Here is a 54238-nt window from a genome sequence, read left to right on the forward strand (position 1 = left end):
GGCGGTGAGGGCCAGGACGTACCCGGCCGCGGACTCGTCCAGCCCCCGGTCCTGGCAGATCGTCGGGAGCCAGCCGAACGTCACGTACGCCAGCAGCGACTGGATGCCCATGAAGGCCGTGACCTGCCATGCCAGCCTCGACCGCCACACCAGCGCCGCCACCTCGCGCGAGGGCGCCACGGGCGGTGCCGATCGCGCGGCGTGCGCGGCCCGGCGTGCCTTCGGCAGCCAGATCAGCCCCGCGAGCGCCGCCGGGACCGCCAGCAGGCCGAGCGGCAGCCGCCATGACGCGTCGAACCAGTCCTCGATCGGGACGGCCAGCCCGGACGACACGGCCGCGCCGCCCGACAGCGCGAGCGTGTACACGGCCGTCACCGTGGTGATCCGCCCCGGATGGTCCCGTTTGATCACGGCGGGCATCGCGATATTGCCGATGCTGATCGCGATTCCGGCGATCAGTGAGCCGGCGAACAGCGGGAAGGGAGCGCCGAGGAGCCGCAGCAACAACCCTGTGACCAGCAGTCCCATCGCGGTGACCAGCAGCGTCTCGCTGCGCGGCGCGCGGCGCAGGAACGCGGCGAGGAGCCCGTAGGAGCCGAAGAACGCCAGCGGCAGCGTGGTCAGCGCCCCGGCCGCCGTCCCGGACAGGCCGAAGTCGTCGCTGATCTCGGTCAGCACCGGCCCGACCATCGCGATCGCCGGCCGCAGGTTGATCGCCACCAGGACGATCAGCAGCAGCGCCCCGACCGTCCCGGCCCGCCGGTGCTTCGGCGGCGTCACCGCTCGGCCCGCGCGTCGCGTTCGAGGAGGCCGTCCAGGACGGCGAGTGTGGGTTCGACCACCGAGGCGGCCGCCGACGCCGCGGCCTCCGGGTCGCCCGCGACGATCGCGTCCAGGACGGCGCGGTGCGGTCCCGGACCGGCCTCGGGGATCTCGTGGTCGAGCCGGACGGCGCGCATCGACTCGCGTTGCAGGTCGATGAAGTAACGCATCGCCTCGATCAGCACGGGGTTGCGGGACGCCTCCGCGACACCGAGGTGGAAGGCCGTGTCGGCGTCGCCGAACGCGTCCGCGTCGGTGGCCTCGTCGCGGGCGCGGAGCAGCACCTCCAGCCGCTCCAGGTCGGCGTCGGTGCGGCGGCGCGCCGCGAGCCGGGCCGCCTGCACGTCGTAGGCGAGCTGCAGCTCGAAGAAGTCGCGGATGGACGCGCGCGCCAGGCGGCTCAGGAGGGGCCGGGGGTTCGCGGTCGTGCGGACGTACGTCCCTGCGCCGCGCCGCACCTCCAGAACCCCGACATGCGTCAGCGCCCGGATCGCCTCCCGGACGGCCGGACGGCTCACCCCGAGCCGCGCGGCCAGCTCCGTCTCGGCCGGGATGCGTGTGCCGACCGGCCAGGAACCGTCGCTGACCTGCGCCTGAAGCTGGTCGAGCACGGCGTCGACGGTCGAACCGCCGGGGACGGGACTCAGGCCCACCGGAACCTCCTCAGTAAGACGTCAGACATCTTACTTGGGGCCGCGACGAACGGAACGACGCCCGCCGGACCGGGGCATGGGGCAAGGGGAATGATCCGGCGGGCGTCGCGTTCTTGCGGCGCGGCGAGGTCAGCGGGGTCTGCGGCGACCGAAGTGGCGTTTCGCCGGCCTGCGCTCCTCCGCCTCGCGTTCCTGCGCGCGGCTGATGTCCGCCATGGCTTCGCGGCGGGTCTCCGAAGGGGCCGGGTCACGGCGCGTCCGCTGGGACGGGCTGCCCGAGATGACCCCGCCCTGCACGGGCCCGCGATGCGGCAGGCCGCTGCTCCTGTGCCGGGTGGGCGGCGGCTTCCGCGCGGTCATCAGCGTGATCAGGATCCAGACGATCAGGACGGCGAAGATGACCGCGGGCCCGATGGCCATGAAGTACGCGTCCCCGAGCCGGGTCGAGTCGGCGAGGACGGAGCCCGCGACGAGGGGGCTGGCGAGCATGAGGGACACCTCCTCGCCCCACCAGTACCCGCCGTCAGGTCATTAACCGTCCGGGGCTCACATACCGCGCGACTGGGAGATGGAACCGGAGGTGGCCAGGGTGAAGACGCGCATCGACTCGGCGAACTTCGACAGGTCCCACTCGGCCGGGCCCTCGTACCAGTAGAGGTTGTCGGCGCCCTCGGCCCGTTCGCCCGCGTCCTTGACCGTCTCCGCCCACTTCGGGACGGCGTCGAACACCACCGCGTACGGCAGGAACCGCGAGAACAGCGCGATCCGCTGCCGCGACGCGAGACCGCCCTCCCCGTACACGTCACTGTCGGGGATGGTGCCGCGCTCCAGGAACGCGCGGAATCCGATGGTGTGCGCGAGCACCGTGGCGCCGCGCGCGGTCTTCGCGGGCATGTACTGGCCGCCGTACGCCAGCGCCGCACCCGCGATGATCAGCGCGAGCCCGGCGAGGGCCCATTCGGTGGTGAGCGCCAGCGCGACGGTCCCGCCGATGCCGAGCAGCGTGATCACGATGCCGGCGATCGTCCACCGGGAACGGACGGTGTCGGGCCGCCGCGCGAACCAGCCCTGCTTCACCACGTCCTCGTACATCGCCGACCTCACCTGGGCGAGCTTCGTGGCGAACGTCCCGCCGAGCTCCGACAGCTTGACCGCGTCGCGCGCGCTGCCGTCGGGGGCGGTCAGCAGCGCGTCGAGGAGGATCCGCTCATACGGCAGCAGATCGACCTGCGGACGGTCGAGACGGCGCAGCGTCCAGTCGAGCCGCCCGGTCCGGGCCCGGTCCTCCTCCTCGATCAGCAGGTAGCCGCGCACGGCGAGGTCGACGATCGTCGCGGTCACGTCGATCACGTCGGCCTGCTCGTCGATCAGCGTGCCGATCTGTCCGGGACGCACCCCGTCCGGCGGCTCGAACTCCGAACCGGAGACCGGCGCGTGATCACCCTCGGCGGCCTTCTTCCCGACGACCCGCGCGTCGCGTCCGCGAAGCAGGTAGAGGGCGCCGACGCCGCCGCAGAGCAGCACCAGCAGCCCGGCGAGCGCCGAACCGGTGACGGCGTTGACCGAGAACGCCGTCGCGACCGTGTGGCGCCGCTCGTAGAGTGCACGGCCGCCGGTGGTGCCCGCCGGAAGGCCCGCGACGACCACGAGGTACTCGCCCGGCAGCATCCCCTGCTGCGCGAAGACGCCCTGCGTGTGCGTGTGGTTCATGTAGTACTGCGTGCAGCCGATCATGCTGCCGATCGGCCCGGTGAAGCAGTTGACGTTGCGGATGGCCACGCCGCCGTCCACGGTCGCGCGCGCCTCGTCCAGCGGCACCTTCCAGCCGCCGATCACCGGCCAGCGCAGCTCCTCCGCCGCGCCCATCGGCGTGATCGCGCCGCGCACGTCGTACTCCAGGACGACCGTGCGGTCACCGGTCAGCTTCGCGCCACCGGTCACCTCGACCCTCGTCCTGGTGTCCGCGCTGGACGTCTCGACCTTGGTGGGCCCACCGTCGGGGCTGCTCGCCCGCAGATTCTCGATCTTGTAGACACGGTCCTCGGTGAGGCTCTCATGGTTGCGGGTGGGATATGTCCGCTGGAAGCCGTTCTGTCCGGCGAACCGGTAGCGGATCGTCTCCTTCACATGGGTCACACCACCCTGACCCGTGGTGAGGACGGCCTCGTCCTTCAGAACGCGTTCCGCCGCGGCGGCCTGGTTGAGCGGGGTCTCGGCCCCCGCCGCGGACGCGGACGTCAGAGCGGCCGACAGTCCCGTGACCAGGAACGTCGCCAGCAGGGTGGTCGACGCCGTCACGACCACCGACCGCGTCCGGAACATCGCCGCAAGAGCAGACATGGCCGCAAATGGTATCGGCAATGCGTGCGATGATGCCCTCCTATGGCTGGTCAGTACCCTCCGCCCCCTCCGTCGCGACCCCCGGCGCCACCGTACGGGAGTTCCGGCCACGGTCCCTCCGGTTACGGGCGACCCGGGTACGGCCCGCCGTATCCGCCCCCACCGCACGGTCGGCAGGGCGGCTCGCCGTACCACTACGCGCGTCCGGCGCCGCGCCGCTCCACCGGCGCGATGATCGCGGGCATCTTCGGCGGCATCACCGCGCTGGTCGTGCTCGGCATCCTCGGGCTCACGCTCCTCGGCGCCCAGGACGGTACCGCCGGCGCCCGTCCCACCGCGTCGTCCGGCGGAACACCCACGCGCGCGAGCGCCACCGGCAGCAAGCTCTACGCGACCGGCGCCCTGACGCCGGTGAACTGCAGCCTGCCCCGGATCGATCCGACCTCGGAGTCCATGCGCCGGTTCATGGACGTGCTGAGCGACTGCCTGGACGTCTCCTGGTCGCGCCAGTTCCAGAAGGCCGGAATGCGGTTCGACAAACCCGACCGTGTGTTCTGGCTGGAGCCGGGACGCAGCCCGTGCGGCACCTACCCGGCGTCCGGCGCGTCCGCCTTCTACTGCCCGGCCAACAACACGATGTACGTGGGGCTCCGGCATGTCGTCGAGACCTCCGGCGACCAGCCGCTGTCCCACTACGCCGTCTTCGCGCGGGTCATCGCGCACGAGTACGGGCACCACGTCCAGGACCGCGCCGGGATCCTCCTCTACGCCGACCGCAAGATGGACTCCGCCGACACCGGCACCCGCAACGACACGAGCCGCCGCATCGAACTCCAGGCGCAGTGCCTCGCCGGCGCGTTCCTCGGCGCCGAGCGCGCCACGCTGCCGATGACGCGCGACCAGTACACCACCATGATCGTCGACCTTCGCGGCCGCGGCGAGGACCACCTGCCCCCGGAGAAACGCGACCACGGCTCGGGACGCCACTACGCGGGCTGGGTCGTCACCGGCTTCAACGAACTCGACCTGGCCGCCTGCAACACCTGGACGGCCCCACCCTCCAGAGTCAGCTGACCCCGCCCACGTGACCGAACCCTCGCCGAACCGTCAACGGCGAGGCCGGGACGCGCTCGACGTCGAAGGCACACATATCGAGCGGCTCCCGGGCCGTGGTGCCCGGTGAGTGCCCCGGAGAACTCGGCGCGGCCGTGGACGGTTCGTCCGGCGAGGACTGATCCGCGGACGAACGTGTCCGCGAGCTGCCGCGCTCGCCCGGCCTCGCGCCGACGCCGACTGTGCCGCCGATCGTCAGGCAGGGACCGGTACGGTCGTGATGACCATCCGCCGCGGGCCCGTGTCCTCGTCGTGTCCGGCGGGCAGCGCGTTCGTGGTGACCGACCGGAGTGCTGGACGCCGGTCGGAGTGGTGCACGAAGTCGTGTCGCCAACGGCCGGGTGGGCGGCCGCCGCTGCCCGCGAGGCCGTGAGTTGCGAGCCCTGGGTCGTCCTGGAGACACAAAGAGGGACCCCCTTTGGGGGCCCCTCCTTATGTTGGTGGTGCGGTCAACCCGAGGCTCGGCGCAGGCCCTGCTGGTGCTGTCCGGTCGCGGATGGCCGCTGAGGACCGCGGCCACGAGCGAGTGCGGCGTGCCAGGCCTGGTGCCGCAGCGGGTTGACGATGAGCGCCCCGCACTGGGGGCACTCCATGGTGGGACGGGTCGGTGGCTCGGTGGCGTCGGCGAACTCGTCGTCGTCCTCGTAGGGGACGGTCTCGCCGATCGGTGAGATCAGCTCGGCGATCTCCAGCCATCGCGTCCGCCAGCGTCCGTCGAGCGCGTTCTCGTTGACCTTGCAGGCCCGCAGGAACTGCTCGACGGTCTCCCAACGCGGGAAGATCTGGCCATTGAGCATCCGGCTGACGGTGGAGTAGGAGTAGTTCATCTTGTTGCTGAGGGTGCGGTAGGAGGGGTCACCGGCGTGCCGGCGTACGTGTCGCAGCCCCAGCGCGAACCGCTGTACCTTCTGTTCGACCTCATCCATGATCGTGTTCTCCCTGCTCCGTCCGGGGGCGGCCTGGGATGCCGCCCCCGGAACGGATCGCCGGACTAGAAGTCGCTGCCCGAGGGCGGCTGTGTGGGTGACTGCGATGGCGGCTGCGGGGGGCGCGGCTGTGAGCCGGTCCCGTCCTCGCCGAGCAGCCGGACGATGATCTGCGCCATCACGCACACGGCGCTTGCCGCGGTGAGCGCCTGTGCCAGGTCGTAGCCGGCGTCCAGCAGCACGGCCACGAACAGCTGAGTCAGCAGCAGCACCAGGAGTGTCCTGGTGATCCGCCAGTACGGCGGAGAATGCAGGGTTCTCAAACCCCTTCACCTGTCTTTCAGTTGTTGGCCCGGACGGCGTCTTGCTTGCCCTTTCCTCGGAGCCGCAGGCGAGTAGTCAGGTCGCCACTCCGATCAGTACTGGATTTACCATCCGATGGTAGACGAAGCGGCAACGGAACGGCACCGGGGGGTCTGTGGGAACTTTTGCACACCTATGACCGTCTCGGTCGACTCCGATGATCACAATGGCGGCGGAACGTTCCAAGGTGTAATGGTCATCAAGATGATGACCGCCTGGCCACAGTGGATGTGGTCCGAGCGAGATGAGGGCCGCGAAATCGAAGAAGAAAATGAATGGACGGCGGTTGATCTTGACTTCGCATATAGGGACGGCCCCCCGTGACTAGCGGGGGGCCGTCATTTTCCCCGTGCGCCGTCCGGGCCAACAGACAGCTGCGCGGGAGCTATATTTATATTACCCATTTTAGGTGCGCGGGCGCTTTATAGCAACTCGCGGGCATGCCAAAGCACGAGCCGCCGTGCGAGGTTCATGGCAGAGGGGCTCGTGCGCCGGGTAACGCGGTGACGCGGTCTGAGGTGGCTCCTAGGGTCCTCCGGTCCACAGGTCCCTGGTCGGTGGACGTTTCGGGGGGCGGCCGGCCCTGGGCGCGCACCGAGGCGCGCTCCTCGGCCGGGCCTGCCGGGCGGTGAGGGCTTGTCCTTGCTTTCGCTGCCGGCGGGGCGTCACCTGGTGCGCGGCCGGGGAGAGGACCGGTCGAGCGGCCTGTTGGGGGGAGCTCCTCAAAGGCCGCCGGGAAGACGCCCCGGGCCTGTACTGGAGCGGAACTGCACGAGGATCGGCATGACGATCGTCGTCTCGATTTCCGTCCCGGTCGGCCCAACGGTGCCCGACGTGCCGGTCCTGGCAGGGGCGACCCCTTCGCCCACCTGCCCCCGGAGCCTGTCGTCGACCATCCCATGCCCGCGACCAGGGGGTTTGTGACTCAAGGACAAGTACTGTGCGCTGCCTGCGGCCGACGGACCAGCGCGGCGGCCTGCAAGGCTGGCCGCCGCAAGCCTGCGCCCGGTCCGACCTCCGGCTGGAACCATACGACCGAACCGGCGTCCTGCCTCCGACTGGTACGAGCCGCAGGGGAGCCGTCGGCACCGCCGGCCAGACGGGCCGGGAAGCGGTACCCGTCCACAGCCGGGCCAGGAAGGCCAGTGCCCGCCTGAACAAGGTCAGGCCAGAGAGCCTCTCACGCTGCGCGGGGGCGATTCGGGCATGTCTGCAATGGTCGAAGGAGACGCCGGAAGCAGCGATCAGAAGTCCGCCGCCACCCGCCGGCCGTGTCGCCGCGACCAGCGCGGGGGACAGTGCGCACAGGCGAACGATGCTTTGCGACACGGCCATACGCCCCCATCTCCCGTTCCGGATCCTGGGTCGTTCTCACGACCCGCCGATTGGGGTGCCGCCGGGTCAGCTGAGCCCTTGAATTCTTCATCAAGTGCTCCGGCGGTCATCCCAACCTTTGACTGAAACCCATCCTGGGCTCCCGTCCGGTGCACGTGAACCCCTGAAACGATAAAAGACGGAATGACCGTGAGATGAAACAGAATGAGACACGTCTTCTCTGTTTCGGAAGAGCGGTCGCGTGTTAGCCTCTCCGGCCGTCGCGCGCGCCGTGAGCCTGCGGAACCGTACGACCTACCCCACCCTGGCAACACCCAAACCCGCTAGGGGCTTGGTTCTATTTCGAGGCGCTTGTGATCGGGCGACTTCATCTTTGGTTCCTCTATGTTATTTGCGACTTGAATCACCTATCAAGTCGCCACGGAAGATGTGTTGGGCGCAATTGCTCCACGCGACTATGGTGACGGCGGCGAAGTGGGGGCCAAGGCGAAGAAATGCAGGCCGCTGCACGTCGGCCGCCTCCTATGTCCCCCCAGATACATTGATCTTCCCTGGGTCCCGCCTCGGCACCGCGGCGGACGGTTCTCTGGGGATCGAAGCGGGCCCCGCCGTCCAGAACGCTCGATCGGGCGTCTCCGCGCCGGTCGGGTCGGCGGCGGCTGCGTTCAGCGGATCGCCGCCAGGTCGTGACCGGACTCACCCTGAGCTGCGCTAGCCGGGCGCTTGCAATTGCAAGCACTTTGGCGCAGGGTGGGGATATGACAGGTTCGAAGGTCGGCTCGATCGGGGAGTACATCCGGGAACAGCGGACGCGGGCGAAGATCTCGCTGCGTCAGCTCGCGGACGTCTCCGGGATATCCAACCCGTACCTGAGCCAGATCGAGCGCGGCCTGCGCAAGCCGAGCGCCGAGATCCTGCAGCAGATCGCCAAGGGGCTGCGGATCTCCGCCGAGGCGCTGTACGTGCAGGCCGGGATCCTCGAAGACCGCGAGGTCGAGACGGACGTGCACAACGCCGTCCGGGGCGATGTGCTCCTCACGGAGCGGCAGAAGCAGGTTCTGCTCGACATCTACGCGTCGTTCCTCAAGGAGAACGAGGCCGCCGGCGTGTTCTCGGCAGAGCGCGCCGCGCCGGCCCCGGACGCGCCCGAACACGAACCGAACACACCGAGACAGGACGGAAAGGAAGAGGTCGGATGACGCTGGCCAGCAATCTGCGAGAGAACAAGGCCGTGTACGCCGTGGCCGGCGCCGGCGACCTCGCGGTGCAGAAGCTCCGCGAGGTTCCCGAGCAGATGACCAGGTACCAGGGCCGTGCCCGGGAGACCGCGACGAAGTACCAGGGCGAGGTCCGCGAGACCGTCGACCGCTACCGCGTGCAGGTCCGCGGCAGGGTGGCGCGCTACCGCGGCGAGGTCTCCCGCTACCAGGAGCGCGTCGACGCCCGGGAACTGCCCGGCGCCGCCGTCGCCTACGCCACACATGTCGGCATCCGGGCCGTCGGGCTGATCGACGAACTCGCCGAGCGCGGCAAGAAGGTCGTGCACCGTGAGGCCGCCGAGGCCGCCGAGATCACCGCCGACGCGAAGCCGGCCGCGAAGGCCAGGGCACCGCAGCCGAGGCGGGGCACACGGACCCGGTCCACGACCAGGAAGACCGGCGCCTGAGCGCGCGATCTCGTCGGGGCCCGGACGCGGAGCACGCGGCCGGGCCCCGTCGTCCGTCGAGACCGGTTCTCCACCTCCGGGCTTTCCGGTGGACGGCGCGCATAGGGTTGGGGTATCGACGTGGAGTCGCCGTCCGAGACGAGGAGCGCTGATCGCCGATGGCAAGTTTCAATGTGCTGGACTACTTCTTCTGGCTACTGCTGATCATCGCGTTCGTGATGGAGGCGTGGGCGCTGATCGACTCGCTGACCGTGCCCGAGAGCGCCTTCAGCGCGGCCGGCAAGTGGCGCAAGAAGATGTGGACGATCGTGCTGATCGTCACGACCGTGGTCGGCGGCGCCTACGCGGTCGCCCCCGCGGCGCTCGGCGCGAGCCCCATCGCGCTGCTGCTGGGCATCCTCCCGGTCGCCGCGTTCATCGCCGCCTCCGTCTACCTCGCGGACGTCCGCCCGGCGGTCGCCCCGTTCAAGAAGCGCAACGGCGGCAACTCTCACTCGGGCCCCTACGGCCCCTGGTGACTAGGGTGAGGCCATGGAGAAACTCGGGCGGACGGCCCGGCTGGAACTGGACGACCAGGCCCTGCGCGAGTGGGAGGCGATCGTCCTCGACTCGGGCCCGGACGGGATCGTCCTCGACCGGTCGGCCTTCTACCCGGGCGGCGGCGGGCAACCGCCGGACCACGGCGTCCTGCTCTGGCAGGGCGTACAGACCCGGATCGCCGGTGTCCGCAAGGGCGACGACCTGGTCCTGATCCCGGTGGAGGACGACCCCGTCCCGCCGGTCGGCACCGTCGTCGAAGGCGCCGTTGAGGACGCCCGCCGGACCGCCCTGATGCGCACCCACTCCGGCCTGCACCTGCTGTGCGGCGTGGTCTTCCGCGACTACGGCTGTCTCGTCACGGGCGGCAATATGAACCCGCTGACCGCTCGCATGGACTTCGACCTGCGCGAGGTCCCGCCCGGCTTCAAGCAGGCCGTCGAGGACGCCTGCAACGCCGAGGTCGAGGCCGACCGGCGCATCGACATCAGGACGCTGCCGCGCGCCGAGGCGTTCGAGATCCCCGACATCATCCGGACGGCGACGAACCTGGTACCGCCCGAAGTGCAGGACGTGCGGATCGTCGACATCGTCGGCCTCGACACCCAGGCGGACGGCGGCACCCATGTGGCGTCCACCAAGCAGATCGGCCGCATCACGGTCGCGAAGGTCGAGAACAAGGGCCGCGGCTTCCGCCGCCTCCGCATCAAGATCGAGGAATAGGCCCCGCATGTGCCGGTACGGCGAGGCCCGCTACAAGACCCACTACGTCTGCCTGCCATGCCGCGCGACCTTCAAGCTCGACTTCGCCCCCGAGCGCGAGCGGCCCTGCCCGCACTGCCGACTCCCCATGATCGACGCCGGTCGAGACCTCGCGGCGCCTCGACGGACCGACCGGGCCGGGTGGCGTGCGCTGAACGTGGTACTCAACGCGGGCCTGGACTTCCATTCCTGCGGTTGCGAAGGGCCCGGCTTTCGGCCGCGTACACCCGCGCAGGTCCGCGCGGCCCTTACCGACCGTGGGACACGCCTGCCGGGTTCGTCGCGACGGGCATGACCAAATGGGCCTGGACGGCTTGATCATCTTTCGTTAGCTTGCGCGCATGACGCCGATGAGGGCTTTGGCCCGGAGAATGTCGTTTGTCGGAATGTGTGCGGCGCTGGTCGCGGCCTCCCTCGCGATGCCGGCCACCGCACAGGCGGAGACCGGCCGGGGCGGCCCGGAGTGGCGGCTCACGCCGACCGGGACGGACGCGCGGTTCCGCGGCCTCGCCGCCGTGGGCGAACGGGCCGCCTGGCTGGCGGGCAGCGGAGGCACCGTTCTACGAACGACCGACGGCGGCCGGACCTGGCGGAACGTCGCCCCGCCCGACGCGGCGGGCCTGGAGTTCCGCGATATCGAGGCGTTCGACACGAAACGGGCCGTCGTGCTGGCCATCGGCGAGGGCGAGGCGTCCCGCGTCTACAGCACGTCCAACGGTGGCCGCACCTGGACACTCGGCTTCAAGAACGACGACCCCAAGGCGTTCTACGACTGCATGACGTTCTTCGACTCCCGCCACGGTCTGGCCATGAGCGACCCGGTGGACGGCCGTTTCCGCATCATCTCCACCAAGGACGCCGGACGTACTTGGCGGGTGCTCCCGTCCAAGGGAATGCCGGAGGCCCTGCCGGGCGAGTTCGCGTTCGCCGCCAGCGGCCAATGCCTCGTCGGCCACGGAAAGAAGGACGTGTGGCTCGCCACCGGAGGCGCGTCCCGCTCCCGGGTCTTCCACTCCGGCGACCGCGGCCGCACCTGGACGGTCGCCGACACACCCCTCCCGTCGAGCGATACCCAGGGCGTGTTCTCGGTGGCCTTCCGCGACTCCCGCCACGGCGTCGCCGTGGGCGGCGACTACCGCCTGGGCCAGCCGTCCCCGAACGCAGCGGCCACCACCAACGACGGCGGCCGCACGTGGCAGCTCGCGGACCGTCCCCCGACCGAGTACCGCTCCGGCGCCGTCTGGCCCGGTTGGGCGCGCACGGTCGCCCTGGCCGTCGGCCCCACCGGCAGCGACCTGACCTTCACCTCCGGCCGCACCTGGACCCGCTTCGACGCCGGCAGCTTCGACACCGTCGACTGCACCCCCGAAGGCGACTGCTGGGCCGCAGGCGAAAAGGGCCGTGCCGCCCGCTTGTTGTTCTAACAAGCCCGGCTGTATTCATTACAGGCCCGGCCCACTGCGCTCGCCTGGCGGGTCGCTGCGTGACCGTTCCTGGGGCGAACGCGGCATCGCTTCGCGATCCGCCCGGCTCCGCTCGCCTCCGGCGTCGCTGTGCCGGGCGGGTAACGCGTTCGCGTGCGGGCTGAGGTCGCTGTGTTGATTGCAGGCACGGCCCACTTCGCTCGCCTGGCGGGTCGCTACGTGACCGTTCCTGGGGCGAACGCGGCATCGCTTCGCGATCCGCCCGGCTCCGTTCGCCTTCGGCTGCGCTGTGCCGGGCGGGTCACGCGGTTGCGTGCGGGGTTGAGGCCACTGCAGGCCCTAGGGGGCGCGCGCGGTCAGGTTGTCGGTGGTTTGGATGTGGTGAGTGATTGAGGGACGCGTGGGGCCAGGGCTAAGCCAGGATTAAGTTGTGTGGGTCCCGTTCCGTTCCGCCTCGGATCTGGAACAGACCGTCGCCGATCCATGATCGGTAAATCGGGGCCTACTTCTTACTGCCCTTCTTCTTCTCCGCGGGCTTGGTCGGGGTCTTCGCGGCGCCCTGGTTCTTGACGGCCTCGATGGCGGCCTTGGCGGCGGTCGGGTCGAGGTACTCGCCGCCGCGCTTGAGGGGGGCGAAGTCGTCGTCCAGCTCGTAGACCAGGGGGATGCCGGTCGGGATGTTTAGGCCGACGATCTGGTCGTCGGAGACGTCGTCCAGGTGCTTGACCAGGGCGCGCAGGGAGTTGCCGTGCGCGGCGACCAGGACGGTCTTACCGGCGGCGAGGTCGGGGACGATCGCGTCGTACCAGTAGGGGAGCAGGCGGTCGACGACGTCGGCGAGGCATTCCGAGCGGGGGATCAGCTCGGACGGCAGCTCGGCGTAGCGGAGGTCGTTGACCTGGGAGAGCGGGTCGTTGTCCTTGATGGGCGGCGGCGGGGTGTCGTAGGAGCGGCGCCAGACCATGAACTGCTTCTCGCCGAACTCCTCGCGCGTCTGCGCCTTGTTCTTGCCCTGGAGCGCGCCGTAGTGGCGTTCGTTGAGGCGCCAGGAGCGCTTGACCGGGATCCACAGGAGGTCGGCGACGTCCAGCGCGATGTTGGCGGTGCGGATGGCGCGCTTCAGCAGGGAAGTGTGCACCACGTCGGGGGTGATGTCGGCGTCGAGCAGCAGATCGCCGCCCTTGGTCGCCTCGCCTTCGCCTTTCGCGGACAGGTCGACGTCCACCCAGCCGGTGAACAGCCCTTCCGCGTTCCAGACGCTTTCGCCGTGCCGCAGCAGTACCAGGGTCGCCATGGATCAGAGCCTAGCGGCATGACGTGGGTCACTGGCGATTGGCCGGATCGGCGAAGGACGCGAAGGCCTGAAGGTTGGCGAGGCTCTCGCCGCGTTTGACGCGCCAGTCCCATTCACGCTGGATGGACGACTTGAACCCGCGTTCGAGGGCCTTGTCGAAGTTCTCGTCCGAGTAGGTGAGGACGCAGCCGAGGAGCCGGTCGATCTCGTCCGGCGACACCGAGGCGAGAGGGACCCTGCCGACGAGGTGGACGTCGCCGACGTCGTCGAGGGCGAACGCGACGCCGTACATGCGGCCGTTCTTCTCCAGGAGGAACCGGTAGAACTCGGCGTGGTTCTCGTCCGGACGGCGGCAGAAGAACGCCTCGACGTGCAGGCTGTGCTCGCCGACGATCAGCCAGGTCATGGTGGCGAGCTTGCGCTGCCCGGGGAGCTTGACGAAGAACGCGTTCTCGCGGGGCTCGTCGAACTCCAGCTCGGCGGCGCGCAGGGTCTCCCTGATGATCTGGACGGTGTCCGTCATGCGGTGACCTCGACGGCCGGGCTCTCGTCGGGAAGCACGGCACCGGTATACACGGCGCCGGAGTACACGTCGAGGAGGGCGTCGACCGTGGCGTCCCAGCCGAAGCGGTGCGCGTGGCGGACGGCGCCGCGGGCGAGGCGCGCGTACAGGCCGGGTTCGGCGTGGAGGCGGCGTAGGACGGCGGCGTAGTCGGACGGGTCGTGGCCGGAGATCAGGACGCCGGACTCGCCGTCCGCGACCGCGGTGCGCAGGCCGCCGACACGGGACGCGACGACGGGCGTCCCGCAGGCCTGGGACTCGACGGCGACCAGCCCGAACGACTCGCTGTGCGATGGCACGACCGTGACGTCCGCGGCCCGGTACCAGTCGATGAGTTCGCTCTGCGGGCTGGGCGGCTCGAAGCGCATGACGTCGGTGATGCCGAGTTCGGCCGCGAGGTTCTGTAGACCCTCGGGGCGGCAGCGTCCCGAACCGCTCGGCCCGCCGACGACGGCCACGACCAGTTTGCGGCGCAGCGACGGGTCGTCGGCGAGCATCCGGGCGACGGCGCGGAGCAGGACGTCGGGGGCCTTCAGCGGCTGGATGCGTCCGACGAACAGCAGCACGTACGCGTCGCGGGGGAGTCCGAGGCGGCGGCGGGCCGGGCCGGTGCGGTGTGGGAGCAGGCCGCGGAGCGGGAATTCGGGGCGGAAGGTCGACAGGTCCACACCGGGGCTGACGGTCGCGACGCGGGCGGGGTCGGCGCCGTACAGGTCGACGAGCTGGCGGGCCTCCTCGCCGGTGTTGGCGACGAGCTGGTCCGACGACGCGACGACCTGTTCTTCGCCGAGTACGCGTTCGGCCGGTTCGGGCCTGTCGCCGTCCGCGAGGGCCGCGTTCTTCACCTTCGCCATGGTGTGCATGGAGTGGACGAGCGGCACGCCCCACCGCTTCTTCGCCGCCCAACCCGCCTGACCGGACAGCCAGTAGTGCGTGTGGAGGAGGTCGTAGTGGCCCGGCTCGTGGACCGCTTCGGCCCGCAGAACACCGGAGGTGAAGCCACAGAGATGGCGGGGCAGCTCCGTCTTGTCCAGCTCCTCGAACGGCCCCGCGACGACGTTGCGGACGAGGACGCCCGGCGCGAGCTCGACGACGGGCGGCATGGCCCGGCAGGTGGAGCGGGTGAAGATGTCGACCTCGACACCGCGGGCGGCGAGGCGTTTGGCCACCTCGACGATGTAGACGTTCATCCCGCCCGCATCGCCGGTCCCCGGTTGGTCGAGAGGGGAAGTATGAACACTGACCGTCGCAACCCTACTGATACGACGCGACACCGGACATCACCTCCGCTAGCGCAACAAAATTGATCTCGTGAGCTGTTCCCGTGGCTCGGTGGACAATCGTTACTCCTCTCCGTGTGGGCGATCTCACCGGGCACCCCCGGTGGGTGGAGACCGGCGGACCTGGAAGGCTGGGCGCATGCGTAAGACCGCGGTGGTGACCGGAGCGAGCAGCGGGATCGGAGCGGCCACGGCCAGGCGCCTGGCGGCGGAGGGGTTCAACGTCGTGCTCGCCGCCCGGCGCCGGGACCGCCTGGCCGCCCTCGCCAAGGAGATCTCGGACGGCGTGCCGGGCGCCGGGAAGATCGTCCCCATCACCCTGGACGTGACGTCGCAGCCGTCGGTGGACGCGCTCGCGGCGGCGGTCGGCGGCTGCCATGTGCTCGTCAACAACGCGGGCGGCGCGCTCGGTCTCGACCCGGTCGCGGCCGCCGATCTGGGCGAGTGGCAGGCGATGTACGACAGCAACGTCCTCGGGCTCGTCCGCGTCACCAAGGCGCTGCTGCCGAAGCTGATCGAGAGCGGCGCGGGCCATGTCGTCAACATCACCTCGCTCGCCGCGCACGTCGCCTACGAGGGCGGCGCCGGATACAACGCCGCCAAGTACGCCGCCTACGCGGTGAACGAGGTGCTGCGCCTGGAACTGGTCGCCGAACCCGTCCGCGTCACCGAGATCGCGCCGGGGCTGGTGAGGACGGAGGAGTTCTCGCTGGTCCGGTTCCACGGGGACGAGGAGAAGGCCGCCAAGCCGTACGAGGGCGTCCCGGAACCCCTGGTCGCCGAGGACGTCGCCGACTGCGTCGCCTGGGCCGTGACCCGGCCGCCGCACGTGAACATCGACCGCATCGACGTGCAGCCGCGCGTCCAGGCCGCGCCGCACAAACTGCATCGTCAGTAGGGCGCTACCGCCGTCCACGGGAGTGTCACCTCACCGAGGCGCCAGCGGGTCCTGCCGCCATAGGGCGGACGAGTGAGGACGGGATGGGTCCGGGCCAGAAGCGTGACCGCCTCGATCCAGCGGGCGCGCGGGCCGAACGCGGAGTGCGGCGCGGCGGTCGCCCAGCAGCGGTCGAACGCGGTCAGCAGGTCATGGACGGGCTCACCCGGAACGTTCCGGTGGATCAGCGTCTTGGGCAGCCGTTCGGCCAGCGTGGACGGACGTTCCAGCGTGGGCAGATGGGCCGCGAACGTGATCGTCCGCGGGCCGTCGGGGGTGAGCGTCGCCCAGACGGCCCGGCGGCCGATCTCGTCGCACGTCCCCTCGACAAGGACACCGGACGGGTCAAGCCGCCCGGTCAGGTCGTCCCACGCGCGCCAGGCGGCGGGCTCGGCGTACTGCCGCAGCACGTTGAAGGCCCTGACCAGCACCGGCGGGCGCGGCACCGGCAGTTCGAACCCGCCGCGCCGGAACGACAGGCCCGCGACGGCGGGGCCCGCGCTCCGGGCGAGCAGCTCCCGGCCCGCGGCGACCCGCCCCGGCTCGATCTCGATCCCGACGACCTCCAGGTCAGGCGCGACGGCGCGCAGCCGCGTGTAGAGCTCGACCGTCGTGACCGGGGACGCGCCGTAGCCGAGGTCGACGGCCAGCGGACGCGGCCGTGAGCGCAGCGACCGGGCCTGGGTTGCCGCGATCCAGCGGTCCACGCGGCGCAGGCGGTTGGGGGCGGTGGTGCCGCGGGTCACCTCCCCCCGCGGCCGCACAATGGGGGGCACGGGGCAATTGTCCCGTGTTGCCCCCTATGCCTTGTCCCTGGACGGCGTTCCGTCGGATGTCAGGGTGTGTCGAGGGCGCGTTCGAAGGCGTCGTAGGCGTCCTGGGTGAACAGCACGAAACGGGCCTCGGTGACCTTGGTCGGCGTCGAGCGGACCGTGTCGACCGCGATACGGGCGGCGTCGTCCACGGGCCAGCCGTAGACGCCCGCCGACACGGCCGGGAACGCGATCGACTCGACGCCCAGCTCGTCCGCGACCCGCAGGGACTCCCGATAGCAGGAGGCGAGCTGGTCGGAACGGTCACCGGAGGCCGAGTAGACGGGACCGACCGTGTGGATGACCCACTTCGCGGGCAGCCGTCCGGCGGTCGTCGCGACCGCCTGTCCGGTGGGGAGGCCGCCGCCGTACTGCTCCGCGCGCAGTTTGCGGCAGTCGTCCAGGATCTCGGGGCCGCCCTTGCGGTGGATGGCGCCGTCCACCCCGCCGCCGCCGAGCAGCGAGGAGTTGGCCGCGTTCACGACCGCGTCCACGTTCTGCTCGGTGATGTCGCCCCGGACGAGAGTGATCTTCATGTCCGCCGTTCCTCCGCTTGACCGAACCCGTCAGAAGAGAAGAATTCTCCTTCACGCCCGGCGCGAAACGCGTGCGGTTGCGTCTCGGCGGTACTCTCGTACGGACGAGGCTACGGGGGCGGTTCCCCCTTGTCCGATTTTGTCCGGCCGAAAGCCGTGGGGGCGTCCATACGGCGGGCCGGACGTGAACACCGAAACAGAGACTGCCTATCCTGCCGTCGAGACGACCACGAAGGCGTGCAAGTCGTGGAGGTACCCCCTTGAAGATTCTCCTCGCCGGAGCGACCGGAGTCGTCGGTCGCCGGCTGATCCCGCTGCTCGTCCAGGCGGGCCACGAGGTCGCAGGGACGACACGCCGCACCGAACGCGCCGACCTGCTCCGAGATCTCGGCGCCACCCCGGTCGTTCTGGACGTGCTCGACGCCGACGCCGTGCACGAGGCCGTCGCCGCCGAACGTCCCGACGCGGTGATCCACCAGCTCACCGATCTCAGCGCCGAGGACTTCGCGGCCAACTCGAACCTGCGGATCAAGGGCACCCGGAACCTTGTGGACGCCGCGCGGGCCGCGGACGTCGAGACGATGATCGCGCAGAGCATCGCCTGGCTGTACGTTCCGGGCGACGCGCCCGCCGTCGAGACCGACCAACTGGACGCCTCGCTGCCGCCGTACGAGGGCATCGCGGCGCTGGAGGCCGCGGTCGCCGAGATGCCGCGCGGCGTGGTCCTGCGTTACGGCGCCCTGTACGGGCCCGGCACGTGGTACGCCGCCGACGGCGCGATCGCCGAGCGGGTCCGCGCGAACACCATGCGCGAGGCGCCGGCGTGGACGTCGTTCGTGCACGCCGACGACGCGGCGTCGGCCGCGCTGGCGGCGCTCGACTGGCCCGCCGGGCCGGTCAACATCGTGGACGACGAGCCCGCGACCACCGCCGACTGGCTTCCCGTCTACAGCGCGGCCATCGGCGCGCCGACCCCCGGCAACGCCGGCAAGCACGCCGCCACGACCGGCCGCCCGGTGTCGAACGCGAAGGCGCTGAGCCTCGGCTGGAAGCCGCAGGTCGCGTCCTGGCGCACCGGTTTCTCCCACATGAACGCGGCCACGGAGGCCGTGTCCGAGCCCGGAGCGGACGCCGCCGAAGCGGACGGCGCCGCGAAGAGGAAGGACGCCGCGAAGGCGAACGGCGCCGCACGGACCCGGTGACCTCCGGACCGATGACGTCCGGCGGAACGTGACAAACGTCAGCCGAACTGGAACGAGCGCTTGGCGAGCCCGAACCAGTAGCCGTCGATGACGGCCCGTCGCTCCGACGCGTCTCCGGTATGACTTTCCACACCCGCGCCGAGCGCCATGAACAGGGGCGCGAAGTGCTCCGTCCGCGGATGGGCGAGGTGCGCCGCCGGGGCCTTGGCGCGGAAGTCGAGGAGGGCATCGATGTCGCCGTCCCGTACGGCGGTGTCGGTCCACGCGTCGAACTCCGCCGACCACGCGGGCGGCGCGGCGTCGGCCCCAGCCGGCAACCCGCGCAGGTTGTGCGTCGTGAAACCGCTCCCGATGATGAGGACGCCCTGGTCACGCAGCGGCGCCAGGCGCCGTCCGACCTCGAAGAGCCGCGCGGGCTCCAGCGTCGGCATGGACATCTGCAACACGGGGACGTCGGCGTCCGGATACATCTCCACGAGCGGCACGTAGGCGCCGTGGTCGAGGCCGCGCGTCTCGTCCCGCCGGACGCCGGGGATGAGTTTCTCGACGTCGTCGGCCAGTTCGGGGGCGCCGGGCGCGTCGTACTTGACGCGGTAGTAGCGCTCGGGGAAACCCCAGAAGTCGTACACGAGCGGTGTGCGGCGGGTCGCGCTGACGGTCAGCGGCGCCTCCTCCCAGTGCGCCGACACCATCAGGATCGCGGTCGGCCTGGGCAGGTCCGCCGCCCAGCGGGCGAGTTCGTCCGTCCACACCGGGTCGTCGGCCAGTGGCGGGGCACCGTGGCTGAGGTAGAGCACGGGCATCCGGTCCATGAGTTCCCCCTTTTAGTTCACATTTTAACAATACCTCCAGATTGTTGAAGCTTCAAGTCTTGAGCATTCAAGCGAATGGGTAGGGTGGGCGACATGACGGACACGCTCTGGCTCGATGACGACGAACAGGAGACCTGGCGGGCCTTCCTCTGGACGTCGCGGCTGCTCAACGAGGCCCTCGACCGCCAGCTCCAGCGCGACTCCGGTATGCCGCATGCCTACTACATGATCCTGGCGATGCTGTCGGAGTCGCCCGGACGCGCCCGCACCATGTCCGAGCTGGCCGAGCTCGTCCACTCGTCCCCGAGCCGGCTCTCCCATGCCGTGAACCGGCTGGAGTCCGCCGGTTGGGTGCGCCGCAGCAAGCAGGGCACCGACCGCCGCACCACCATCGCCGAACTCACCGACGAGGGCTTCGACGTCCTCGCCAAGGCCGCCCCCGGCCATGTCACCGAGGTCAGACGCCACCTGTTCGACCCGCTCACCCGCGAACAGATGCTGGAGTTCCGCGCGGCCCTGCACGCCCTACTAGGCTCCCTAGACCCCAACCACGACGCCCCCTGCGCCCGCGGTGAGGGCTAAGCGCGTTTATTGCAGGCTCGGCCCACTCCGCTCGCCTTGCGGCTCGCTGCGTGACCGTTCCTGGGGCGAACGCGGCATCGCTTCGCGATCCGCCGGGTTTCGCTCGCCTTCGGCTTCGTTGCACCGGGCGGGTCACGCGTTCGCGTGCGGGCTGAGGCCGCTGTGTTGATTGCAGGCCCGGCCCACTTCGCTCGCCTGGGTTCGCTGCGTGACCGTTCCTGGGGCGAACGCGGCATCGCTTCGCGATCCGCCCGGTTGCGCTTGCCTTCGGCTTCGCTGCACCGGGCGGGTCACGCGTTCGCGTGCGGGCTGAGGCCCGTTGGAACCCGTTCTAGGTGAACGTCACCCGGTGTGTTCTGGCCTCTGGGTGGGCGGTGGTGAGGAGGCGTAGGCCCTCCTCCTCCAGGGCGGTTCGCTCCCGCGTCGGGACAGGGGCGAACGGGTCGATCAGCAACGTCGCCTCCCCGCGCTTCTTCTCGATCTTCCACATGCCGTGGACGAAGCCGTCCACGAGGAACGTCGCCCGGATGATGCCGTTGACCGTGAAGATCCGTTTGCGGTGCTCCTCGGTGATGATCCGGGCCCGGTCGGCATGGGAGAGCAGCAGGTTGTCGAAGTCGGGGACGAACCGCACCGGCGCCGGAGTGTCCGGATCGGGCCGCGGCGCCTCGGGCAGGTCGTACAGCGTGCGGCCGTTCTCGTCCCGGAACACGAGCAGTTTCGGCGAGAGCCGCTCCAGGACGGCGCCGAGCCGTGTCAGGCCCGACCACTGCTGGACGTCCTGGACGCTCGCCGGGCCGAACGCGCCCAGGTAGCGCAGCACGAAATCGTCCACGGACGGCTCCGGTGCCGCGGGTTCGTCCAGCCACGCGTCGAGCGTCGTGTGGCGGGCCATGCCCGTCGCACCCCAGATGCCGCGCGGCGGAACCTGGACGAGCGGCAGGCTGAGACGGACGGCCCAGGTCAGCAGCGCCGCGTCCTCGTCCGGCCACCGCTCGGCCAGCAGCGCCCGCAGTTCCTTGTCGGTGCGCGGCTCGTCCTCCAGCAGCCGCCGCGCCTCGGCGACGACCGTTTCGAGGTCGATGCCGTCCAGTTCGGCGGCGCGGGTCTGTAGGTGGCCGTCTCTGACCGGTCGCGACAGTGACCGCAGCGCGCGGGCGTCGCGGGCGCTGACCAGGTGAAGCGTGCCGCGCATCACCACGATCCGCAGCGCGCGCCGCTCGGTCATCAGCGTGGCGACCTCGTCGAACGCGAAGTCGGCGAGACGGCTCCACAGCCCGATGTACGGCGGGTTCGGCGCCTGCGACTGCATGCCGACGAGATGCTCGATCGCGTCCAGCGCGGGCATCGGGCGCCGTTCCAGCAGCATCTGCCGCGCCAGCAGCGCGCGGTTCAGTGCCCGCCGCTCCATCACCGGGGCCTGCGGATCAGCCGTCATAGCGACTCCGAAGCTCCTGCCACGTGGGAGGAGGGCCCGGAAGCTCCTCCTTGTCCGTCAGGTGGAGGGCGTCCAGCATCAGGGTCAGATAGCGGTGCTGCACCCGGTTCATGCGTTCGTCGTCGCCGATGCGGATGGCGTGCAGGTACTCCAGGATCACCGAGATGTCGCCGACCTCGATCCCGGGACGCAGCGCGCCCGCCTCCCGGGTGCGCTCCAGCAGCCGTGCCGTCGCGCGATGGATCTCCCGCCCCTTGTGGCTCATCGCCTCGGTGACCTCGAACTCGGACGCCAGCCGCATGGTCAGCGAACCGGCGCCGATGTCGAGACAGCGCCGCATGAACCCGGCGAAGACCTCCCAGGCGTCGCCGTCGTCGTTCACGGCGGCCTCGACCTCGGCGAGGTAGCGGTCCATCCCCTCGTCGGCGAGCTTCTGGAGCAGGTCCTCCTTGCTCTTGTACCTGCGGTACAGCGCGCTGATCCCCACCCCGGCGTGCTCGGCGACCGCCGAGATCGGCGCACCCGGGTCGGCGGTGAAGACCGCCCGCGCCGCCTCCCGGATCAGCTCGTCGTTGCGTGCCGCCTGCGCCTTACGCCCGCTCATGGGTGCCCGTCTGGTGGTCTCCATGCCCCTCATAGTAGAGGAACGTATAATTCCGTTCTACCACTACGACCTCCTCCGTCGAGCGGGGGATGTGGTGCTCGGCGGGCTCGCGCGGTCGGCGAGCCCGCCGAGATCGATCGCTGTCCGGCCCTCACGTCGGAGGCGCCGTCGAAGCGGTTGGACGCGACGTCAGATCTTCTTGTTGCCGCCGCCGTTCTTGATGCTCGCCTTCTTGCAGTTGTTCCAGGTCAGCGGGCCGGCTTTGCCGCCGCCCTTGCCGCCCCACTTGATCATCGCGAGCTTCTTGTTCGCGTAGCTGTTCCCGTACTTGTTGTTCTTGAAAACGTTACCGGTGCCGCACTTCTCCGAGCCGATCGGCGCGAGTTGTCCCCACTCGCTGATGGCGCCGAACTTTCCGGATCGGGTGATCGTGTTTTTGTCCACGGTGTTGTTGCTGCTGCGGTCGCGAAGACGCACCGCGTCACCGGTGATGTAGGAGAATTTGTTGCCGGTGATGCGGCTGTTCGTGGTCCGGTACATGTAGACGCCGTGCATGTGACCGACGTTGCTGAGTTTCGTGAACGTGTTGCCCTTGATGGTGATGCCGGTGGACTCCTTCACGTGCACCCCGGCGTAGCCCTTGGACCCCTTGAGGTTCTTGAAGACGTTCCCGGAGATGGTGATGTTCGAGGAGTTGCGGATCAGAATGCCGTTCTGGCCCTTCGAGAAGGTCTTGCCCTTAATGGTCTTTCCAGACTGGTTGTAGACGCAGAGGTTGTACACGCCCTTGTCGGCCCCCTGGCAGGCGTATGCCGCCGCCTCCGCCGCCGCGGGTACGCCGATCAGGATTCCCCCGGCCATGGCGACGACCGTTGTCGATACAAGCATCTTGCGCATGTCAGACCAACCCCGTAGTTGGAGGGAACATTGCGCTGAGACTGTAGCGCATCCGCGAGTGCGCAAAAGTCCGAGAGTGGCTTCGATGTGCGGCAACTGCGCGCATGGCGGGAACTCGTAAGCCATTTGTAAGATGACCAAGGCGGCAACCATTCTCGCGCTCCGTGACGGCCGCGCTCGGGCCCATATCGGGGATTCGCCATTCACCTAGGAGGCCATGGCCGTTCTGACCTCCGTCAAAGTGCGCTCCGCGATCACGCGCGCACGCTCGTTGCCCTCGGCGAGGACGCGGCGAAGGTGCGTCCGGTCGGCGGCGAGTTCGGCGCGGCGGGCGCGGATCGGACGCAGAAACTCGTTGACGGAATCGGTGACGACCTTCTTGAGCGTGGCGGAGCCGCCGTCACCGATCTCGGCGGCGACGTCGTGTGGGTCGCGGTCCTGGCAGAGGGCGGCGAGCAGCACGAGATTGGACACCTGCGGGCGCGTGTCGGGCGCGTAGGCGATATTCCGGTCGTTGTCGGTCACCGCACGTCTGATCAGCCGGGCGGTCTCGTCGGGTCCGGCGGACAGGGCGATGGCGTTGCCCCGGCTCTTGCTCATCTTCTGGCCGTCCGTCCCGAGGAGGCTCGGCGCGGCGGACAGCAGCGCGTCCGGGACGGGGAAGACCGCCCCGTAGCGGTCGTTGAAGCGCCGCGCGATCGTTCGGGTGATCTCCTGGTGCGGAAGCTGGTCGCGGCCCACGGGCACGAGGTTCGCCTTGCAGAACAAGATGTCGGCGGCCTGGTGGACGGGATAGGTGAACATCAGCCCGCTGACCGACGCCTGCCGCGACGCGGCGATCTCGTCCTTGACCGTGGGGTTGCGACTCAGCTCCGAAACCGAAACCAGGGAGAGGAACGGCAGCATGAGCTGGTTCAACGCCGGTACGGCGCTGTGCTGGAAGATCGTCGCCGTGGACGGGTCGATGCCGACGGCGAGATGGTCGGCGACGAGCCCCTCGACATGCTCGGTCAGCCGGTCGGCGACGTCCCGGTCGGTCAGCACCTGGTAGTCGGCGACCAGCACGAACAGTTCCACGCCCGCGGCTTGGAGCCGCACCCGGTTCGCGAGGGTGCCGAAGTAGTGGCCGAGATGGAGCGGGCCGGTGGGGCGGTCGCCGGTCAGAATCCGGAACGCGCCGGGCGCGGCGGCGAGGCGTGCCTCAAGGTCGGTGGCGGTGGTCTCCATGATCTTCTCTCCTCGTGGTCTCCCGGCCGTTCCGCCGGGGCCCGCCCGTGTCACCGAGAAGAGAAAGGGCCGTCCGGCGGACGGCCCGATGGGTGTGCGTGAAGGTCGGCCGTCCTAGGACGGCCACCAGCCCTGACACACGGTGTGCTTCACCCCTCCAGGGTAGACCACGCAATGCGACTGCTCGTAGATAATCCAGGACGGAACCAACTGGGTAGTCTTGACATATGACCTCGATGGCCCCTTCCCGTACGAGCCCCGACCTGTCGTTCCTTCTCGACCGCACCGGTTTCGTGCTGCGAAGCCGTATGACGGCGGCGCTCGCCGAGATCGGGCTGACGCCGCGCATGCACTGCGTCCTCGTGCACGCCCTGGAGGAAGAGCGCACCCAAATCCAGCTCGCCGAGATAGGCGACATGGACAAGACGACGATGGTCGTCACGGTGGACGCCCTGGAGAAGGCCGGTCTCGCCGAGCGCCGCCCGTCGTCCACGGACCGGCGTGCCCGGGTCATCGCGGTCACCGAGGAGGGCGCGCGGGTCGCGGCACGGAGCCAGGAGATCGTGGACGGCGTTCACGAGGCCGCCCTCGGCTCGCTTCCGGAGGCCGATCGGGAGGTGTTCCTGCGCGCGCTGAACGCCTTGGTCGCCGGGCATCTGGCCGTTCCGTCCGAGAGTCCGCAGCCGGTGCGGCGGCCGCGCCAGCGCGCCAAGTAGGTCCAACAAGGATCGTCTGTAACGAAACTATCTGCTACGGTCTCTCCTGTGTTCTCGAACCAGGAGTTGGCCATGCCTTCCCACGCGTCCTCCCGATCGCTCTCCTTCCTGCGCTCGCGCTGGGCGGCCCTCGGCGTGCTGTCCACCACGATGCTGATGACGATCCTGGACGGCTCGATCGTCACCGTCGCCGCGCCCGCCATCCGGGACGACCTCGGCTTCTCACCCGCCGGACTCAGCTGGATCATGAACGCCTACCTGATCCCGCTCGGCGGCCTGCTGCTCCTCGCCGGACGGCTCGGCGACCTGATCGGCCGCCGCACGCTCTTCCTCACCGGAAACGCGGTGTTCACGGCGGCGTCGGTGCTGGCGGGCGCCGCCACCTCGTCCGGTGTGCTGATCGCGGCGCGGTTCCTCCAGGGCGTCGGCAGCGCGCTCGCCTCCGCCGTCGTCCTCGGCATCCTCGTCACGCTGTTCACCGATCCCCGTGAACGCACCATGGCCATCGGGATCTTCAGCTTCACCGGTGCCGCGGGCGCGTCCATCGGGCAGGTGCTCGGCGGGGTGCTCACCGACGCGCTGAACTGGCACTGGATCTTCCTGGTCAACCTGCCGATCGGACTCGCCACGATCCTGCTGGCCCTTCCGGCGCTGCCCCGCGACCGTGGTCTCGGCCTCGCCGCGGGCGCCGACGTCGCCGGTGCGCTGCTCGTCACGTCCGGGCTGGTGCTCGGCATCTACACGATCGTCAAGGTGGAGCGGTACGAGTGGCTGTCCGCGCACACCCTCGGTCTCGGCGCGGTGTCGCTCGCCCTCCTCGCGGGTTTCGTCGTCCGGCAGGCCCGCGCCGCGACGCCGCTGATGCCGCTGCGGATCCTGCGGTCCCGCAACGTGTCCGGCGCCTACGTCGTCCAGCTGCTGACCCTGTCGGCGATGTTCGCGTTCCAGGTCATCGTCGCCCTGTACATGCAGGGGGTCCTCGGGTACGGCGCGCTCGACACGGGTCTGGCGATGCTCCCGGCGGCCGTGATGATCGGCGTGGTGTCGTTGCTGGTGTCCCCGCGGATGTCGAACCGATTCGGTGAGCGTGCCGTGCTGATCACCGGACTCGTGCTTCTGGTCGTCGCGATGGGGTGGCTCACGACCGTCCCGGCGCGGGCCGACTACGTCACCGACCTGCTGCCGGCGTTCGTGCTGATCGCCGGGGCCGGGCTCGTGCTGCCGTCGCTGACCGGGCTCGGCATGTCCAGCGCCCGTCCGGACGACGCGGGCGTCGCGTCGGGGCTGTTCAACACCGTCCAGCAGGTCGGTATGGCGCTCGGAGTCGCGGTCCTGACCACGCTCGCCGCGTCCCGCACCGAGAACCTCCGCGCGGCCGGGCGCGACGAGGCCACCGCGCTCACCGGCGGCTACCACCTGGCGTTCGGCGTCTCCGCGGCCCTGCTGGTCGCCGCGCTCGCCGTGTCGATCCTCGTGCTGCGCCGCCCGCGTCCCGTGGCGTCCGAGACGCCGCGTCCGATCAGTGCGGAAGGACGAGCAGAAGCAGTGGAAGACCGGCGATGACGGGAACGGCGACGGTGGCGGCGGCGCGGGCCTTGCGGGGGAGGGGCTGCGGCTCCAGCAGGCGGTTCACCCGCGCCATCACCGGGATGTTCCCGTGCGAGGCGACACCGAGCGTGCCGGACGGCGCCGCGGCGGGACGGGCGGCGGCGAACCGCAGCAGCGCCGTCGCCAGCTCCCGTGGTGGACGGCCGTGCCTGGCCCGGTCGTCGGCGGCCATCTCGATCAGCAGCTCCACCGCGTCCAGGCACCGTCCGACCAGCCTGAACTGGGGGAACACCTGCCGCAGCGACGCGAACGGCAGCAGCACCAGATCGTGCCGTTCGCGGGCGTGAGCGCGTTCGTGCGCGAGGACCGCGGCCAGTTCCCGCTGGTCGAGCAGCTCCATCGTGCCGGCGCTGACCACGACCTTCGACCGGCGGACGCCGGGAACGCAGTACGCGGCGGCGCCGGGATGGTCGAGGACGAGCGTGCCGGGGACGGCCGAGTCGTGCCGCGACACCAGCGCGAGCAACGCCCGGTGCCGCCGCCGCGCCCGCAGGACCTGGACGATCGCGTACATCAGCATGACCACCAGCACGCCGGTGAGGCTGATCGCCGCGAGCAGCGCCGCGACCTGCGGGGCCCCGAGCCGGGCCGCCTGGTCGGCGTACAGGCCGGGCAGCCCGCCGAGCACGCCCCTCCCGTACGGCAGCAGCGCCAGGCCGAGCAGCGCGCCGATCGTGGCGACGCCCCAGCAGAGCCCGAGGGCCTGCCAGAGCGCGATGGCGAGGCGCGGTGTGCGCCACGTCCATCGGGCCTGGGCCAGCCAGTGCGCCCCGCCGACGGTCCCCAGTGAGATCAATGCGAGCAGGGCGGTACCGGTCATGCCGGAGGTTCCTTACTGGTGAGGCCCGCGAGGGCCTCCCGGATCACGTCGATCTCGTCCTCGGACACGGACCGGACGAAGTGGACGAGCGCCGCGTCCCGGTCGCCCGTCTCGTTCAGCGCGCCGAGCATCAGCTCGGTGACATAGCCCTCCCGGCTGGCGACCGGCCGATACCGCCACGCGCGGCCGTCCCGCTCCCGCTCCAGGAAGCCCTTCTTGGCGAGCCTGTCCAGCACCGTCATCACAGTAGTGTGCGCGAGATCGCGGTCACCGGCCAGTGCGCGACTCACATCCCGGGCGGTCGCCGCGCCGTGCCCGGCGTCCTCCCGCGCCCACAGGACCTCCATGACCGTGCGTTCAAGCTCTCCCAGACCCTTCACAGCTGCCAGATTATCCGACGAACACGACACTGACCACGTCAGGTAGTACTACCGCCTGTAGAGGGCCGCACCAGCCCCATCTCGAACGCGATGATCACGAGATGCACCCGGTCGCGGGCGTCCAGCTTCGTCAGCAGCCGCGCGACATGCGACTTGGCGGTCGGCACACTGATGAACAGCGTCTCGGCGATCTCCTGGTTGGACATGCCGCTGCCGACCAGCGTCAGCACCTCCCGCTCCCGTCCGGTGATGGCGTCGGTCGACCGGAAGATCGGCGCCGCTTCTCGACCGGTGACCGGACGCGCCGCGAACTCCTCGATCAGCCTCCGCGTGACGCTGGGCGCGATCAGCGCGTCCCCGCCCGCCACCACCCGGATCGCCGCCAGGATCTCTTCCAGTGCCATGTCCTTCACCAGGAACCCGCCGGCACCGGCCCGGAGCGACCCGTAGACGTATTCGTCGTCGTCGAACGTGGTCAGCATCAGTACTCGGGCCGTGCTCGGACCGGTGCTGATCCGTCGGGTCGCTTCGATGCCGTCCATGTCGGGCATGCGGATGTCCATGACGACCACGTCCGGTCGAAGTTCCTCGGCGAGCCGGACCGCCTCCGCCCCTGTGCCGGCCTCGCCGACGACCACCAGGTCGGCGGTGTCGGCGATCAACACCCGCAACCCGGCCCGGATCAGCGGCTGGTCGTCGGCCAGGAGGACCCGAACCGTCATCACGCCGGCCGGACGGACGATGCGGCGGTGGTCGCGGCGCCGTCGGGGAGCCGCGCCGTCACGCGGAAACCGCCGTCCGGACGCGGCCCGGCGGTGAGTTCCCCGCCGAGCAGATCGGCCCGTTCACGCATGCCCGCGATGCCGAACCCGGTGCCGGCCACGCCGCCGCGGCCGTCGTCGTCGACCTCGATGACCAGCTCACCGTCCCGGTGGTCGACCGTCACCCGGCAGTGGTCCGTGCCCGCGTGCCGGATGACGTTCGTGACGGCCTCCTGGACGATCCGGTACGCCGACAGGTCGACGTCCGGCGGTAGGGGTCTCCGCTCGCCCCGCCGGACGATCTCGACCCGGACCCCCGCGTCCCGGGCCGACTCGGCGAGCCGGTCGAGGTCGTCCAGTCCGGGTGTGGGGCCGAGCGGTGCGGTGCCCGGTTCGTCCTTGCGCAGCGCGGTGAGCATGCGGCGCAGCCCGGACAGGGTCTCCCGGCTCGTGGACTCGATGGCGTCCAGGGCGTTGCGCGCCTCGTCCGGCTGGCTGGTGATGACCCGTCCACCCACGCCCGCCTGGATCGCGATGATGCCGATGCTGTGCGCGACCATGTCATGGAGTTCGCGGGCGATCCGGAGCCGCTCGGCGGACACCGCCCGCGCCAGCGCCTGTTCGCGCAGCGTCTCGGCGTGCGCCCGCCGCACCCGGACCGAGTTGCCGACCAGCCAGGTGACCGCCATGGCCAGGATGGGCAGGGCCATGACGAGGACGTCGCGCGGTACCAGGAAGGTGATGTACGACGAGGTCTGGACGGTCAGCGTCCCGGCGGCGACCGGCAGTGACACGCGGGGCCGCCTGGTCGCGGCGACATAGGCGACCCCGACATCGGTGACGAGGACCTGGACGATCGCGACGCCCCCGGAGGGCCAGGTGCTCAGCGCGGCGGTCCAGGCGAACAGGAGGAGGCCGAGGGCGGGCAGCGGACGCCGCCACAGCAGCGCAACGACCAGGACCGTGAGCCCGGCGGACACGAGAACGTCCGGGCCGAAGAAGCCGGAATGCCCGGCGTCCACCGCGACGAACAGCACGAAGGGATAGAGGACGGCCGCCGACCAGGCCAGCAGCGTGCCCATGACCCGGCTCACCTGGCGTACTCGGCTCCACGGCATGACGAACATGCGCCGATCGTAACGACGGCTCCGTATCCGCACATTGACCTACGGGACTAATCCCCGGGGCTAATACGTTCGGCGGAAATCCATTCGGCGGCACGACGCTCGGCACCCGTGATCGTTGCCACCGTTTTGTCGTATGAAACGTTGGCTGACGCTGCTTCTCGTAATCGAATTCCTGGGAATCGTGGTCTTCTCGGTCACCTACGACTCATTGGACTTTCGCATCTACTGGTTGGGCGGCCACGCCATTGCGGACGACGCGCGCCTGTACAAGGAGCAGCTGGCCGCCCACTGGTACACCAACACACCCTTCATGGCCGCGCTGTTCGTCCCCGTCGCGGCCCTGCCGCTCACGCTCGCGCGAGTCCTCTGGCAGATCGCCTCACTGTCGGCATTCGTCTGGGCGTGCGCGACGACGGTGCGACTGGCCGGTCGCCAGGTGTCCCTGAAGGTGGTCGTGGTGTTCGGTCTCCTTCTGGCGCCGGTGTGGCACACCTTCTTCCAGGGGCAGGTCAACCTGTTCCTGCTCGCCCTCATCGTCGCCGACATGCATCGCGTCGCCCAGGGCCGTCCCGCCGGAATCGGCATCGGCATCGCCACCGCGATCAAGCTGACACCGGCCATCTTCGTCGTCCTGCTCTTTGTGACGAGACGAACCAGAGACGCCCTCACCGCCACGGGAACCTTCGCGATCTGCACTCTGCTCGCTTACGCGATCGCGCCGGACGCGTCCCGGCTCTATTGGCTGCACACCTTCTATGACACGTCCCGCGTGGGCGTCCCGTACATCAGTAACCAGTCCCCCTACGGCATGCTGACCCGCGTCCTGCGAAGAACCGCCGAAGTCGGCGACTGGTACACCGCCATTCCACCGGCCATCGGCCTTACCGGGCTCACGATCGCATTTCTCTGGGCGCGGCGCGGCGACTGGCTGGCCGCCACCGCGGTCACGGGCGTCACCGGACTCCTGGTCTCACCCATTTCCTGGGCACATCACTGGGTGTGGATTCTCCCGGCCCTGGCGGTACTCGTTCGTAACGACGACCGCGTCATCGCCGCGTGCGCCTACGTGCTCTTCGTCCTGCGGCCCATGTGGTGGACGCCGCACAACGGCCACCCTCTCCAGTACGGCTTCCACCCGCTCATCACCCCGGTAGCCAACTGCTACCTGCTCGCGGGCGTCTTCTTCCTGACCCTCATGGCCGTCCGGCTCCGCCATGATCCACCCGTGGACCCCGGTCGGGTCTCCGACGAGGCGCGGGTCGCGAGCCGGCCTTCGCCGACGGGACGCTCCGCCCTGGACGGAGTCACCCACACCGCTACCCACGGTGATCATTCCCGCCTTGAGAAGCGGATATAACAGGACGCTCGTGACGTTGCACAGCAAACCTTCGTCCCAGGAGTACACACTGAAGGGGCTTCGAGTGTGTATTGTGGGCGCATGGCGAGAATCAACATCACGCTCCCGGACGAGCTTGCCGCCACCCTTCAGGGGCTCGCCGAGGACAAGAAGATCGCCTCGGTGTCCGGGTTCCTCGCGGACGGGGCCAGGCTCAAGCTCGCCTTCCTGCGTGACGCGTCCACGATCGACGACCTGTTCGGCCCGCCGAGCCCCGACGAGCAGGCCATGGTCGACCGGCTGGTCGAAAACGGGGAACCGAACCGCCGGGACGTCGCATGATCACCGGTCACGTCTTCGACGCGACCGCACTCCTCGACCTCGCCACCGGAAAGACGATCTATGTGCGCGCCCGGCTGCGCGCCTCCATCGCCCAGCACGCCACGATCGTCATCCCCGCCACCGCCCTCGCCCGCGCCTGGCAGATCGTCCCCGACCACGGGCGCACCGTCCTGGAACGCCTGCCGCGCATGCAGGTCGTCCATGTGGACGACCTGGACGACGTGATCGCGCAGCAGACCGGCCTGCTGGTCACCGCGATCCCGAACCTCGGCATGGACGCCGCCCAGGCCGCCTGGTCGGCCCGCTGGCGGCGCTGGCCGCTGATCACCGCCAAGCCCCGCATCTACGCGGACGTCCCGGGCCTGCGCGTCGAACAGATCCCGTAACACCCCCCGGTCCTGGACGGGGGCCGGGTGGTTGAGCGTGGCGGGCGCGAAACCTGCCGGCGGTACCGGGAGGGTGGAACGTGCTCTGTCGGTGTCGTGTGAACCGACGGTCGTCGTGGCCAGGATGTGCTGGAGATCGATGCCGTGCAGGGCGATGTTGCACGCCGGTGACACCTACGCCGCCGACCTGAACGCCCGGTCGGCCGACCCACCACCCCCACGCGGCCGTCCTACACCTCGTCGGCGGCACTCCACGCCGCTGCTGTTGCCGCTCCGTGGCGGTCACTGACCGGCACGAGCCGCGGCGCCTCGGTCAGCGCCCATGACGCTCTCACCTGGCGCCGCCGGCGGCCGAGCGGCCCAAGTCGAACGGATGCCGAGGCGCCGACCGGTGCGCTGTCGGCAACGGCGTCCCGCCACCCGGCCCGCCTGGTCAGGCGGGGTCGTTGATTTCTTCTGCGCGTTGGCCTGTCACGAGGTAGACGACGTTTTCCGCCACGTGGACGGCGTGGTCGGCGAAGCGCTCGAAGTAGCGGCCCGCGAGGGGGACGTCGAGGGCCGGTTCCATGCTGGTGCGTTGTCGGGAGGGGCGTCCTGCGGGCCGGTCGCCTGGTCAGGCGGGGTCGTTGATTTCTTCTGCGCGTTGGCCTGTCACGAGGTAGACGACGTTTTCCGCCACGTGGACGGCGTGGTCGGCGAAGCGCTCGAAGTAGCGGCCCGCGAGGGAGATGTCGACGGCCGGTTCCACGCCGTGCTTCCAGCGGGGTGACAGCATCAGGTCGAACAGGCGCCGGTGCAGGCGGTCCATCTGGTCGTCGTCGGCGTCGAGTTCGAGGCCCATCTCGACGTCCTGGGACGCGATCACGCTGCCCGTCTTCGCGATCATTCGTTCGGCGATCTGGCCCATCTCCAGGACGGTGGCCTGAAGTTCCGGCGGCACGGCCGACTCGGGGTGGCGGCGGCGCGCGGTCTTGGCGATGTGGACGGCGAGGTCGCCCATGCGCTCCAGGTCACCGCTCATCCGCAGCGCCGTGATCAGGGTGCGCAGGTCTCCCGCGACGGGCTGCTGGCGCGCCATCAGATCGAACACGGTCTCCTCGATCTCCGCGTCGATCTTGTTGACCTGCTCGTCGCCGCTGATCACGTCCTCGGACAGGCGCAGATCGGCGTCCAGCAGCGCCGTGACCGCGCGGGCCATCGCGGAACGGACGAGCCGGGTCATCTCCACGAGCCGGTCGGAGAGGGAGTCGAGTTCCTCGTGGTACGCGTCGCGCAATTTCGGGGTTCCTTCTGTGCGGGGCACCGGGCAGCCGCCTGCCGGGAAGTGGTGCAAATCGGGGTGAATCGGGCGAAGTTCGGGGTGTTCGGGCGGACTCGCCCACGCCACAGCCTGCCTGCCCGCCGTGAACGTGTCCGAGAAACAAGGTGAACTTTCAGGGAACGAGATCCCCATGACCTGCGCGATGGTGTGGACCTGCGCCGCGAGCCGCTTACGATCCGTGGTGTGGAGGTCGAGATTGTCGCGATCCTGACCGGGCTCGCCGGGCTCGCGGTCGGACTCGCGACGGGATTGGCGGTGCAGGTGAGCGAGCGTGCCCGGCAACCCGCCGTACCCGCGGCGCCGGTGGGCGGTCTGCCGCCGGGTGTCGCGTCCGTGCTCAGCGTGCTGCGGTCGTCCGCCGTCGTGGTGGACGCCGAGGACCGGGTGCTGCGCGCCAGTTCCGCCGCGCGGGCGTTCGGCATCGTCAGCGGCGACCGGCTCGTCGTGGACGAGGTGCTCGCCATGGCGCGGCTCGTCCGGCGGGACGGGGAGATCCGGGAGACCGAGATCCAGGTCGGGCCGACGAGCGTGCGGAGACGGGCGGACGGACGCTGGTTCGCGGTCCGGGTCGCCCCCCTCGGCTCGCACGGCCTCGTGCTCGTCCTCGCCGAGGACCTCACCGACATGCACCGCATCGAGGCGATCCGCCGCGACTTCGTCGCCAACGTCAGCCACGAGCTGAAGACGCCCGTGGGCGCCCTGTCGCTGCTGGCGGAGACGGTCGAGGTCGCCGCCGAGGACCCGGAGGCCGTCCGGCGGTTCGCGGGACGCATGCAGTACGAGTCGATACGCCTGACCAATCTCGTCCAGGACCTCATGACGCTGTCCCGCGTCCAGGGAGACGAACCGCTGCCCGCGCTTCGTCCCGTCACCCTCGACGACGTGACCGCCGAGGCCCTGGAACGCTGCCGGACCAAGGCGTCCGCCAAGGACATCGAACTCGCCACCGGCGGCGAGGACGGCCTGCGCGTCCGCGGCGACCAGGAACTCCTCGTCACCGCGCTGCGCAACCTCGTCGACAACGCCGTCGCCTACAGCCCCGAGAACACCCGGGTCGTCGTCGCGACCAAACGCCGCGACGACGGGCACGTCGAGGTCAACGTCACCGACCAGGGCATCGGCATACCGGACGGAGAGGTGGAACGGATCTTCGAGCGTTTCTACCGGGTCGACCCGGCCCGGTCCCGGCAGACCGGCGGCACCGGCCTCGGACTCGCCATCGTCAAGCACGTCACCAGCAAGCACGGCGGCGACGTGATCGTTTGGAGCAAGGAAGGGCACGGGTCGACGTTCACGATCCGGCTGCCGCTGCTCGACGCCCCACCCCGTCCCCCCGAAGCGAACGCGCGGGCGGGTGCGACGGTCGCCGACGACACGGCCGCCACGAGCGGCGTCGGCACACCCACACACGCGGACGCGGAACAAGACGCGGACGCGGGGAAGAACATAGAGAACATCGCCCGGGAGGCAACACCGTGACCCGCGTACTCGTCGTGGAAGACGAGGAGTCGTTCAGCGACGCACTGTCGTACAACCTGCGCAAGGAGGGCTTCGAGGTGGCCGTCGCCGCCACCGGCCCCGACGCGCTGGACATCTTCGAGCGCAACGGTGCCGACCTCGTGCTCCTCGACCTGATGCTCCCCGGGCTGCCCGGGACGGAGGTGTGCCGGGAGCTGCGCGCCAAGTCCAGCGTCCCCGTCATCATGCTGACCGCCAAGGACAGCGAGGTCGACAAGGTCGTCGGGCTGGAACTCGGCGCCGACGACTACGTCACCAAGCCGTTCTCCACCCGCGAGCTGATCGCCCGGATGCGGGCCGTGCTGCGCCGCCAGGGAGAGGTCGAGGACCTGGCCCCGGCGACCCTGGAGGCGGGCCCGGTGCGGATGGACGTGGAACGGCACGTCGTCAGCGTCGGCGGCGAACCCGTCCAGCTGCCGCTCAAGGAGTTCGAGCTGCTCGAGGTGCTGCTGCGCAACGCGGGCCGCGTCCTGACCCGCATGCAGCTCATCGACCGCGTGTGGGGCGCCGACTACGTCGGGGACACCAAGACCCTGGACGTCCACATCAAACGCCTCCGCGCCAAGATCGAGGAAGTGCCCTCCTCGCCGCGGTACATCGTCACGGTCCGCGGCCTGGGCTACAAGTTCGAGCCCTGATGACAGAGGTAAGGGCCCGTCCGTCCGGACGGGCCCTTACTCGTGGGTCGCGTTGGAGGCGTCAGTGCCCGCCACCGGCGGGTGACTGCCCGGCGCCGGGGGACTGCTCCCCGCCGGGGGACTGCTCTCCGCCGGGGGAAGGGGTCGCGCCCGGCTCCTGGGGCGTTCCGCTCTGCGCCGGCTCCGTCCCCGTGGTCGGCGTGGGCGCGCTCGGTGACGGCGAGGTCTGGCCGCCGGGGCTCGCCAGCGGGTAGCTGTCGTACTCGTCCTGCTGCGCGACGACCGGCACCGAGAACTCGACGGCCCCGGCCTTCTCGAACTGCAACCGCACCGGCACCCTGGTACCGGCGAGCAGTTCCTGCCTGAGGCCCGTCAGCACCACGAGCGGCTGCTCACCACCCGGCGTGGTCGTGGGCCCGGTCCGCCGCGGTCCGGCCGCCGTGTTCTCCGACGTCGGGCTCTCGGTGGGCTCCTGCCCGGCACCGGTCGGCGCGGGCGTCGCCGGCGAGGGCGGCTGCTCGGTCGGCGTGTCGGACGGCTGCCCGCCCGGCTGCTCGCCCGGTTGCTGGGAGGGGGTGCCGCCCGGACGCTGGGTCTCGCCGCCCGTGGCCGTGGGGCCGGGCTTGGACGGCCGCGCCGGAGCGGGCGTCTCCGAGACCTTGCCGAGCAGCTTGACCAGGCTGCCCGTGCCGTCCGGTGAGGCGGGCGGCAGCACCAGCCCGCCACCGTCGATCTTCGCCGCGCCGAAGAGCGGGGAGCTGACCGACACCAGACGGTCCTGCCGGCCCTTGACCTGGTTGATCATCGCGCCGTAGAGCGCCAGCGACGTCCCCGGCGTGATGGGCTGTCCGGGCTTCGGACCCAGCAGGAACATGTTCCGCAGCGCGATCTGCGTCGCCGCCGGATCGTCCTTCGGCACCGACACGTTGACGCCGTCGGTCAGCTGCGTCGGGGCGGCGGACTGGGGATCGCTGCCGGCGCCGCAGCCGGAGATCACCGGCGCGATGGCGACGGCGCCCGCGACGGCGAGCACGACCATTCGACGGCTGGTTCCAATCACGGCGTCGGTCTCCTCGCGAAAGTGTTCGGTGAGAATCTGAGAGCGGCGTCGCAGACGCCAGGGGAAGCGTAGCGAGACCTGACCCGAAACCCCTCTTCGGGGTACCCGACACGCCACCGCGGCGGGATTCTCCTCACCCGGTCGGCGGCCCGCCCGTCAGCCCGTCGTCAGCGCCTTGACCTTCTCGGCGAGTTCCGGCCCGGGCTTCGGTGCCTGGACGACGTCGTTGACCACGCCGTCGGGCTGCACGAAGACGGCGGTGAGGGCGGTGCCGGTCCACCCGGGCGTCCCGGGCTGACGCGTGTACGCGGTGGCGAGCAACGCCTTGGGGTCTTCGAGAATCATCGGAGTGCCTTCGTGGGCGGTTCCCGCGCACGCCTTCAGATCCTTCAGCGACATCCCCTTCTTGTCGCCGACCGGACGGGGATCCGCGACCAGGTAGAAGTCCAATTCGTTCTTCTGCGTCCTGCCCGCGAGGTCGGCCACCACACTTTCGCATTCGTACGCGGGCGGCACGATGGCGATCACCCCGGGGCGCACGTCGCGCAGCCGCTTGGGCGTCCGCTCTCCGGTGACCTCGTCGACACCGCCGTCCGGAAGCAGCCCACCGATCTTGCCGGGACTCGCGGACGGTCGCGGCGCGAGCTGGTCGCCGGTCGGACGCGGCGCCGGACGCGGCCCGAACGCGGTCATCAGAACACCGCTCAGCAACGCGATGAGCAACGCGCCCGCGATGATCGGGATCGCTATGCCGAACCGGGTCAGCGGCCGGCCGAGGCGACGGTAGCGCTCCCTACGACGGCGGCGGCGCTCCTCCTTGCGGTAGGCGACGACATCGCGCTCGAGTTCGCGGGCGTCATCGGGCACGACGACGTCAACGCGGGGCAGCCCGTAGTCATCGGGCTCCGGGCCGTCGCCGTCCGGCCTCACGCCGTACCTCCGTCCTCGCTTCGCCGAGGCGGTCCGTGGCGGGTTCGGCGACCCGAACCGCGGCCGGGCCGTCGTCCAATTTCGGACCCTTCCGGGCGCTTCGTACCCGGACCATCCGGCATGTTCACCTCCAGTATGGAACGCATCCGCGCGACCGGCAGGAGGGATACTTGTAACCGGCGCCCCGTTACCGGTAATGACGAACCGGCGGGACCACGGTGGCCCCTCGGCTACCCTGAGTACGGAGAACAGGGCGCCGATGCACCATTAAAGGGCTTTGTCAATCCCTCAATATGGGGGTTGACCTGCGCATTTGTCTGGAAGGTCGGTTCAGCCACGCTCGTTTGCGTGGTACCCTGGTTCTAGCGGAAGGGGTACTTGTCACATGACTTTCCAGGTCGGCGACACCGTCGTCTACCCCCACCATGGGGCTGCTCGGATCGAGGCCATCGAGACTCGCACCATCAAAGGTGAGGAAAAGACCTATCTGGTCTTGAAGGTCGACAAGGGCGACCTGACAGTGCAGGTCCCGGTCGAGAACGTCGAGGACGTGGGCGTCCGTGACGTCGTCGGCCAGGAGGGTCTGGAGAAGGTGTTCGAGGTGCTGCGCGCCCCCTACACCGAAGAACCCACCAACTGGTCCCGCCGGTACAAGGCGAACCTTGAGAAGCTCGCGTCCGGCGATGTGAACAAAGTCGCCGAGGTCGTCCGTGATCTGTGGCGGCGCGACAAGGAACGCGGTTTGTCGGCCGGCGAGAAGCGCATGCTGGCCAAGGCGCGCCAGATTCTGGTCAGCGAGCTGGCGCTCGCCGAGAAGACCAACGAGGACAAGGCAGAGGCTCTGCTCGACGAGGTCCTGGCCAGCTGAACGGCCGCCGAACTTGAGCGCAAGGCTTCCCCGGGTGGGCGTCGGAACCGACGTCCACCCGTTCTCGTCCGAGCCCCGTCCCCTGTGGGTCGCCGGGCTGCACTGGCCGGACGAAGGCCACGGCCTGGCCGGCCACTCCGACGGCGACGTCGCCGCGCACGCCGCCTGCGACGCCCTCCTGTCGGCCTGCGGCCTCGGCGACGTCGGCGCCGTCTTCGGCACCGCCGACCCCCGCTGGTCGGGCGCCCCCGGCACCACGCTGCTCCGCGAGGTGGCCCGCCTCGTGAACGAGGCGGGCTTCACCATCGGCAACGTCGCCATCCAGGTCATCGGCAACCGTCCCAAGATCGGCAAGCGCCGCGCCGAAGCCGAGAAGACCCTGACCGAGGCCCTCGGCGGTGCCCCCGTCTCCGTCTCCGCCACCACCACGGACGGCCTGGGCCTGACCGGCCGCGGCGAAGGCCTCGCCGCCATGGCCACCGCCCTGGTCGTCCCGACCCCGTGACCCGATCCCACGGACCCATCGCGCCACGGAACGTCGGCCGCCCCGAACCGGGACGGCACAGGGTGCACCTGCCGCTCGACTTGGCGCCGACGGAGTGGACGCCCGTCATGCGCCGACCTTCATCGGCGGGCATCTTGCGATCTCCGAAGAGCCGCGGCCAATGACACGCTGCCTGGGTTGCTCGCGTTCGTGGGGTGCTGGCCGTACTCGTGGCGGCCGGACGTCTTGACCGCCGCGTCTGTGCCGTCTGGGTGGTCAGTGGGGTGGGTGGACGGTGCCGGTTACTTCGCCGAGGGAGATGCGTGAACCGGAGGCTCCGGGGGCCTGGGCGCGGATCGTGACCGTGTCGCCGTCCTCCAGGAAGGCGCGTTCGGTTCCGTCGTCGAGTTTCAGGGGTTCGCGGCCGTCCCAGCTGAGTTCCAGCATGCAGCCGCGCTGGTCGGGGTCGGGGCCCGAGACCGTGCCGGAGCCGAAGAGGTCGCCGGTGCGCAGTGGGGCGCCGTTGACGGTGGCGTGGGCGAGTTGCTGCGGCGCCGTCCAGTACATCGACGCGAACGGCGGTCGGGCCGCGACCCGGCCGTTGATCAGGACCTCCAGGTGCAGGTCGAGGCCCCATGGCTCGTCGCAGCGGAGGTAGGGGAGCGGGGTCGGGTCCTGAACGGGCGGTGACACTCGGGCTGGCTCCAGCGCCGCCAGCGGGACGACCCAGGAGGAGATCGATGTCGCGAACGACTTGCCGAGGAACGGGCCGAGCGGCCGTGACTCCCAGGCCTGCAGGTCGCGGGCGCTCCAGTCGTTCAGCAGCACGACCCCGAACACGTGGTCGCGGAACGCGCCGGTCGGGACGCCGCGTCCGGGGACGGACGGCACGCCCGCGACGAACCCCACCTCCGCCTCGAAGTCGAGCCTGAGCGACGGGCCGAACGTCGGTTCCGGCTCGCCGGGCGTCCGGCGCTGCCCGCACGGACGGATGATCGGCGTCCCGGACGGGTACACGGTCCCGGACCGTCCGTGGTAGGCGACGGGCAGCCGCTTCCAGTTGGACGGAAGCGGCTCGTCCCGGGGCCGGAAGATGCGTCCGGTGTTCCGGGCGTGATGCTCGGAGGAGTAGAAGTCGACATAGTCCGCGACCTCGAAGGGGCGGAGCAGTTCCACGTCGGTGACCGGGATGAGGTGCGGCTCGACCCGGTCGCGGTACGTCTCGTCGGTGAGCAGCTCGACGAGACGCGCGCGGTTGGCCTCCCAGGCGGCGCGTCCCGCCACCATGAAGGCGTTGAGCGAACCGGACGCGAAGTAGCGGCGGTCCTCCACCAGGCCCGCCGCGGACATCGCCGCCAGGTCGAGGACGTGGCCGCCGATCGCCGCGCCCGCGCGGGGCAGCTCACCCGGACGGGAGAAGATCCCGTAGGGCAGGTTCTCCACGCCGAAGCCGCCGTCCGAACCGCCCTCAACCCACGTGTCGGTCGTCATGGAGCCATATCTTCCCTTCGGCGTGTCTTTCATCCGGTGGAGAACGGGGTCAGGCGGCCGCCGGGTTCAGTCGCGTCAGGGCCGCGCGGATGTCGGGGGCGCTGAACGCGAGCAGGAGGCGCCGCGTCGCCAGGGCCTCGGGTTCGGTCAGCGCGCGCAGGTCGGCGGTGAGGCCGCGCAGGTCGGTGCGTTCGAGCGTCCGGCGGACGTCCCGTTCGCCCGTTGCGGCGAGGGCGGCGGCCAGCAGGATGTGCGGGTGGTGGTCCGTGGCCGCGCAGGTGAAGGCCAGGTCGCGGGCCGCGCATGCCGTGATGGACGTCGCGAGTTCGGTGGGCGGCCCGGTGACGCGGAACGCGGCGGCCAGCGGGGCGCCGTGGTCGCGGGCGGCGCGGACGCGGTCGAGCGCGTCCCGCCATCCGGGGGAGTGCCGCACCTCGATGTGGGCGGGCACTCCGGGTGGGAGCCGGGCGAGCGTCACGGCGGCGGCACGGGCCTGGTCGGCGTCCTCGGGCAGCGCGATCCGGACCGCCGACGGCCGGACGCGGGGTTCGGCGTGGACGGCGTCCAGCGTCTCCGAGAGCCCGTCGATGCCAGCGTCGGCGATCACACCGAGGTCGAGCAGGTCCTCCGGGACGAGCCGGGCCCGCAGTTCGGCGAACCGCGACGCGGGGCACAGGAGCCGACCGACGACCGGGTCATGTCCGGCGTCGCGGTGGGCCGCCAGCGCCCCGTCCATCGGGGCGCGGCCCGGTGGGCAGAGCGCGGCGTCGTCGACCAGCCGGGCGAGTAGGGCGCCCATGCGGCACCACTACCCCGGCCCTGGACCTGTCACGCCGAAATCTCAGTCGGCGGGCGGGGTGGGGCCGCTGCGGAAGTTCGACGACGGCGGCGGGTTCAGGTCTCCGCCGTCCGGGTCCTCGGCCCGGTCGGCGGGCGGGCCGTCGTCCTCGTCGGCGTCCTCGACGGCGCCGGCCTCGAGGGCGGGCACCACGATGTCGGGACGGGTCGTCGACGCGATCGGGCGCGGCTCGGTGTCCTCACGTGCCCGGGTGCGGACCAGTTCGACGTCGGTCGGCAGCAGCGCGGGCGCGGTCTCCACGGACCGCCGCGGCTCCGGAAGGGTCTCCAGCGGCGGGGGCGCGGGCTCGGACGACAGGTCGTCGTCGGCCGCGAACGGGATGAGCGGCTCCTCATGCTCCTCATGCTCGTCCGGCTCGTCCGGCTCGGCGCGCGGCGCCTCTGTCTCCGTCTCCGTCGGGGCCTCCAGGGCCAGGAGCCCGGGCACGGCGGGTTCGAGGACCTTGACGTGACCGCGCTGCGTCTCGACGGGCGCGGGCTCCTCGGAGGCGGGACGCGCCACCCGGATCTGCTTGAACATCGTCAGCCACAGCCACACGGCGATCACCAGCATCACGTGCGGCGCCACCGCCACGCCCGCGCGGACCGCGTCGCGGGGCAGCGACGACATCCCCCAGACCGAGTCCTGGACGGAGATCGCGGCCCCGCCGGCGATGAGGAGCAGCAGCAGGGCCCAGCGCGTCAGCCGCGTCCACCAGCGGGCGTTCCGGGTGATCACGAGGGACAGGATCGTCATCGTGGTGAGCGTGTCCGCGATCGCCGGGTACAGCGGCGTCCAGCGTTCGCCGACGCCGCCGTAGCGGGCGAGTTCGCGGAGGACGTCATAGGTCAGCGCGAACGCGGCGCCCGCCAGGACGGCGACGATGAGCCCCGCGAGGGCCGTGAGCAGCCGCCGCTGCGCCGTGGTGAAAGTTGGCCGGGTCGGGTCAGAAGACATGTCACTCGTTCCGAAGGGGCGCCTGAGGGTCTTGAGGGGAGAGTAACCAGCCGGGACGGCAGTGACCCGACACTTGAGAATGATCACGTAGCCCTGCGAGCGATATCAACGGAGTCGTACGGTATGCACGACGGCATCCCGAGGGGAGGCAGCGATTCCGGGGGATCGTCTCGGTGAACTGGTCCGGACGTTCGACGGCCGGGCCGCTGACCGCCGTACGTGGACGTGGCTCGCTCTGCTCGGCGCGGCCTCGCTGGCGTTGGTGCCCGCGGCGATCGCCGCCCTGCACGGCCGCATCTGGTGGGCGGGCGTGCCTGCGCTCGTGCTCTCCATGGGCTTCGCGGGCGGGGTCGGCTGGATCGCCGGACGTGGCCTGCCGCGCCTGCGCGGCCGGATCGTGTCGCTCCACACCGGCGGCCTGGTGGTCGCCGGGCCCGGGGGAGAGGCCCAATACGCGTGGGACGAGCTGGAATCCGTGACCGTGTCCGGGGTGCGGAACGCCGCGCGTGAGCGCACCCGCTGGTCCTTCACGATCGTCGCCGAAGACGGGACCGTCCTGCGGCTGGGCGACGACGTCCCGGACGTGCGGGAACTCGGCGAGGCCGTGGCCGCGGAGGTGACCGCGCGGCTCGTCCCGCGCCATCTCGCGGCCGTGAAGGCGGGCGAGACCGTCAGGATGGGCCCGTTCGCCCTCGACCGCGACGGCGTCGAGAAGGACGGCGAGCGACTCCCGTGGCACGCCGTCCTGGATGTCGAAATCGACAACGGTCTGGTCACCGTTCATTCCTGGACCAACCGCCCGGACCTGGTCGCCGTGGCCGCCCAGACCCCGGACGCGTTAGCCTTCGTGGTGCTATGCCACCAGGTCAGGGACCTGACTGAAACATCCTGAAGATATGACCGGCCGGGTCCGATGGGGGCGGCGGCCGGTGAGACTCCGCCGCTAACTACACTGTGCGCGCTCGAATTCCAATAGCCTGTGCGTTGTGAGTCTGCGCTTCTACGACACCGGCACCCGTAGCGTCCGTGCGTTCGAGCCCCTGGAAGAGGGCCGCGTGGGGATGTACGTGTGTGGTGCCACCCCGCAGGCCTCCCCCCATATCGGCCATCTACGGTCGGGCGTGATCTACGACGTGCTGCTGCGCTGGCTGCGCGCGTCCGGATACGAGGTGACGTTCGCCCGTAACGTCACCGATGTCGACGACAAGATCATCGCCGTGGCGGCGGAGCGGGGCGTGCCGTGGTTCGCGGTCGCCGAGGGCAACCAGCGGATCTTCACCCAGGGCTATGACCTGCTCGGCTGCCTGCCCCCGACGATCGAGCCACGCGCCACCGGACATGTCCCCGAGATGATCACGCTGATGCGCCGCCTGATCGAGAACGGTCACGCCTACGCGGTCGGCGGCGATGTGTACTTCGACGTCGCGTCCTGGGCCGACCAGTACGGCCGGTTGTCGAACCAGCGGCTGGAGAACCTGCGCGCCGCGGGCGACACGCCCAACGAGGACCTCAAACGCGACCCGCGCGACTTCGCGCTGTGGAAGGGCGCCAAGCCCGGCGAGCCGTCCTGGGAGACCCCGTGGGGCGAGGGACGGCCCGGCTGGCACCTGGAGTGCTCGGCGATGGCGACCAGGTACCTCGGGTCCACGTTCGACATCCACGGCGGCGGCGTCGACCTGATCTTCCCGCACCACGAGAACGAGATCGCCCAGTCACGGGCCGCCGGTGACGGGTTCGCCCGCTACTGGCTGCACAACGGGCTGCTCACCGTGGACGGCGAGAAGATGAGCAAGTCCGTCGGCAACGTGGTGCTGCTGCCCGACCTGCTCGACAAGGCCCGTCCGGTGGAGATCCGGTACTACCTGGCCTCGGCGCACTACCGGTCGCTGATGGACTTCACGGACGCGTCCCTGGCCGAGGCCGTCTCCGCCTACCAGCGCATCGAGGGGTTCGCGACCCGGGCATCAGAAGTGGTGAGCACGGTCGCGCCGGCGCCGTCCGTCCCGGCCGCGTTCGCCGCCGCGCTGGACGACGACCTCGGCGTCCCGCACGGGCTCGCGGTGCTGCACGAGACCGTCCGGGAGGGGAACAGCGCCCTCGCGTCCGGCGACCTCGACGCGGTGCGCCGCCACCTCGCCGACGTCCGGGCCATGGCGGACGTCCTCGGCGTCGACCCGCTGTCGTCGCAGTGGCGCCGCGCCGGCGAGGACGACCTCCGTCCCGTCGTGGACGCCCTCGTCGCGGTCGCGCTCGAGCAGCGGCAGGCCGCCCGCGCCCGCAAGGACTACGCGGCCGCCGACGCCATCCGCGACAGCCTGTCGGAGGCCGGAATCCTCGTCGAGGACACCCCGCAGGGCCCCCGCTGGGAGCTGAAGCGCGACTGAGGTAGCGCACGGCGGATAAAATCGAACGTTCGCGGGGGTATGCAGCCGTCCCGCCGAGATCCAAGCCGCCACCGGGGCGGACGAGCACCGTAGCCAGGGGAGCGCACCTGATCATGGCCAAGCGCAAGGGCAAGGGACCGACTCCCAAGGCCGAGGACCGGCACTGGTACGGCAAGCGCCAGAAGGCGCGCGCCGTCAAGAGCGCCAAGCGCACCGGCACGTCGACGCTCGGCCCCGGCAGCCGCCTGAAGCCCGAGTCCCGGGAACGCCCCGGCCGTGCCGGCACGGGCCGTCCGGCGGGCGCGCGACGCGCCTCCGGCGAGGTCCCGGAACTGGTCACGGGCCGTAACCCGGTCGTCGAGGCCCTCCGAGCCGGGGTCCCTGGAACGGCCCTGTACGTGACGTCCGGCACCGACGAACGCATTCGCGAGTCGATCCAGCTGGCCGCCGACCGCCGCATCCCCCTGCTGGAGACCGCCCGGCCCGAACTCGACCGCCTCACCGACGGCGCCGTCCACCAGGGCATCGCCCTCCAGGTCAAGCCGTACCGCTACGCGCACCCCGACGACCTGCTCACCGGCCCGGCGCCGCTGATCGTCGCGGTGGACGGAATCACGGACCCGCGCAACCTGGGCGCGATCGTCCGCTCCGCGGCAGCGTTCGGCGCGTCCGGCGTGGTCGTCCCCGAACGGCGCGCCGCCGGAGTCACCGCGGGCACATGGAAGTCGTCCGCAGGCACGCTGGCGACCGTCCCGGTAGCCCAGGCGACGAACCTCACCCGCCAGCTCAAGGCGTACCAGAAAGCAGGCTGTTTCGTCGCCGGTCTGGACGCCCACGGCGAGGTCACCGTCGCCGACCTGGAAGTCGCCTCCGGACCATTCGTGCTGGTCATCGGCTCCGAAGGCAAAGGCCTGGGACGCCTGGTCGCCGAAACATGCGACCTACTGGTCACGATCCCCATGCCCGGCACAGCGGAGTCACTCAACGCCGGCGTAGCCGCCGGCATCGCCCTGTACGAGGTCAGCCGCCGCCGAACGGAATAATCTCAACGTTCAGAAACTTGACGTTCACGTATGCCTGAACGCTGAGAGGTGAACGTCGATGACCGCCGTCACGGCACCCCGAGCCCTGCGAGCCCGCCACGCCACCGACCTGGCCCTGGCCGCCTTCGCCCCCGCCAGTTGGGGCACCACCTACGTCGTCACCACCACCATGCTGCCCGCCGACCGCCCCCTACTCGCTGCCACCCTCCGCGCCCTGCCCGCCGGACTCATCCTGCTGGCCGTCACCCACCGCCTCCCACGCGGCGACTGGTGGTGGAAGTCGATCGTCCTCGGCATGCTGAACTTCGGCGCCTTCTTCCCCTTGATCTTCTTCGCCGCCTACCGGCTGCCCGGCGGGGTCGCCTCCACCATCGGCTCCGTCCAGCCGCTCATCGTGGCACTGCTGTCCCTGGGCGTTCTACGAATCCGACCCACCCGCGCCGTCCTGTACGCGGCCCTGGCCGGAACCGGCGGCGTGGCGCTCCTCACGTTGACCGCCGAGGCCCGCCTGGACCCGCTGGGCATCGCCGCCATGCTCACCGCGACGTCCCTGATGGCGACCGCGATCGTCCTGGCCAAGAAGTGGGGCCGCCCCGAATCACCCCTCGTCATGACCGCCTGGCAACTCACCGTCGGCGGCCTGGTCCTCGCCCCCCTCACCCTCACCCTCGAAGGCGTCCCACCCACCATCAACGGCGAGAACGCCTTGGGCTTCGCCTACCTGGGCCTGGTCGGCACGGCAATCGCCTACGCCCTCTGGTTCCGCGGCATCGACCGCCTCCCCGCCACCTCCGTCTCCCTCCTAGGCCTCACCAACCCCCTGGTCGCCACCCTCGCCGGCCTCCTCATCCTGAGCCAAACACTCACCCCCTGGCAGCTGGTCGGCTTCACCATCGCCCTGGGCGCCCTGGTGGCCGGCCAGGCCGCCGCCCGCCCCCCTAGCCCTGAAACGGCCGCACCTCCATCGGCAACCCCGTAACCCGGACATACCGCGCCGCCACCTTCAACGCCGCGTCCAGATCCTCCACCGCGACGATGACGATCCCCCCGACATGCTCCTCGCTCTCCACCCAGGGCCCATCGGTAGCGACCACCTCCTCGTCCCTGAGCCGCACCACGGTGCTCTCCTCGGGCTGGTGCAACCGCCTCCCGAACACCCACGCCTCCTGCGACTCCAGATCCCTCCGGATCTCCGCGAGCTCCGCCATCACCGGCTCCAGCACCTCCGGCGGCGGCACCTCACCCACAGGCTGAATCATGTTGAGCACGTACAACGTCATAACTTCCCCCTGCCCCGATCCCCCGAGATCACGACCCCCATCACCGACACCCCACCAAGACCAGCCTCCCCAACCCCGCCCCTGAGAAAAACTCCCGCGCAAGCCCCCCACCAAGTCGACTACGATGCGGGACGAACCAGCCGGCGTAGCTCAATTGGCAGAGCATCTGTCTTGTAAACAGAAGGTTAGGGGTTCAAGTCCCCTCGCCGGCTCCACCCAAAGCCCCCTCCGGAGGGGGCCTCCGCCCTACAGACTCGCCACCACCGCACCGCCAAAAGACGCCCGTCGCCCGACGGGTTGCCCACTGTCCCCATACACATAGCCCCGAAGCATGATCACCGGACCGCCCAAGCCCCACGCCCGCCACACGAACGGGCCACCCGCCAGAAGCAACGACATCGCATGAACGCGCCGCCCGCCATGAAGCCGCGATGGGGGGCGCTTCGAGGCCGCCGCCGGTCAATCCGGGCCGGGCGCGCGGCCTCTCCGGCCGACCCGCCTCGGCCGCCCGACCTGTTGCGGCCGGTTCGTTGCGTTTCTCGGCGATGAGATCGTGTGATCTTGCTCGACGGGTCGATGATGGACGCCATGACGGTTTCCAGGCGAGGCCGATGGGCCGTTCGGTGAGTGCCTTGATCGAGCGTTGCGTGATCTCCTGTTGGGTGAGCATGCGGGGTTCGGGGTTCGCGTCTTGGTGGGGCACCGGGTGCACCGCACGGGACGCGTGGCCGCCTTCTTCGCGGGCCGGGGGATCGGGGGCTTCAGGGTGGCCGGGGCGTTGGCCTCGGCGAGGTGTCCGCCTCGCCAGGCGGGGCTGCGGATGTAGGTGCTCGGCGTAGGTGATTTTCCAGTTGGGGTATGTGCGGCCTAGTTGTTCCGGCGACCGCTCGGCATTCACTGGTCACCTCCGGTGGCGCTGTCCTGCTCGTTGAGCAGGGCCTTTAGGTCTTCGGCGCAGTCGGCCCGCAGGTAGGGGACGAGCCCGGCGACCGTGTCGGTGAGGGTGAGTTGGTCGCGGCGCGACGCCCACCAGGTGCCGGTGTCGCTGACCCACACCCACCAGTCCGGGTACTGGCCCTGGGGCCGGACCATCGGGGTTTCCGGGGCTGTATCTGCAATGTCACAGTGCGTCATGGAGGACAGAGTCATACTGAAGGCGACTGTGAACTATCAAAACCTGTGATATGCGGGGGAGGTATGGCCGACGCGATCGGCAAACGCATCGCTGAGCTGCGGAAACTGCGAGGTCTGAGTCAGCGAGGCCTTAGCCGGCGTGCCCACGTCTCGTACAGTCTTCTCACCAAGGTGGAGCAGGGACATCGTCCGGCGTCGCCCGCGCTCATTGGTGCCGTCGCCCGCGCCCTGCGTGTTGACGTCCCATGCGTTACCGGCCAGCCGTACCAGGAGCCCATGGGCAAGTTGCGGCAGTTGCAGGCCACCATCGACCCGATTCGCCGTGCCCTGCTTACGCACGACCTGCCGCCCGACGACGCGCTACCCGTTCGCACCGTCACGGAACTGCGCCGTGACGTGCAGGAGGTGTCACAGCTCGGCCGCCACGCCCGGTACCTCCGCCTCGGGCAAATGCTTCCCGGGTTGCTGGAGGAGTTGTCCGTCGCGATCCATACCGAGGACGACCCGCAGCTGCACGCGCTGCTGGCCGAGGCGTATGGCGGTGCGTCCGCTCTCGCGCACCAGCTCGGTTACCAGGACATGCGCGCAACCGTTCTGGACCGGATCGAGCGGGAGAGTCACCTGTCCCGTGACCCGCTGCGGGTGGCGCGGACGCAGTGGTCGCGGGGCGCGTCGCTGCTCGGCGCGGGTGCGCACCAGGCGGGGCTGACGTTGATGGAGCGGACCCGCCGGAGCCTTGGTGAGGGGCCTGAGGGAATGGAACCCGCCGCGTTGTCGGTCTTCGGGTCGTTGCATTTGCGGTCGTCGGTGCTCGCCGCGCGTGCCGGTGACGCCGAGCTGTCCGAGGTGCATCTGGCGGAGGCGGCCCGCGCCGCCGATCTGCTACCGAATCCTGCCGCGAATCACTATGGGCTGGAGTTCGGACCGGGCAACGTCGCACTGCACGGGGTATCCGCGGCGGTGGAGCTGGAGGACGGCGCGCGAGCGATCGAGCGCGCGGCGCCGTTGTACGAGCAGCTGCCACCGGGATTGCCGCCCGTCCGGCTCGGGCACTTCTGGATCGAGGTCGCGCGGGCCTGGTACTACCAGGGTGACCGCCGTCGTGCGTTCGACGCGCTTCGCCGGGCGCGGCGGGTCGCGCCACAACAGGTCCGTATTCATCCGATGGTGCGAGAACTGCTCGCGATAATCGCTGGCGCGGAGGCACGACCCAGCGAGGACCTCCGTGCGTTCGCTGCGTGGCTTGGCTTGGACTGACGCGCTAGGCGATCACGTCGTCCGGCCGGTCCAGCCAGAGGTGTTCCCCGTCCTCGTCGACCGTGAGGCCGAGTCTGTCGAGGACGGGGCGGCCGAGTGACTGCCATTGGAAGTACGCGTCGGCGACCTCGTCCCACAGGTCACGGTTGCCGTGTTGGCGCACCTCGAACACGTTCTCGTGTTCGCCGAAAACGGCGATCGCCCAGCAGTCTGGGTCGTGCCCGTCTAGCAGCCACAGCGAGTCGTCCGCGCGGCGCGCTGCGATCCCTGGTGCCAGGTGAGTGATGACCAGGTCCGCGGCGGCCGGGGCGTATGCGATGGTCCGCGGATTGACGCTGGTTCGGGTCACGCGAGCACCGGACGCGTCCCATTCGGCGGAGTGGTCGTCGGCGGGGCGCTGGGACCGTAGCGGCATGTACCCGCTGGTGCCGGGGAAACGACCGACACCGGTCCCGTCCGGGAGAACGTCCACTTGGGCGACCAGGCCGTATCCGAACCACCGGCCGTATGGGGTGACGATGCGGCCGCCGGGCCGTGTTTGCGCGAGCCATGCGGGCGGGATGGACTGTACGGAGCAGGTGGCGTGCACCCGGTCATAGGGAGCGTCCGTGGAGTAGCCGTCGGCGCCGTCCTCGACGATCAGTGTGGGCGTGGGCCCGCCTGCGGGCAGGGCTGCTGCGAGGTTCTTTTCGGCGAGGGCGGTCAGTTCGGGGTCGACCTCGACGGAGACGACGGCGCCGGTTTCGCCGACGATCTGGGTGGTGAGCGCGGCGGAGTAGCCGGTGCCGGTGCCGATCTCAAGGACTCGATGGCTCTGGTCCAAGTCGAGGTGCCCGAAGTTGTACAGGACGCCGGACAGTGCTGACAGAGAAGAGGTGGGGTCGCCGCGCCCGGTGCTCGGGTCGGTGGCGCCGTCGTCGGCCTGGGTGATGATCGGCGCGTCACTGTAGACCGCGTCCCACCATTCGTCCGGCCGCTCGTCCCGGTCTATGGGCCCGTTGGCCGTCCATGCTCGGGTCGGGACGAAGGCATGCCGAGGCACCGCCCGCAACGCCTTCACCCAGAGGTCCGCCGGGTCGGGGAGGTGCCCCTTCGCTTGGACCTCGGCGATGAGCACGGCGAGGCGCTCATCGGCGGAGCCTGTGCGGGCCATTACTTCTCGCGCTTTCCGCCGCCGGGTGGAGGTCCGGTGTCCGGGTTCGGTGGTGGGGGAGGTTTGGGGTTTTGTGGTTTGGGAGCTTCATGTTCGCCCACGGGGCACCTCCTCACGGGTCGTTGCGTCACATACGGTAGAAGTTCAATGACTCTTCGTCTAGGTGCTCCGAGAGTGAGTGCCGCGTAAGGGGCACGAGTCGCACCGCGGTCTCTGGGTGATCCCGAGCCACGCGGTCATCAGCTTGCGGTGGCGGATCGGGTCGCGTCCGGGCGCCTGCCGGCATACGTGGTGCGCGAGCTGCTGCTCCCTGAGCTTGACGGCCGCCGGTCTTGCCCTTACCTGTGGACCGGGGGCGCGGCTGATCGATCGTTGCAAGCCCAGGTACTGCGGCAGCAGGCCGCCCAATGACCTGGCAACTGAATTGTGAGAAGGGCCCTGTGTAAGGCGGAGTGACTCGAGTTCAGGTGGGGTGGGGAGAGTGGCCGCCGTCAGGCATGGAGTTCAGGTAGTTTGCGCGTCCTTCGGTGTCGAGGTCGAAGGGGGTTTCGGGGATGATGCAGAACTCGTTTCCCTCGGGGTCGGCCATGACCAGGAAGCCGCCGGACGCGTACTGCTGGAGCCGTTGGCCGCCCAGAGACTCGACTCGCTCCTGTTCGGCGGCGGGGTCAGGTGAAGCGACGTCGAAATGGATGCGGTTCTTGCCGACCTTGGGCTCGGTGACCTTCTGGAAGCCCAGTCCTGGGCCGTCACCGCGTTCGAGCCAGACATAGGGGCCTGTCCTGGCCGTGATGGGGCGTCCAAGGACTTGAGCCCAGAACAACGCCAGTCGTTCCGGGTCCTCGCAGTCGATGATGAGGTCCTTGATGTTCAGGTTGAGGCTCTTCATTTTTCGATGGTCGCAGGGGGGGACGGACGGCCGCCTCGGGCGTGCCATATTCGTGCGTGTGGTTGAGAGGACGGATCTTGAGCGGTTGCGGGCGGCGTTCGCTGAACTGGGTGAGCGTGGGTTCGGGGCTGATTTCGACGTTGCCTGGTGAGCGTTCACCAAGCAGGGCGTTGTTGCCGAGACGCCGCGTGGGCCGAAGGGCTTCCTCTGCGGCTATGCGCAGGCTTACGCCGATGCGTTCTTCGCCGAGGAAGGGTGGGGTGTGGCCGAGCATCCGATGCCCGAGTGGGTGAAGGACGAGATCGAGGCGTTGAAGCCCCAACTGTTGGCGACCGCCGGGATCGATCCCGAGGCTATCCTGCAGGCTCACGAGCGAGACGGTTGAGCTGGACGTCTACTGAGCGTTCTGGTCGGACGGGGCCGGGCGGGATGTGCGGTTGCGGCTGAATTTTTCGAACGTCGGGTTCATTCAGGTGGGGGCTCGGCAGGTCGCTCTGTATGAGGTGTTGGGGCATGGGCTTCCCAGCGCCTCGCTGACCGCTCGGGCGGCGGACCGTTGGTGCGGTTGCTCAGTGTGCGCGTGCCGCAACAGGTCATGCTTGGCACCAGCGGACGTCCCCCAGATGCACCTGCCTGAGAACGAGCTGGCTGTAGTGGGCGAGCCGGGCACGGGCGAGGAGCACCCTCGTTTGTTGCTCTCGCGGAGGCGGGCATGGCGGCTGTGCTTTGGGAGGTGTGGCGGGCGCTGTTGACGTCTGGTGATCTGGTGGTGCTGTGGGCGGCGGGGCCGGTCATCGGTGGGGCGGGTGCTGGGGCGTTCAAGATCGAATTGGGTCGAAGGTTCGACAAACTCGTAGATACATAAGAGTTCCTGTTCCGCCACCCGGATCGGCCGGGTGTCCCGTGCTGGAACTGAGTGGGCGTCCGTGTCGTCTACACCGGTAGAGCGCATGTCCGTTTCGCCTCACCGGTACAGGGAGAGCCATGGCGAAGGTCAGGGTCTACGAACTCGCCAAGGTATTCGGCGTCGAGAGTAAAGTCGTCATGGCGAAGCTTCACGAGATGGGCGAGTTCGTCCACACCGCCTCCAGTCCCGTTGAACCTTCGGTGGTGAGACGGCTTACCGAGGCGCTCGCGCCGCAGGCGTCGCCGCGCTCGCTCGTCCCCAACCCCACCTGGCTTTCCACGCAGCGGGGGCCCGCCGGATCGTCGGCGCGGCCCGATCCGAGGCCCGCTCCGCCGCCGCGTCGGCCGGAGCCGCGGCCCGCCGAGCCGCGTGTCGACGTCCAACAGGAGATCGAGGCCTCGCGGATCAAAGAGGATATTCTCAAGTCGTGGGAGCGTCTGACGAGTTATATTCCGGAGACCTACAACAATCGCGACTGGCTTTCCGGTAAGAGTCGGGTCAGTCGGGCCCGTGTGTCCTTCGCGCAAAGTGTTCGGAACTGGGTCGCGCATCCGGATGGAAATGAGCCACAACTCGGCACTCTCCAGGACGCCCTACGGGTCATGCATGAAATCGAGCGTCGACTTCCCGCGCGTCATCGAAACAAATCGGCGCTCTGACGGAGCGTCTGTAAACGCAGGTCAGCGTGAGCCTGGCGCGGGTCTGGTCGGGTGCGGGTCCGGGATTTTACGGTTGGGGCATGACATCGCTCGTGTATCAGCGGAGCATCGCGGGGCCGCGGCCCGGAGTGGAAACAGCCCGATGGTGGGGGCGGATGGCTCGCAATCCGCTCGAGACGTACGTCGCGCTCGCCCGGAGGTACGGTGACGCCGTTCAGTTGCCGCTCGGTTTGCGGCGGTCGTTCTTTCTGTTGTCGCGACCCGAACATGCCGAACATGTCCTGGTCGCGAACCAGTCCAACTATGTGAAGGCCGTGACGTACCGTCCGCTGCGGGTGTTTCTCGGGGACGGGCTCCTCACGAGCGAGGGGGAGACGTGGCGGCGGCATCGGCGGCTCGTGCAGCCGGTGTTCGCGCAGCGGCATATCGTCGCGTTCGCGCCGCGGATGGTGGAGATCGGCCGCCGGGCCGTGGAGCGGTGGCCCGACGGTGTGCTGCTCGACGCGGCGGACCAGATGCGGCGGATCACGCTGGACGTGGTCGGAGGGGCCCTGTTCGGCAGCGAACTGGCGGGAGAGTCCGCGAAGACCGGCCGGTCACTGGAAAGCCTGCAACGGGCCGTCGTGGTCGGGACGTTCCTGCCCGGCGCGTCGGCCCGGCGGGGGATCTACGCGCGTGTGCCGTGGTTGAAGGACGGCATGGCGCATCTCGACGAACTGGTCGAGAAGGTGGTGAAAGGGTCCGGTGGGGAGCTGCTCGATCTGCTGAAGGACGGCGGCGGTCTCTCCGACGAGGAGCTGCGCGACGAGGTGCTGACGCTGCTGCTCGCCGGGCACGAGACGACGGCCGCCTCCCTGGCCTGGACGTTCATGCTGCTTTCCCAGTACCCGGCGGCCCGGGAGCGGCTGGAGCAGGAAGTGGACGAGGTGCTCGCGGATAGGGATCCGCGGGCCGAGGACATCGACCGGCTGCCGTGGACGCGGGCCGTCCTCTCCGAGGCGATGCGGCTTCGTCCACCGGCATGGACCCTCGAACGTGACGCGGTCGACGACGATGAGGTGGCAGGAGTGCCGGTGCCCGCCGGGTCGACGGTGGCGGTCTCGCCGTTCCTGCTGCATCGGAACGTCGAGTTCTGGCCCAATCCGGAGGGTTTCCACCCGGAACGGTTCATGGGGACGCCGGAGCACCCCAGATACGCCTACCTGCCGTTCGGGGGAGGCAGGCGTATCTGTGTGGGCGCGGGGTTCGCGATGTTGGAGGCGACGCTGCTGCTCGCGACGATCACCCGGACCCATCGGCTCGATCTGGCGCCGGGCGTGTCCGTGGAGGCTCGGGCGGAGGTCACGCTCCGGCCCGCAGGTCTCGTCCCGATGCGGGTGACCCGCCGGTAGGGAGTCATTTCCCGCGCGGCAGCAGCAGCGCCGGGACGACGGCGAACGCGCCGATGACCAAAGCGATCCAGAAGGCGTGGCCGAAGGCGGTGGCCAGGAGCGGCGCGACCTGGACGCGTGCCTCGTCCGGCAGCGGGGCGTGCGCCGCCCCGGCCAGACCGGGGGCCCGCGCGGTGATCTCGTGTTGCAGGATCACCGCCAGCGTGGTCGTGCCGACGGACGCGCCCATGCGTTGCAGGGTGTTGATCGCACTGGTCGCCCGCGGGATCAGCGGTCCGGGCAGGCCCTGGTAGGCGGCGGCCATCGACGGCGTGATCGTCGCGCCGAGACCGAGGCCGATCACGAACAGCGCGGCGCCCAGCAGGACCGGTGAGGTGTCCGCGTGGATCTGGGTGTAGGCGGCGGTGCCCAGCAGGCCGAGCACGACGCCGGTGGG

Annotated in this window: 59 protein-coding genes and 1 tRNA gene (2 of these 60 cut by a window edge); 28 read left to right on the plus strand and 32 right to left on the minus strand. The window is 70.0% G+C overall.

Annotated features, from left to right (window positions below; translation table 11 throughout):
- From BZB76_RS27880 to BZB76_RS27895, 4 genes are all read right to left on the minus strand, one after another.
- Positions 1–780, minus strand: partial view of a CynX/NimT family MFS transporter gene (locus BZB76_RS27880; RefSeq protein ID WP_246007249.1) — the 5' portion only. 477 nt of this gene lie to the left of the window's left edge; the window shows 780 of its 1257 coding nt (coding positions 1–780); its start codon is at positions 778–780; its stop codon lies beyond the left edge, outside the window.
- A complete protein-coding gene (locus BZB76_RS27885) occupies positions 777–1475 on the minus strand; it encodes a FadR/GntR family transcriptional regulator (protein WP_211343219.1) in 699 nt (232 codons plus the stop codon). Before BZB76_RS27885 ends, BZB76_RS27880 begins: the two co-directional genes overlap by 4 nt.
- A 129-nt stretch (positions 1476–1604) precedes the next feature.
- Complete coding sequence (locus BZB76_RS27890; protein ID WP_121437365.1) at positions 1605–1964, minus strand: hypothetical protein; 360 nt, start codon at positions 1962–1964, stop codon at positions 1605–1607.
- A 57-nt stretch (positions 1965–2021) separates the two neighbouring features.
- Positions 2022–3815: a DUF2207 domain-containing protein gene (locus BZB76_RS27895; RefSeq protein ID WP_246007250.1), complete on the minus strand. Its 1794-nt coding sequence runs from the start codon at positions 3813–3815 to the stop codon at positions 2022–2024.
- A 42-nt stretch (positions 3816–3857) separates the two neighbouring features.
- Here BZB76_RS27895 and BZB76_RS27900 point away from each other — a divergent pair, with 42 nt between their 5' ends.
- Complete coding sequence (locus BZB76_RS27900) at positions 3858–4889, plus strand: neutral zinc metallopeptidase (RefSeq protein WP_121437367.1); 1032 nt, start codon at positions 3858–3860, stop codon at positions 4887–4889.
- A gap of 488 nt (positions 4890–5377) precedes the next feature.
- Here BZB76_RS27900 and BZB76_RS27905 read toward each other — a convergent pair whose 3' ends face one another.
- Both BZB76_RS27905 and BZB76_RS27910 read right to left on the minus strand, forming a co-directional pair.
- Positions 5378–5854: a helix-turn-helix domain-containing protein gene (locus BZB76_RS27905; protein ID WP_121437368.1), complete on the minus strand. Its 477-nt coding sequence runs from the start codon at positions 5852–5854 to the stop codon at positions 5378–5380.
- A 65-nt stretch (positions 5855–5919) separates the two neighbouring features.
- On the minus strand, positions 5920–6177 hold the full coding sequence (locus tag BZB76_RS27910; RefSeq protein ID WP_147449577.1) for a hypothetical protein: 258 nt from the start codon (positions 6175–6177) through the stop codon (positions 5920–5922).
- 175 nt (positions 6178–6352) lie between these two features.
- On the opposite strand from BZB76_RS27910, the gene BZB76_RS34345 reads away from it, so the two are divergent.
- The 6 genes from BZB76_RS34345 (at position 6353) to BZB76_RS27940 (ending at position 11941) form a co-directional block, all read left to right on the plus strand.
- Entirely contained in the window at positions 6353–6541 is a 189-nt protein-coding gene (locus BZB76_RS34345; RefSeq protein ID WP_147449578.1) for a hypothetical protein, read from the plus strand.
- A 1769-nt stretch (positions 6542–8310) separates the two neighbouring features.
- Complete coding sequence (locus BZB76_RS27915) at positions 8311–8751, plus strand: helix-turn-helix domain-containing protein (protein ID WP_121437370.1); 441 nt, start codon at positions 8311–8313, stop codon at positions 8749–8751.
- Positions 8748–9218 (plus strand): hypothetical protein, encoded by a 471-nt coding sequence (locus tag BZB76_RS27920; protein WP_121437371.1) that lies wholly within the window; start codon positions 8748–8750, stop codon positions 9216–9218. Before BZB76_RS27915 ends, BZB76_RS27920 begins: the two co-directional genes overlap by 4 nt.
- A gap of 158 nt (positions 9219–9376) precedes the next feature.
- A complete protein-coding gene (locus BZB76_RS27925; RefSeq protein WP_246007251.1) occupies positions 9377–9736 on the plus strand; it encodes a DUF2516 family protein in 360 nt (119 codons plus the stop codon).
- A gap of 13 nt (positions 9737–9749) precedes the next feature.
- Positions 9750–10478, plus strand: a complete 729-nt coding sequence (locus tag BZB76_RS27930; protein ID WP_121437373.1) for an alanyl-tRNA editing protein — start codon at positions 9750–9752, stop codon at positions 10476–10478.
- Between the two features lie 425 nt (positions 10479–10903).
- Entirely contained in the window at positions 10904–11941 is a 1038-nt protein-coding gene (locus tag BZB76_RS27940; protein WP_246007252.1) for a WD40/YVTN/BNR-like repeat-containing protein, read from the plus strand.
- Positions 11942–12443: 502 nt separating this feature from the next.
- Here BZB76_RS27940 and BZB76_RS27945 read toward each other — a convergent pair.
- From BZB76_RS27945 to mshA, 3 genes are read right to left on the minus strand one after another with little or no spacing between them, the layout of a single operon-like run.
- Positions 12444–13235 (minus strand): phosphoglyceromutase, encoded by a 792-nt coding sequence (locus BZB76_RS27945; RefSeq protein ID WP_121437376.1) that lies wholly within the window; start codon positions 13233–13235, stop codon positions 12444–12446.
- A 28-nt stretch (positions 13236–13263) separates the two neighbouring features.
- The gene (locus BZB76_RS27950; RefSeq protein WP_121437377.1) at positions 13264–13758 is read right to left on the minus strand and encodes a type III secretion system chaperone family protein; all 495 of its coding nucleotides are present in this window, start codon (positions 13756–13758) and stop codon (positions 13264–13266) included.
- A complete protein-coding gene (gene mshA, locus BZB76_RS27955; RefSeq protein WP_121437378.1) occupies positions 13755–15071 on the minus strand; it encodes a D-inositol-3-phosphate glycosyltransferase in 1317 nt (438 codons plus the stop codon). The genes BZB76_RS27950 and mshA overlap by 4 nt, the downstream gene beginning before the upstream one ends.
- 145 nt (positions 15072–15216) lie before the next feature.
- Here mshA and BZB76_RS27960 point away from each other — a divergent pair, with 145 nt between their 5' ends.
- On the plus strand, positions 15217–15975 hold the full coding sequence (locus BZB76_RS27960; RefSeq protein WP_121437379.1) for an SDR family NAD(P)-dependent oxidoreductase: 759 nt from the start codon (positions 15217–15219) through the stop codon (positions 15973–15975).
- Here BZB76_RS27960 and BZB76_RS27965 read toward each other — a convergent pair.
- Both BZB76_RS27965 and BZB76_RS27970 read right to left on the minus strand, forming a co-directional pair.
- Positions 15969–16790 carry a class I SAM-dependent methyltransferase gene (locus BZB76_RS27965; protein ID WP_246007253.1) on the minus strand — a complete coding sequence of 274 codons (822 nt, stop codon included), beginning with the start codon at positions 16788–16790 and terminating at the stop codon, positions 15969–15971. The two genes, BZB76_RS27960 and BZB76_RS27965, sit on opposite strands and share 7 nt — an antisense overlap.
- Before the next feature lie 59 nt (positions 16791–16849).
- The gene (locus tag BZB76_RS27970; RefSeq protein ID WP_121437381.1) at positions 16850–17362 is read right to left on the minus strand and encodes an O-acetyl-ADP-ribose deacetylase; all 513 of its coding nucleotides are present in this window, start codon (positions 17360–17362) and stop codon (positions 16850–16852) included.
- A gap of 260 nt (positions 17363–17622) precedes the next feature.
- On the opposite strand from BZB76_RS27970, the gene BZB76_RS27975 reads away from it, so the two are divergent.
- On the plus strand, positions 17623–18564 hold the full coding sequence (locus BZB76_RS27975) for an NAD-dependent epimerase/dehydratase family protein (protein ID WP_121437382.1): 942 nt from the start codon (positions 17623–17625) through the stop codon (positions 18562–18564).
- A 38-nt stretch (positions 18565–18602) separates the two neighbouring features.
- Here the strand turns inward: BZB76_RS27975 and BZB76_RS27980 are convergent, their stop codons facing one another.
- Positions 18603–19376: a dioxygenase family protein gene (locus BZB76_RS27980; protein WP_121437383.1), complete on the minus strand. Its 774-nt coding sequence runs from the start codon at positions 19374–19376 to the stop codon at positions 18603–18605.
- 93 nt (positions 19377–19469) lie between these two features.
- On the opposite strand from BZB76_RS27980, the gene BZB76_RS27985 reads away from it, so the two are divergent.
- The gene (locus BZB76_RS27985; RefSeq protein ID WP_121437505.1) at positions 19470–19958 is read left to right on the plus strand and encodes a MarR family winged helix-turn-helix transcriptional regulator; all 489 of its coding nucleotides are present in this window, start codon (positions 19470–19472) and stop codon (positions 19956–19958) included.
- A gap of 331 nt (positions 19959–20289) precedes the next feature.
- Here the strand turns inward: BZB76_RS27985 and BZB76_RS27990 are convergent, their stop codons facing one another.
- The 4 genes from BZB76_RS27990 to trpS all read right to left on the minus strand — a co-directional run bounded on the left by BZB76_RS27990 (position 20290) and on the right by trpS (position 24124).
- The gene (locus BZB76_RS27990) at positions 20290–21396 is read right to left on the minus strand and encodes a winged helix DNA-binding domain-containing protein (protein ID WP_121437384.1); all 1107 of its coding nucleotides are present in this window, start codon (positions 21394–21396) and stop codon (positions 20290–20292) included.
- Positions 21386–22024, minus strand: a complete 639-nt coding sequence (locus BZB76_RS27995; protein ID WP_246007254.1) for a TetR/AcrR family transcriptional regulator — start codon at positions 22022–22024, stop codon at positions 21386–21388. Before BZB76_RS27995 ends, BZB76_RS27990 begins: the two co-directional genes overlap by 11 nt.
- A gap of 165 nt (positions 22025–22189) precedes the next feature.
- Positions 22190–22897 carry a NosD domain-containing protein gene (locus BZB76_RS28000; RefSeq protein WP_170180781.1) on the minus strand — a complete coding sequence of 236 codons (708 nt, stop codon included), beginning with the start codon at positions 22895–22897 and terminating at the stop codon, positions 22190–22192.
- 207 nt (positions 22898–23104) lie between these two features.
- On the minus strand, positions 23105–24124 hold the full coding sequence (gene trpS, locus BZB76_RS28005; RefSeq protein WP_121437387.1) for a tryptophan--tRNA ligase: 1020 nt from the start codon (positions 24122–24124) through the stop codon (positions 23105–23107).
- Between the two features lie 227 nt (positions 24125–24351).
- On the opposite strand from trpS, the gene BZB76_RS28010 reads away from it, so the two are divergent.
- Together BZB76_RS28010 and BZB76_RS28015 are read left to right on the plus strand one after the other, a co-directional pair.
- A complete protein-coding gene (locus tag BZB76_RS28010; RefSeq protein WP_121437388.1) occupies positions 24352–24840 on the plus strand; it encodes a MarR family winged helix-turn-helix transcriptional regulator in 489 nt (162 codons plus the stop codon).
- A gap of 72 nt (positions 24841–24912) precedes the next feature.
- A complete protein-coding gene (locus tag BZB76_RS28015) occupies positions 24913–26403 on the plus strand; it encodes a DHA2 family efflux MFS transporter permease subunit (RefSeq protein ID WP_121437506.1) in 1491 nt (496 codons plus the stop codon).
- Here the strand turns inward: BZB76_RS28015 and BZB76_RS28020 are convergent.
- The 4 genes from BZB76_RS28020 to BZB76_RS28035 are packed head-to-tail and all read right to left on the minus strand — an operon-like array spanning position 26360 to position 29536.
- The gene (locus BZB76_RS28020; protein WP_121437389.1) at positions 26360–27268 is read right to left on the minus strand and encodes a M56 family metallopeptidase; all 909 of its coding nucleotides are present in this window, start codon (positions 27266–27268) and stop codon (positions 26360–26362) included. The two genes, BZB76_RS28015 and BZB76_RS28020, sit on opposite strands and share 44 nt — an antisense overlap.
- On the minus strand, positions 27265–27648 hold the full coding sequence (locus BZB76_RS28025; RefSeq protein WP_121437390.1) for a BlaI/MecI/CopY family transcriptional regulator: 384 nt from the start codon (positions 27646–27648) through the stop codon (positions 27265–27267). The genes BZB76_RS28020 and BZB76_RS28025 overlap by 4 nt, the downstream gene beginning before the upstream one ends.
- A gap of 38 nt (positions 27649–27686) precedes the next feature.
- Positions 27687–28370: a response regulator gene (locus BZB76_RS28030; RefSeq protein ID WP_121437391.1), complete on the minus strand. Its 684-nt coding sequence runs from the start codon at positions 28368–28370 to the stop codon at positions 27687–27689.
- A complete protein-coding gene (locus BZB76_RS28035; RefSeq protein WP_246007255.1) occupies positions 28370–29536 on the minus strand; it encodes a sensor histidine kinase in 1167 nt (388 codons plus the stop codon). Before BZB76_RS28035 ends, BZB76_RS28030 begins: the two co-directional genes overlap by 1 nt.
- Positions 29537–29669: 133 nt before the next feature.
- Between BZB76_RS28035 and BZB76_RS28040 the strand changes: the two genes are divergently transcribed.
- The 3 genes from BZB76_RS28040 to BZB76_RS28050 all read left to right on the plus strand — a co-directional run bounded on the left by BZB76_RS28040 (position 29670) and on the right by BZB76_RS28050 (position 31600).
- Positions 29670–30893 carry a glycosyltransferase 87 family protein gene (locus BZB76_RS28040; RefSeq protein ID WP_121437392.1) on the plus strand — a complete coding sequence of 408 codons (1224 nt, stop codon included), beginning with the start codon at positions 29670–29672 and terminating at the stop codon, positions 30891–30893.
- Positions 30894–30974: 81 nt separating this feature from the next.
- A complete protein-coding gene (locus tag BZB76_RS28045) occupies positions 30975–31214 on the plus strand; it encodes a ribbon-helix-helix domain-containing protein (protein WP_121437393.1) in 240 nt (79 codons plus the stop codon).
- Positions 31211–31600 (plus strand): hypothetical protein, encoded by a 390-nt coding sequence (locus tag BZB76_RS28050; RefSeq protein WP_117401546.1) that lies wholly within the window; start codon positions 31211–31213, stop codon positions 31598–31600. The genes BZB76_RS28045 and BZB76_RS28050 overlap by 4 nt, the downstream gene beginning before the upstream one ends.
- Before the next feature lie 433 nt (positions 31601–32033).
- Here BZB76_RS28050 and BZB76_RS28055 read toward each other — a convergent pair whose 3' ends face one another.
- Positions 32034–32168 (minus strand): hypothetical protein, encoded by a 135-nt coding sequence (locus BZB76_RS28055; protein ID WP_337959776.1) that lies wholly within the window; start codon positions 32166–32168, stop codon positions 32034–32036.
- A gap of 45 nt (positions 32169–32213) precedes the next feature.
- Positions 32214–32876, minus strand: coding sequence for a phosphate signaling complex protein PhoU (gene phoU / locus BZB76_RS28060; RefSeq protein WP_121437394.1), 663 nt, complete (start codon positions 32874–32876; stop codon positions 32214–32216).
- 228 nt (positions 32877–33104) lie between these two features.
- Here phoU and BZB76_RS28065 point away from each other — a divergent pair, with 228 nt between their 5' ends.
- Together BZB76_RS28065 and BZB76_RS28070 are read left to right on the plus strand one after the other, a co-directional pair.
- Positions 33105–34400: a sensor histidine kinase gene (locus BZB76_RS28065; protein ID WP_121437508.1), complete on the plus strand. Its 1296-nt coding sequence runs from the start codon at positions 33105–33107 to the stop codon at positions 34398–34400.
- On the plus strand, positions 34397–35077 hold the full coding sequence (locus BZB76_RS28070; protein WP_117401549.1) for a response regulator transcription factor: 681 nt from the start codon (positions 34397–34399) through the stop codon (positions 35075–35077). Before BZB76_RS28065 ends, BZB76_RS28070 begins: the two co-directional genes overlap by 4 nt.
- A 61-nt stretch (positions 35078–35138) precedes the next feature.
- On the opposite strand, the gene BZB76_RS28075 is transcribed toward BZB76_RS28070, so the two are convergent.
- Both BZB76_RS28075 and BZB76_RS28080 read right to left on the minus strand, forming a co-directional pair.
- Positions 35139–36137, minus strand: a complete 999-nt coding sequence (locus BZB76_RS28075; protein ID WP_147449579.1) for a hypothetical protein — start codon at positions 36135–36137, stop codon at positions 35139–35141.
- A gap of 156 nt (positions 36138–36293) precedes the next feature.
- Positions 36294–37067 (minus strand): hypothetical protein, encoded by a 774-nt coding sequence (locus tag BZB76_RS28080; RefSeq protein WP_121437396.1) that lies wholly within the window; start codon positions 37065–37067, stop codon positions 36294–36296.
- A 385-nt stretch (positions 37068–37452) separates the two neighbouring features.
- Here BZB76_RS28080 and BZB76_RS28085 point away from each other — a divergent pair, with 385 nt between their 5' ends.
- Both BZB76_RS28085 and ispF read left to right on the plus strand, forming a co-directional pair.
- Complete coding sequence (locus BZB76_RS28085; protein WP_067459337.1) at positions 37453–37935, plus strand: CarD family transcriptional regulator; 483 nt, start codon at positions 37453–37455, stop codon at positions 37933–37935.
- Between the two features lie 34 nt (positions 37936–37969).
- On the plus strand, positions 37970–38440 hold the full coding sequence (gene ispF, locus BZB76_RS28090; protein ID WP_211343220.1) for a 2-C-methyl-D-erythritol 2,4-cyclodiphosphate synthase: 471 nt from the start codon (positions 37970–37972) through the stop codon (positions 38438–38440).
- Between the two features lie 255 nt (positions 38441–38695).
- On the opposite strand, the gene fahA is transcribed toward ispF, so the two are convergent.
- The 3 genes from fahA to BZB76_RS28105 are packed head-to-tail and all read right to left on the minus strand — an operon-like array spanning position 38696 to position 41705.
- On the minus strand, positions 38696–39910 hold the full coding sequence (fahA, locus tag BZB76_RS28095) for a fumarylacetoacetase (protein WP_121437398.1): 1215 nt from the start codon (positions 39908–39910) through the stop codon (positions 38696–38698).
- A gap of 49 nt (positions 39911–39959) precedes the next feature.
- Complete coding sequence (locus BZB76_RS28100; protein ID WP_121437399.1) at positions 39960–40709, minus strand: hypothetical protein; 750 nt, start codon at positions 40707–40709, stop codon at positions 39960–39962.
- Positions 40710–40751: 42 nt separating this feature from the next.
- Positions 40752–41705 carry a DUF2637 domain-containing protein gene (locus tag BZB76_RS28105; RefSeq protein WP_121437400.1) on the minus strand — a complete coding sequence of 318 codons (954 nt, stop codon included), beginning with the start codon at positions 41703–41705 and terminating at the stop codon, positions 40752–40754.
- A gap of 178 nt (positions 41706–41883) precedes the next feature.
- Here BZB76_RS28105 and BZB76_RS28110 point away from each other — a divergent pair, with 178 nt between their 5' ends.
- The 4 genes from BZB76_RS28110 (at position 41884) to BZB76_RS28125 (ending at position 46111) form a co-directional block, all read left to right on the plus strand.
- Complete coding sequence (locus BZB76_RS28110; protein ID WP_337959777.1) at positions 41884–42597, plus strand: DUF6585 family protein; 714 nt, start codon at positions 41884–41886, stop codon at positions 42595–42597.
- Positions 42598–42691: 94 nt separating this feature from the next.
- A complete protein-coding gene (cysS, locus tag BZB76_RS28115) occupies positions 42692–44089 on the plus strand; it encodes a cysteine--tRNA ligase (protein WP_121437402.1) in 1398 nt (465 codons plus the stop codon).
- Between the two features lie 113 nt (positions 44090–44202).
- Entirely contained in the window at positions 44203–45132 is a 930-nt protein-coding gene (rlmB, locus tag BZB76_RS28120; protein WP_121437403.1) for a 23S rRNA (guanosine(2251)-2'-O)-methyltransferase RlmB, read from the plus strand.
- Between the two features lie 58 nt (positions 45133–45190).
- On the plus strand, positions 45191–46111 hold the full coding sequence (locus tag BZB76_RS28125; protein ID WP_121437404.1) for an EamA family transporter: 921 nt from the start codon (positions 45191–45193) through the stop codon (positions 46109–46111).
- Here BZB76_RS28125 and BZB76_RS28130 read toward each other — a convergent pair.
- Positions 46071–46391 carry a YciI family protein gene (locus BZB76_RS28130; protein WP_211343221.1) on the minus strand — a complete coding sequence of 107 codons (321 nt, stop codon included), beginning with the start codon at positions 46389–46391 and terminating at the stop codon, positions 46071–46073. The two genes, BZB76_RS28125 and BZB76_RS28130, sit on opposite strands and share 41 nt — an antisense overlap.
- A gap of 160 nt (positions 46392–46551) precedes the next feature.
- Between BZB76_RS28130 and BZB76_RS28135 the strand changes: the two genes are divergently transcribed.
- Positions 46552–46627, plus strand: a tRNA-Thr gene (locus BZB76_RS28135).
- 679 nt (positions 46628–47306) lie between these two features.
- Here BZB76_RS28135 and BZB76_RS28145 read toward each other — a convergent pair.
- Positions 47307–47504, minus strand: a complete 198-nt coding sequence (locus BZB76_RS28145) for a hypothetical protein (RefSeq protein WP_121437407.1) — start codon at positions 47502–47504, stop codon at positions 47307–47309.
- Between the two features lie 105 nt (positions 47505–47609).
- Here BZB76_RS28145 and BZB76_RS28150 point away from each other — a divergent pair, with 105 nt between their 5' ends.
- Positions 47610–48803: a helix-turn-helix domain-containing protein gene (locus tag BZB76_RS28150; protein WP_121437408.1), complete on the plus strand. Its 1194-nt coding sequence runs from the start codon at positions 47610–47612 to the stop codon at positions 48801–48803.
- Positions 48804–48807: 4 nt separating this feature from the next.
- Here BZB76_RS28150 and BZB76_RS28155 read toward each other — a convergent pair whose 3' ends face one another.
- Together BZB76_RS28155 and BZB76_RS28160 are read right to left on the minus strand one after the other, a co-directional pair.
- Positions 48808–49956: a methyltransferase domain-containing protein gene (locus BZB76_RS28155; RefSeq protein ID WP_121437409.1), complete on the minus strand. Its 1149-nt coding sequence runs from the start codon at positions 49954–49956 to the stop codon at positions 48808–48810.
- A gap of 463 nt (positions 49957–50419) precedes the next feature.
- Positions 50420–50845, minus strand: a complete 426-nt coding sequence (locus BZB76_RS28160; RefSeq protein WP_121437410.1) for a VOC family protein — start codon at positions 50843–50845, stop codon at positions 50420–50422.
- A 262-nt stretch (positions 50846–51107) separates the two neighbouring features.
- On the opposite strand from BZB76_RS28160, the gene BZB76_RS36480 reads away from it, so the two are divergent.
- From BZB76_RS36480 to BZB76_RS28170, 3 genes are all read left to right on the plus strand, one after another.
- A complete protein-coding gene (locus tag BZB76_RS36480; protein WP_281273918.1) occupies positions 51108–51230 on the plus strand; it encodes a hypothetical protein in 123 nt (40 codons plus the stop codon).
- Positions 51231–51829: 599 nt separating this feature from the next.
- Positions 51830–52411, plus strand: coding sequence for a translation initiation factor IF-2 N-terminal domain-containing protein (locus tag BZB76_RS36555; protein ID WP_121437411.1), 582 nt, complete (start codon positions 51830–51832; stop codon positions 52409–52411).
- A 155-nt stretch (positions 52412–52566) separates the two neighbouring features.
- A complete protein-coding gene (locus BZB76_RS28170; RefSeq protein ID WP_170180782.1) occupies positions 52567–53802 on the plus strand; it encodes a cytochrome P450 in 1236 nt (411 codons plus the stop codon).
- Positions 53803–53806: 4 nt separating this feature from the next.
- Here the strand turns inward: BZB76_RS28170 and BZB76_RS28175 are convergent, their stop codons facing one another.
- A protein-coding gene (locus BZB76_RS28175) for a DHA2 family efflux MFS transporter permease subunit (RefSeq protein WP_121437413.1) crosses the window boundary here: on the minus strand, positions 53807–54238 show its 3' portion. The gene runs 1020 nt beyond the window's last position; 432 of the gene's 1452 nt are visible here — the last part of the coding sequence; the start codon falls outside the window, past its right edge; its stop codon occupies positions 53807–53809.

It is taken from the genome of Actinomadura pelletieri DSM 43383 (assembly GCF_003634705.1).
GTDB classification, from domain to species: Bacteria; Actinomycetota; Actinomycetes; order Streptosporangiales; family Streptosporangiaceae; genus Spirillospora; species Spirillospora pelletieri.

Excerpts from the sequence above, each read along its gene's own strand:
- BZB76_RS27890 (WP_121437365.1), bottom strand. The coding sequence starts at position 1,964 with ATGCTCGCCAGCCCCCTCGTCGCGGGCTCCGTCCTCGCCGACTCGACC.
- BZB76_RS27895 (WP_246007250.1), bottom strand. The coding sequence starts at position 3,815 with ATGTCTGCTCTTGCGGCGATGTTCCGGACGCGGTCGGTGGTCGTGACG.
- BZB76_RS27900 (WP_121437367.1), top strand. The coding sequence starts at position 3,858 with ATGGCTGGTCAGTACCCTCCGCCCCCTCCGTCGCGACCCCCGGCGCCA.
- BZB76_RS27905 (WP_121437368.1), bottom strand. The coding sequence starts at position 5,854 with ATGGATGAGGTCGAACAGAAGGTACAGCGGTTCGCGCTGGGGCTGCGA.
- BZB76_RS34345 (WP_147449578.1), top strand. The coding sequence starts at position 6,353 with ATGACCGTCTCGGTCGACTCCGATGATCACAATGGCGGCGGAACGTTC.
- BZB76_RS27915 (WP_121437370.1), top strand. The coding sequence starts at position 8,311 with ATGACAGGTTCGAAGGTCGGCTCGATCGGGGAGTACATCCGGGAACAG.
- BZB76_RS27920 (WP_121437371.1), top strand. The coding sequence starts at position 8,748 with ATGACGCTGGCCAGCAATCTGCGAGAGAACAAGGCCGTGTACGCCGTG.
- BZB76_RS27925 (WP_246007251.1), top strand. The coding sequence starts at position 9,377 with ATGGCAAGTTTCAATGTGCTGGACTACTTCTTCTGGCTACTGCTGATC.
- BZB76_RS27930 (WP_121437373.1), top strand. The coding sequence starts at position 9,750 with ATGGAGAAACTCGGGCGGACGGCCCGGCTGGAACTGGACGACCAGGCC.
- BZB76_RS27940 (WP_246007252.1), top strand. The coding sequence starts at position 10,904 with ATGTGTGCGGCGCTGGTCGCGGCCTCCCTCGCGATGCCGGCCACCGCA.
- BZB76_RS27945 (WP_121437376.1), bottom strand. The coding sequence starts at position 13,235 with ATGGCGACCCTGGTACTGCTGCGGCACGGCGAAAGCGTCTGGAACGCG.
- BZB76_RS27950 (WP_121437377.1), bottom strand. The coding sequence starts at position 13,758 with ATGACGGACACCGTCCAGATCATCAGGGAGACCCTGCGCGCCGCCGAG.
- BZB76_RS27960 (WP_121437379.1), top strand. The coding sequence starts at position 15,217 with ATGCGTAAGACCGCGGTGGTGACCGGAGCGAGCAGCGGGATCGGAGCG.
- BZB76_RS27970 (WP_121437381.1), bottom strand. The coding sequence starts at position 17,362 with ATGAAGATCACTCTCGTCCGGGGCGACATCACCGAGCAGAACGTGGAC.
- BZB76_RS27980 (WP_121437383.1), bottom strand. The coding sequence starts at position 19,376 with ATGGACCGGATGCCCGTGCTCTACCTCAGCCACGGTGCCCCGCCACTG.
- BZB76_RS27985 (WP_121437505.1), top strand. The coding sequence starts at position 19,470 with ATGACGGACACGCTCTGGCTCGATGACGACGAACAGGAGACCTGGCGG.
- BZB76_RS27990 (WP_121437384.1), bottom strand. The coding sequence starts at position 21,396 with ATGACGGCTGATCCGCAGGCCCCGGTGATGGAGCGGCGGGCACTGAAC.
- BZB76_RS27995 (WP_246007254.1), bottom strand. The coding sequence starts at position 22,024 with ATGGAGACCACCAGACGGGCACCCATGAGCGGGCGTAAGGCGCAGGCG.
- BZB76_RS28000 (WP_170180781.1), bottom strand. The coding sequence starts at position 22,897 with ATGCGCAAGATGCTTGTATCGACAACGGTCGTCGCCATGGCCGGGGGA.
- trpS (WP_121437387.1), bottom strand. The coding sequence starts at position 24,124 with ATGGAGACCACCGCCACCGACCTTGAGGCACGCCTCGCCGCCGCGCCC.
- BZB76_RS28010 (WP_121437388.1), top strand. The coding sequence starts at position 24,352 with ATGACCTCGATGGCCCCTTCCCGTACGAGCCCCGACCTGTCGTTCCTT.
- BZB76_RS28015 (WP_121437506.1), top strand. The coding sequence starts at position 24,913 with ATGCCTTCCCACGCGTCCTCCCGATCGCTCTCCTTCCTGCGCTCGCGC.
- BZB76_RS28020 (WP_121437389.1), bottom strand. The coding sequence starts at position 27,268 with ATGACCGGTACCGCCCTGCTCGCATTGATCTCACTGGGGACCGTCGGC.
- BZB76_RS28030 (WP_121437391.1), bottom strand. The coding sequence starts at position 28,370 with ATGACGGTTCGGGTCCTCCTGGCCGACGACCAGCCGCTGATCCGGGCC.
- BZB76_RS28035 (WP_246007255.1), bottom strand. The coding sequence starts at position 29,536 with ATGTTCGTCATGCCGTGGAGCCGAGTACGCCAGGTGAGCCGGGTCATG.
- BZB76_RS28040 (WP_121437392.1), top strand. The coding sequence starts at position 29,670 with ATGAAACGTTGGCTGACGCTGCTTCTCGTAATCGAATTCCTGGGAATC.
- BZB76_RS28045 (WP_121437393.1), top strand. The coding sequence starts at position 30,975 with ATGGCGAGAATCAACATCACGCTCCCGGACGAGCTTGCCGCCACCCTT.
- BZB76_RS28050 (WP_117401546.1), top strand. The coding sequence starts at position 31,211 with ATGATCACCGGTCACGTCTTCGACGCGACCGCACTCCTCGACCTCGCC.
- BZB76_RS28055 (WP_337959776.1), bottom strand. The coding sequence starts at position 32,168 with ATGGAACCGGCCCTCGACGTCCCCCTCGCGGGCCGCTACTTCGAGCGC.
- BZB76_RS28085 (WP_067459337.1), top strand. The coding sequence starts at position 37,453 with ATGACTTTCCAGGTCGGCGACACCGTCGTCTACCCCCACCATGGGGCT.
- fahA (WP_121437398.1), bottom strand. The coding sequence starts at position 39,910 with ATGACGACCGACACGTGGGTTGAGGGCGGTTCGGACGGCGGCTTCGGC.
- BZB76_RS28100 (WP_121437399.1), bottom strand. The coding sequence starts at position 40,709 with ATGGGCGCCCTACTCGCCCGGCTGGTCGACGACGCCGCGCTCTGCCCA.
- BZB76_RS28105 (WP_121437400.1), bottom strand. The coding sequence starts at position 41,705 with ATGTCTTCTGACCCGACCCGGCCAACTTTCACCACGGCGCAGCGGCGG.
- rlmB (WP_121437403.1), top strand. The coding sequence starts at position 44,203 with ATGGCCAAGCGCAAGGGCAAGGGACCGACTCCCAAGGCCGAGGACCGG.
- BZB76_RS28125 (WP_121437404.1), top strand. The coding sequence starts at position 45,191 with ATGACCGCCGTCACGGCACCCCGAGCCCTGCGAGCCCGCCACGCCACC.
- BZB76_RS28130 (WP_211343221.1), bottom strand. The coding sequence starts at position 46,391 with ATGATTCAGCCTGTGGGTGAGGTGCCGCCGCCGGAGGTGCTGGAGCCG.
- BZB76_RS28145 (WP_121437407.1), bottom strand. The coding sequence starts at position 47,504 with ATGGTCCGGCCCCAGGGCCAGTACCCGGACTGGTGGGTGTGGGTCAGC.
- BZB76_RS28150 (WP_121437408.1), top strand. The coding sequence starts at position 47,610 with ATGGCCGACGCGATCGGCAAACGCATCGCTGAGCTGCGGAAACTGCGA.
- BZB76_RS28155 (WP_121437409.1), bottom strand. The coding sequence starts at position 49,956 with ATGGCCCGCACAGGCTCCGCCGATGAGCGCCTCGCCGTGCTCATCGCC.
- BZB76_RS28160 (WP_121437410.1), bottom strand. The coding sequence starts at position 50,845 with ATGAAGAGCCTCAACCTGAACATCAAGGACCTCATCATCGACTGCGAG.
- BZB76_RS36555 (WP_121437411.1), top strand. The coding sequence starts at position 51,830 with ATGGCGAAGGTCAGGGTCTACGAACTCGCCAAGGTATTCGGCGTCGAG.
- BZB76_RS28170 (WP_170180782.1), top strand. The coding sequence starts at position 52,567 with ATGGCTCGCAATCCGCTCGAGACGTACGTCGCGCTCGCCCGGAGGTAC.